Genomic DNA, 46,355 nt, shown 5'->3' with positions numbered 1-46,355 from the left:
CATTGTACCGGCCATTGTAGCACGTGTGCAGCCCAAGACATAAGGGGCATGATGACTTGACGTCGTCCCCACCTTCCTCCGAGTTGACCCCGGCAGTCTCCCGTGAGTCCCCATCACCCCGAAGGGCATGCTGGCAACACAGGACAAGGGTTGCGCTCGTTGCGGGACTTAACCCAACATCTCACGACACGAGCTGACGACAGCCATGCACCACCTGTCACCGGACTAAAAGGGGCTCTATCTCTAAAGCTTTCCCGGCGATGTCAAGCCTTGGTAAGGTTCTTCGCGTTGCGTCGAATTAAGCCACATGCTCCGCCTCTTGTGCGGGCCCCCGTCAATTCCTTTGAGTTTTAGCCTTGCGGCCGTACTCCCCAGGCGGGGAACTTAATGCGTTAGCTGCGGCACGGACGACGTGGAATGTCGCCCACACCTAGTTCCCAACGTTTACGGCGTGGACTACCAGGGTATCTAATCCTGTTCGCTCCCCACGCTTTCGCTCCTCAGCGTCAGTATCGGCCCAGAGATCCGCCTTCGCCACCGGTGTTCCTCCTGATATCTGCGCATTTCACCGCTACACCAGGAATTCCGATCTCCCCTACCGAACTCTAGCCTGCCCGTATCGAATGCAGACCCGGAGTTAAGCCCCGGGCTTTCACATCCGACGCGACAAGCCGCCTACGAGCTCTTTACGCCCAATAATTCCGGACAACGCTCGCACCCTACGTATTACCGCGGCTGCTGGCACGTAGTTAGCCGGTGCTTCTTCTGCAGGTACCGTCACTTGCGCTTCTTCCCTGCTGAAAGAGGTTTACAACCCGAAGGCCGTCATCCCTCACGCGGCGTCGCTGCATCAGGCTTTCGCCCATTGTGCAATATTCCCCACTGCTGCCTCCCGTAGGAGTCTGGGCCGTGTCTCAGTCCCAGTGTGGCCGGTCGCCCTCTCAGGCCGGCTACCCGTCGTCGCCTTGGTAGGCCATTACCCCACCAACAAGCTGATAGGCCGCGGGCTCATCCTGCACCGCCGGAGCTTTACACCAACCCCCATGCGGGGAAAGGTCATATCCGGTATTAGACCCCGTTTCCAGGGCTTGTCCCAGAGTGCAGGGCAGATTGCCCACGTGTTACTCACCCGTTCGCCACTAATCCACCCCGAAGGGCTTCATCGTTCGACTTGCATGTGTTAAGCACGCCGCCAGCGTTCGTCCTGAGCCAGGATCAAACTCTCCGTGAATGTCTCCGGGTCATCCCGGTGAACACCACGAGAGCGGCACAACCAGAAGGAATAATCCCGGTCGTGCACAACGTCCTCGCTATGTGTTTTTCTTCAAAGGAACCTCATCCACGAACCGGAAGAATCCGACCCGATGGACGGGGTATCAACATATTTGGCGTTGACTTTTAGCACGCTGTTGAGTTCTCAAGGAACGGAAGCTACCTTCGAGACCGTTTCACCGGCCGCTCCGGGCTTTCCCTTCGGTGTCCCACCAGCTTATCAGATCCTTTCGGGCCTGATTCCCGCTGGCGGGGCTTTGTCTTCCTGGCCTTGCGGCCTTTCCGACGAGTGAAACTCTAGCGGATCTTCGGCCGCTCGGTCTAATCGAGCGGTTTCGGGTTCCGCAGGGTTCCCGCATTTCGAAAACGCGCACGACAAAGCTTCGACAGCCTGTCGGGTGTGGTTTCGGAATGGTTGCCCGCGGGACGACCGGAACCGGTGCTACCGCTGGACAACTCGGAGAACACTACGGACGGGGTCCAGGGGTGTCAACTCGCGTCGGGATCGACCCGGCGCAGCACGCAGGAGAGCATCTCGCCGAGGGTGCCGAGCTGTTCGGAGTCGAGGTCCTGGAGCAGGTCGGCCTCGAATCCGGAGGCCATCCGCATGGCGTCCAGCCAGCGGCCCCGGCCGTCGGCGGTCAGCTCCACGATGACGCGGACCCGGTTGGACTCGTCGCGTTCGCGGGTCACCAGGCCCTCGGTGACCATGCGGTCGATGCGGTGGGTCATCGCGGCCGGCGTCAGGCCGAGGCGCTTGGCCAGCTCGCCGGGACCCAGTTGGTAGGGCCGGCCCACCATCACCAGCGCCCGCAGCACCTCCCACTCGGCGTTGCTGATGCCGAGTGCGGCGATCTGGCGGCCGTAGGCCACGTCCAGCCGGCGGTTGAGGCGGGACAGGGCGGAGACCACCTTCTCGATCCGGGGGTCCACCTCCGGGTATTCCCGCTGGTAGACGGCCAGCTGCTCATCGAGGTCGAGCTCGGCGGCCAAGCCCTGCGGGTCGTCACCTGAGGTCATGTGGCGAGTATCGCACGATATTGGTTCGCTCCTAAGTCTTCGAGTGTGTATATTTTAGCTTCGAAGTTTAGACGTGAACTCTTGAGGTTCGTACTCCGTGCGGCCTCCGACTGAGGTAGGTGAGTGTGACCACGGCCATGGGCGCCGCGCTGCGCCGGATACAGCTGGGGAACGCGCTGAGCGCGTTCGGCAACGGCTTCACGGTCCCGTTCCTGTTCGTCTACGTGGCGCAGGTACGGGGTCTGGGCTCGGGAACGGCGGGCGTGGTGCTGTCCGCGTTCGCGGTGAGCGCGTTGCTGGTGTTGCCGTTCACGGGTCGCAGCATCGACTCGCGCGGTCCGCTGCCGGTGGTCGTGGTGGGGTCACTGGTGTCGGCGGTGGGCTCGTTCGGGCTCGGGATGTCGTCGGACGCCGCCTTGGCCGTCGTGTCGTCGGCGGTGCTGGGCGCGGGGATCGCGGTGATCCAGCCGGCGCTGGCCACGCTGATCGTGTGGTGTTCCTCGCCGGCCACCCGTTCGCGGGCGTTCGCCTCGCAGTTCTTCCTGCAGAACCTGGGCCTGGGCATCGGCGGGCTCATCGGCGGCCTGATCGTCGACGTGTCGCGGCCGGCCACCTTCACCCGGCTGTTCGTCATCGAGGCGACGATGTTCGTGGTGCTGGCGGCCATCGTGGCGACCGTACGGCTGCCGCGGGTGCCGCGGATGGAGACGGCTCCCGGCGAGGCCGCTGCGGGCGGCTGGCGCGCGATGCTGGCGCACCGGTCGATGGTGCGGCTGTGCGTGCTGGGCGCGGTGATGTTCTTCGCGTGCTACGGGCAGTTCGAGTCGGGTCTGCCGGCGTTCGCCACCCAGGTCACCCACATCGCGCCGGCGACGCTGGGCGTGGCGCTGGCGGCGAACACCGCGGTCATCGTGGTCGCGCAGTTCCTGGTGCTGCGGCCGGTGGAGCGGCGGCGGCGCAGCCGGGTCATCGCGATGGTCGGCCTGGTGTGGGCGGCCGCGTGGGGCGCGGCGGGTCTCGCCGGTCTGGTTCACGGGCACCAGGCGTGGGCGACCGCGGCGATCATCTCCACGTACGCGCTGTTCGGCCTCGGCGAGTCGCTGCTGTCGCCGACCGTCTCGCCGCTCGTGGCCGACCTGGCCCCCAGCGGCCTGGTCGGGCAGTACAACGCGGCGTTCGCGCTGGTGAAGCAGCTGGCGCTGGCCGTCGGTCCGGCGGCCGGCGGTGCGATGGCGGCGGCCGGGCTGTACGGGATCTACATCCCGGCGCTGGTCGTCATCTCGCTGGGCGTCACGGTACTGGCGCTGCGGATGGGCCGCGGGCTCGGCACGGCCGAGGACCTGCCGGCGGTACGGCGGCCCGCGGTGCCGGCGCAGGAGCTGGCGTCGGTGTGACGCCTGACGCGGTGCGATGAACGGGGGCCGGCGTACCGGCCCCCGTTCTCCGTACGTATGGCACCGGTTTCCGTCATCCGTACGTATGCGCACCGTTTCCCGATGATCCGCACGTACTGGCACCGATTCCTGCTCATGCGTACGTACGCTGCCGGTCCCCGCCAACCGCACGTACACGTACCAGAGCCTGCCGGGCGGTGGCCGCGTTCGGTCAGCCCTGGGGGAGGACGAACTCGCACCAGACCGTCTTGCCGCCGCCGTGGGTGCGGCGTGATCCCCACGAGGAGGCGATCGTGGCGATGATGGCGATGCCGCGGCCGGCCTCGTCGACGGGTTCGGCGCGGCGGCGGCGCGGCAGGTGGTCGTCGCCGTCGGTGACCTCGACGATGAGGCGGCGGTCGGTGCGGCGCATCCGCAGCCGCATCGGCGGGGTGCCGTGCTGGAGGGAGTTGGCGACCAGTTCGCTGACGGCGAGGACGCCGAGGTCGCGCAGTTCGACGGGGAAGCGCCAGGAGGCCAGCACGCCGGTGGCGAAGGCGCGGGCGCGCGGGGCGGCCTCGATGCCGCCGAGCAGGTCGAGGGAGGCGTTGCGGAACAGCTCCTCCTGGCCGTCGGCGCGTTCGGGGTGCTGCAGGACGAGGACGGCGACGTCGTCGTCGTGGTCGTAGCTGATGCCGAGGGCGCGCAGCAGCCGGTCGCAGACCACCTGCGGGGAGCCGGTGGCGCCGGACAGCGCGGCCTCCAGGGCGGCGATGCCGTCGTCGATGTCGGCGTCCCGGCGCTCCACCAGGCCGTCGGTGTACAGCACGGCGGTGCAGCCGGGTTCCAGCGGTACGGAGCCGGAGGCGTGCAGCCAGCCGCCGGTGCCGAGCGGCGGGCCGATGGGGCCGTCGGCGCGTTCGACGCTGCCGTCCGGGTGGCGTACGACGATCGGGAGGTGTCCGGCGGACGCGTAGAGGAGTTTGCCCTCGCTGGGGTCGTGGACGGCGTAGACGCAGGTGGCGATCTGCATGCCGTCGATCTCGGCGGCGAGGCCGTCGAGCAGCTGGATGACCTCGTGCGGGGGCAGGTCGAGGCGGGCGTAGGCGCGTACCGCGGTACGCAGCTGGCCCATGACGGCGGCGGCGAGCACACCGCGGCCCATGACGTCGCCGATGACCAGGGCGGTGCGGCCGGCGCCGAGGGTGATGACGTCGTACCAGTCGCCGCCGACGGCCGCGTCGGTGCCGCCGGGCTGGTAGGTGGCGGCGACCCTCAGGTCGTCGGGCTGCTCCAGTTCCTGGGGCAGCAGGCTGCGCTGGAGGGTGACGGCGGCCTCGCGCTGGAGGCGTTCGCTGGCGCGCAGCCGTTCGGCGCTGCGGACCTGGTCGGTGACGTCGGCGGCGAAGACGACCACGCCGCCGTCGGCGGTGTTGCGCAGCGGGGCGCAGGTGAACGTGAAGTAGCCGTGCCGGGCGGTGTGCTGCGGGCCGCTGTCGGGGGTGGCCCAGGTGACCTTGCGGGCCTTGACGGTGCGCGGGCGGCCGCTGCGGAAGACCTGGTCCATCAGGGGGAGCAGGCCGAGGGAGGCGAGTTCGGGCAGCGCCTGGCGGGCGGGTTCGCCGGTGGCGTGGGAGCCGAAGACGTCCCGGTAGGCGTCGTTGACGTAGCCGGTGCGGTGCTGCCGGCCGTAGGTGACGGCGATGAGGGCCGGGACCTGGGCGAGCAGTTCGGGCACGGAGAGCTGTTCAAGGGCCTGGAGGGCGTCGTGCGGCTCCTCGTGCGGTTCGGGCGGGTCGGCACCGGCCGGTTCGGCGCCCCGGGCGGCAGGGACGGCTCCGGGGGCCGTGGCGGTCTTGGCCGTGCCGCGGCGCGGTGTTCCGGGGAGCCGGGCGCTCCAGCGCGTCAGATTCACTGAATCGGTTGCCTCGTACTGTGTCGTACCGGGGTGGCCGGCGTGGGTGGGGTGTCGCGGGTTCGCCGGGTGTGGCGGGGGTGTGGCTGTTCGGTGGTGCTCCCGCGTGGCCGGGTGGCCGGTGGAGGCCGGTGGGACGACCGGTTACGCAGAATGTATGCGGTTGTACGGATGTATGCCTTGCCCGAGGGGGGTATCACCACTCCTTCGTGGGAGCGTAGTTGGCGACAGGAGGCCGCGCCCAGCCCCGCGCCGGGCTCGCGCGAGGCCTTCACGCCCGGCGCGCGCGGGCGTACCGGGGGCGTGCCGGGGGCGGGCGGGGCGTCGTGCGGGGTGCGACGGCGGGCCGCTCCGGTCGGCCGGTACGTCACGTCGCGCGGGGTACCGGGCCGTGTCACTCCTGCGGCGGGTGGTCGCCGCGGGCGGCGGACTCGAACGCGGCGCGGGGGTTCTCCAGCGAGCCGAGGGCGGCCACCTCCCGTTTGACCAGCGCGGCGAGGGTCCAGTCGGCGACGACGCGCGCCTTGCGGTTGAACGTCGGGACCCGGCTGAGGTGGAAGGCGCGGTGCATCAGCCACGCCGGGTAGCCCTTGAGCTTGCGGCCGTAGAGGTGGGCGACGCCCTTGTGCAGTCCCAGGGAGGCCACCGAGCCGACGTACGCGTGCCGGTACTGCGCCTGCGGGGCGCCGCGCAGGCCGGCGACGAGGTTGTCGGCCAGCAGCTTGGCCTGGCGCACGGCGTGCTGGGCGTTGGGGGCGCAGGCGGTGGCGCCGTCGGGGTCGGCGGCGAGGTCGGGGACGGCGGCCGCGTCGCCGGCCGACCAGGCGTGCTCGGTGCCGTCGACCTGGAGGGTGGCGGTGACCTTGAGGCGGCCGGCGCCGGTGAGCGGCAGATCGGTGCCGGCCAGCAGCGGGTGCGGTTTGACGCCGGCGGTCCACACGACGGTGCGGGTGGGCAGCACGGTGCCGTCGTCGAGGACCGCGGTCTGCTTCTCGCAGCTGTCCAGCCGGGTGCCGAGGCGGACGTCGATGTTGCGGCCGCGCAGTTCGCGCACGACGTACTCGCTCATGGTGGCGCCGACCTCGGGCAGGATGCGGTCGGCCGCCTCGACCAGGATCCAGCGCATGTCGTCGGCGGTGATGTTGTGGACGTACCGCGTGGCGTAGCGGGCCATGTCCTCCAGCTCGGCCAGCGCGTTGACGCCGGCGAAGCCGCCGCCGACGAACAGGAACGTCAGGGCCGCCTCGCGGGTCTCCACGTCCCGGGTGGTGGAGGCAATGTCGAGCTGGTGCAGGACGTGGTTGCGCAGTCCGATGGCCTCCTCCATCGTCTTGAACCCGATGCCCGCCTCGGCCAGCCCCGGCACCGGCAGGGTGCGGGAGACGGAGCCGGGCACCAGGACGAGTTCGTCGTACGGCAGCTCGATGTCACCGCCGCCGCCGTACCGGGTGGCCAGGGTGGATGCGGTGACCGTGCGCCGGGCGTGGTCGACGCGGTGTGCCTCGCCGACGATCACCGTGCAGCGGTCCAGCAGGCTGCGCAGCGGCACCACGACGTGCGCGGCGGCGATCGAGCCGGCCGCGGCCTCGGCCAGGAACGGCTGGTACGTCATGTACGGGTCGGGCGTCAGGACGGTCACCTCCGCCTCGCCCGCCCGGAGTCTGCGTTGCAGGCGCAGGGCTGTGTACATGCCGACGTATCCGCCACCGACCACCAGAATCCGCACAGTCTCCTTCACCCTCCCATGACGCACCGGCAGCCTCACGTTTGTCCACAGGTAAGGCGGCGCCGGGCGCGGAAGTCGTCAGCCGGGCGCCGCTCGCGTTACCCGATCGGGTCGCCTCAGGCGGAACGCCCCCTTCATTTGTGACCGGGGGTCATCTATGTTCGTAACGCTATACGTCGCCGGTGCGCGTGGAGCGTGGCCGGTGGTCATGTGGGGTGGGGAGTCTCCGGGGGGAGACATGACACAGCCGGGGGACAGACATATGCATACCCAGAACGCACAGTGGGCGACGCCGGTCCGGGGCGAAGGCGTCCCGGACGGTGACGTGTCCGCGGGACGCGCGGCCGCGTCCGGCACGCTCGGGGCCGCGGCGCGCGGCGGGCAGCGGGTCGTGGTGCCGCTGCCCGAGGGGCGGGTGACCCCGTTGCGGGTCGACGCCCAGCGCAACCTGGAACACGTCCTGCGGGCGGCCCGTGAGGTCTTCGGCGAGCTGGGGTACGGCGCGCCGATGGAGGACGTCGCGCGCCGGGCCCGGGTCGGCGTCGGCACGGTGTACCGGCGTTTTCCCAGCAAGGACGTGCTGGTGCGGCGGATCGCCGAGGAGGAGACCGCGCGGCTGACCGAGCAGGCGCGGGCCGCGCTCGGGCAGGAGGAGGACCCCTGGGCGGCGCTGTCGCGCTTCCTGCGCACATCGGTGGCCTCCGGCGCCGGGCGGCTGCTGCCGCCGCAGGTGCTGCGGGTGCGCCCGGAGGCCGACCGCGGCGAGCTGCGGGTTCCGCAGCAGCGGGAGCCCGCGCCCCAGCTCAACGTGGCCCAGGGGGCCGCTGAGGGCTCCGGGGTGGCCACGCTGCTGTCGGTGGTCGGGCAGTTGGTCGAGCGGGCCCGCGAGGCGGGTGAACTGCGGGCGGACGTCTCGGTGGCCGACGTGCTGCTGGTGATCGCCACCGCGGCGCCGGCCCTGCCGGACCCCGCCCAGCAGGCGGCCGCGTCGGCACGGTTGCTGGAGATCCTGCTGGAGGGCCTGCGCCCCCGGGCGTGAGCCGCTCCCTGCGGGACGCCGCCCGCGCCTGTGCCTGCGGGCGTGGGCCGGCCTGCGGGCATGGGTCGGCACCCGGCGGTCCGTACGTCGGTCCGTACGTCGGTCCTGGCGCGGGTCCGTACGCGGTCCGCATCCGCACGTGGGTCCGGGGCCGTACGCGGGTGCGCATCCATACGTGGGTCCGCGCGCCTCGGCGGGCGCGGGTGCCGGCGTAGAACGGGTACGACGATCGGGCCGGGCGGCCCCGCCATACGTGCGGTGGGCCGCCCGGCCGCTTTCATGCGGTACACGTACGGATTTCGGCGGAACAGCGGGTATTCGTGCGGAGCAGGGTGCCGTTTCTCGCGGTGAACGCTGCCGTTCCCCTGCGGGGTGCCGGGCGGTGAGGCGGATGCCGACGTATACCGAGGAATCCGACGCGGGCCCAGGAAGCCGACGTACGCCGCGGAATCCGGTGAAGGCGGGGAAGCCGGTCCAGGACGCCGAAGAAGCCGACGTATGCCGAAGAAGCCGACGTGGGCCCGGGGCAGCCGTCGAGAGCCGGGGAATCCGTCTTCCCCGTACGGGTGAACTCGTGCGTGGAGTATCGAAATTGCCCCCGGAAGAGTGACTCAATCGCTTGTCGGGGTGGTGGATCACCGGGGCGTGCCACCCTTTGCCGGTGGCTAGCAGCATCGGTGTGTACAAGGGCTCCCGCGATGGCGGTTGACGGACAGGGCGGTACGGGCGGGACCGGGGAGGCCGCGGGTCCGGGCGGTCGTGGTGACCGGGACCGGATGTCGGGGCAGGGCGCGGCGGGGCAGGCCCGGGCGGGCGGGGAGACCCGGCCGGAGTTACCTGTGCGGCGCCCCGGCACGCACCGGCGGATGGACAACGCGCCGCAGGTCGCGCGGCCGGAGCGGTCCGGCCGTCCCGCTGGCGGGGAGCCGGCGGCGCGGCAGGTACCGGCGCAGCGCGAGCACCCGCGGCCGGGCCCCGGGATCGGACCGGCGCGGGCCCCCGGACCGGGCGGCGCCGGATCACCGTCGCCGGACACCGAGTCACCGTCACCGGACGCCGGATCACCGTCACCGGACGCCGGATCACCGTCGCCCGAAGCCGGCTCATCGTCGCCGGACACCGAGCCCTCGTCGCCGGACGCCGGATCACCGTTGCCCGACGCCGGATCACCGTCGTCGGACGCCGGATCACCGTTGCCGGACACCGAGTTGGTGGCCCGGGTGCGCGGGGGCGACGAGGACGCCTTCGGGGAGCTGTACCGCAGGCACGCACCGGCGGTGCGGCGGTACGCGCGGACCTGCTGCCGCGACCCGCACACCGCGGAGGACCTGACCGGCGAGGTCTTCGCCCGTACGTTGCAGGCGGTGCGGGGCGGCCGGGGGCCGGAGTCCGCGGTGCGGGCGTATCTGCTGACGACGGTGCGGCGGGTGGCCGCCGACTGGGCCGGCACCGCCAGGCGTGAGCGGCTGGTCGAGGACTTCGCGGTGTTCGCGGTCTCGGCGGCGGGCGCGGCGATGGGCGGCACGACGGGCGGGGCCACGACGGCCGGCGCGGACGTGCGCGCGATGCGTGAGGCGGACCGGTCGCTGGTGGTGCGGGCGTTCCGCACGCTGCCGGAGCGCTGGCAGGCGGTGCTGTGGCACACGGCCGTCGAGCAGGAGTCGCCCGGCCAGATCGCGCCGCTGCTCGGTCTGACCCCCAACGCGACCGCGGTACTGGCGCACCGGGCGCGCGAGGGCCTGCGGCAGGCGTACCTCCAGGCCCACGTCAGCCGGGCCCTGACCGACGCGCGGGAGTGCGGGCGGTTCGCCGACCGGCTCGGCGCGCACGCCCGCGGCGGTCTGCGGCTGCGCGCCGACCGGGAGTTGCGCAAGCACCTGGCCGGCTGTGCCCGCTGCCGGGCGGCGGCGGCCGACATCGCCGACATCAACGCGACGTTGGGCGCGGTGCTGCCGGTCTCGGTGATCGGCTGGTTCGCGGCGGCGTACGCGGCGAAGGTCGCCGGTGCGGTGGGCGTCGCGGCGGGCGCGGGAGCGGTGGCGGCCGGCGCGGCCAGCACCGGCGCAGCCTCGGGTGGTGCCGCGGGAGGCGCGGCCGCGTCCGAGGGGTTCGGGCTGCCGGCGAAGATCGGGATCGCGGCGGGTGTCGTGGTGGCCGGGGCCGGGGTGGCGCTGGCGGCCGCCCTGGTGAGCGGTTCGGGTTCGGCGCCGGCGGCGCTCGCGCACGGGCCGTCGCAGGCGGCGTCGATGCCGGGTAAGGCCGTGCCGCCGCACGCGCCGCCCCGCGCGCCGAGGACGCCGGGCCGGGCGCGGCCGGCGCGGCCCGCTCCGGCAGCCGTCCCGCCGTCGGTGCGGGCCGCGCCGGTCCGGGCGGTGCCCGTCGCCCGCGTTCCCCCGGTGGTGAGGCGGACGCCGCGGGCGTCGCCGGTGCCGAGGCCGGCGCCCAGGCCGGTGCCGAGCGCGCCGGTGAGCGGTCCGCCGCCGGTGCCCGGGCCGCCGGTGAGCGGTCCGGTGCCGGCCGGGCAGGTCTACGAGGTCGACTCGCTGCCGTACGGCGCGACCGGCGGCGCGGACGGGCCGGTGATCCGGCCGTCGGTGCTCAGCTGGGTCTGGCAGCGGCACGGGCTGAGCATCGGCGGGACGACGTACGCGAACGGCGTGACGGTCGGGGCGCCCTCGACGGTCACGGTGGACCTCAACCGCGACTGCCGGTCCTACGACGCGTACGCGGGCATGGACCGGCTGGCGCTCGGTGCCGGCAGCCTGCGGTTCCTGGTCTACGGCGACGACACGCTGCTGTACGCGTCCGGGCCGGTGACGGCGGGCGACGCTCCGGTGCCGGTGCACGCCGACCTGGCCGGGCACGCCACGATGCGGCTGGTGGTGGTGAGCGACCTCGCCGGGCTGGTCGAGCCGGCCGACTGGGCGGACGCGCGCATCAGTTGCGACTGACCGCCCGGTCGCGCGCCTGGTCGAGCAGTACGGCGGCCCGCTCCGGCCCGAGCCGGCCGCCGGCGTCGAGGGCGGCCCGGTGCGCGCCGGCGCCGAGGGCGCTTCGCGCGGCCTGCCCGGACCGCCGGGCGGCAGCGGCCTCCGGCACCGAACGCGGCAGGTCGCCGCGCAGGGCGTCCGCGATCCCCAGCAGGGTGGCAGCCGCGGTGAACTCGGCGACGTCCAGCAGCAGTTGGGCGCCGCGTTCGGCCAGCGAGGCGATCAGCGGCTCGGCGCACTCACCGCGCAGCCCGGCGCGCAACGCCTCCGCGACCACCCCGAGCCCGGTCACCGGATCACCCTCGGCGGCCAGCACCCCGGCCTCCAGGCCGCCCAGCATCACGGCGAACATCGGTGGCGGGGTTCCGAGTTCGGCCTCCGCGCGGGCGGCGGCGCACAACTGCCGTGCCAGCGCGATGTCTTCGCCGTGCAGGGCGACCGTTCCGCGCAGGAAGCAGATGTAGGTGCGCGCGTCCCAGATGCCGTAGTGGTCGGCCTCCCGTTCGGCGCGGACCAGCAGCACCTCGGCGGTGGCCGGGTCGCCCCGGCGGATCGAGACCTCGGCGATGCGGGCGGTCAGGAACGGGATCTCACCGCGCGCGCCCAGTTCCTCGCACAGCCGCAGCGAGGTCCCGAAGTCGTCGGCCGCCTGCTCGTTGCGGCCGCGGGCCATGCCCAGTTCGGCACGTGCCGCGTGCACCTGGGCCCGCAGCCAGCGGTCCCCGCTGCGTTCGCTGAGCGCGGTCAGCTCGGCCCAGTCGTCCTCGGCGTGGGCGAGGCCGCCGGGTGAGTCGATGGCCAGGTGGGTGCGGAACATCAGCGAGCAGGCCAGCTCCCAGTCCCCGCCGTTCGCACGGCAGTTGGCGACCATGACGTCGACCGTCGCCCGGGGGCTCGCCGTCCCGTCCAGGTGGAAGCCGGCGAACGGCCACAGCAGGCCGGGGAAGCGGGCGCTCTGCGGTCCGGAACGGCGGTAGACGTCCGTGATCCGCCGGGCGAGCGCGAGTGCCTCCTCGGTCTGCAACTCGGCTGCCGTCGCCTGGTCGGAGCTGACGAAGAACAGCAGCAGCCGCAGGTCCATCCGCGGCCAGAACACCGGGTCGCCCTCGTCGTCGGGCAGTTCGCCGAGCGCGACCACGCGGCTGATCCATATCGCGCTCTCCACGCGGTAGTTGCGCAGCCACCAGAACCATCCCAGACCCATCACCATGGCCTGCGCGGCCGGCTCGTCGCCGGCGTCCACCACCCGGCCGAGCGCCGACTCGATGTTGTCCCGTTCGGCCTCCAGCCTTGCCAGCCAGTGCAGTTGATCGGCACGGCGCAGTCTCGGCTCGGCGCGTTCCACCAGGTCGCGGCAGTACGCGGTGTGCGCGCGGCCCGCGGCGGCCAACTCGCGCGGATGCGCGGCGGCATGCTCCGCCACGTAGTCGTGGACGGTCTCCAGGAACCGGTAGCGCACCTCCCCCGGCTGCTGGAGACCGTCGGCGACGACCAGCGACTTGTCCACCAACGCGGCCAGCAGGTCGAGGACTTCGGCCTCGGTGATCTCACGGCCGTCCGCGCACACCGCCTCCGCGGCGTCCAGCACGCAGCCGCCCGCGAACACCGACAGCCGCCGCAGCAGCGCCCGTTCGGCCGCCGACAGCAGATCCCAGCTCCAGTCGAACACCGCCCGCAGCGTCTGCTGGCGCGGCAGCGCGGTCCGGCTGCCGGCGGTCAGCAGCCGGAAGCGGTCGTCGAGCCGGTCGGCGATCTGCCCCGGGGTGAGCAACCGCAGCCGGGCGGCGGCCAGTTCGATGGCGAGCGGCAGCCCGTCCAGCCGCCGGCAGATCTCGTCGACGGCGTCCGGCTCCGCCTCCGCGTCGAACCCGGGCCGTACCGCGGCCGCCCGTTCCGTGAACAACCGGCGTGCGCTCCGCGGCGGCAACGGCTCCACCGGCCGCAGCGCCTCACCACGCACCCCCAACGGCTCGCGGCTGGTGGCCAGTACGGTCACTCCCGGGCACAGCCCGAGCAGCGCCTCCGCCAACTCGGCCGCGGCGCCGACCACATGCTCGCAGTTGTCCAGCACGAGCAGCATCCGCCGGTGCGCGCAGTGCTCCAGCAGGCGTTCCAGCGGTTCGGCGGGGGTGGCGGTCGCCGCGAAGACGGTGGTGTCGCTGCGGCCGACCGCGTTGAGCACCGCCCGGGGGACGCCGCCGGGGTGGTCGACGGGGGCGAGCTCCGCGATCCACACCCCGTCCGGCCACCGGGCCGCCAGCGCCGCTCCCGCGCGCTCGGCCAGCCGCGTCTTGCCGGCCCCGCCCGGCCCCACCAGGGTCACCAGCCGATGACGCTCCACGTCGGACCGGATCGCGGAGATGTCCGCTTCGCGCCCGACGAAGCTGGTCAGCCGCGACCGAAGATTCCCCCTGCCGGGCGGGGCCGACTCCTGCGCGGAGGTGCTTTTTTCCTCCCGGCCGCCGCTCTCGGCCCGGTCCGCGTTATCGGCCCGGCCGCCGTCTGCGGTACGGCCGCCGCCCGCGGTACGGCCTGCGGCTTGGGCGCGGCCGCTGTCCTCGGCGGAGGCGGAGGCGGAGGCTGCCGGGGCTGCGGGGGAAGCGGGTGCGGACCGGGCTCCGACTTCAGCCCGGCCTCCGGCTGGGGCACGCCCTACGGCTGGGGCACGGCCGACGGCTTCGGCGCGGCCTTCGTCCGCGGGACCGCTCCCGAACGGGGTACGGCCTCCGTCCGCGGCGGACGCTCCGACGTCGCCCCGACCCCCCGCGTCGGCCCGGCTGTCGGCTCCGGCACCGCCTCCGCCTTCGTCCCCGACGCCGCCCGCTCCCCGCACCTCCTCCCCCGTCAGCGACTCCCTCGTCAGCGACTTCCCCGTCGGCAACTCCCCCGTCAGCAACTCCCCCTTCGGTGCCTCCCCCGTCAGCAACTCCCGGTGCAGCGAACGCAGTTCGGGGCCGGGGTCGGCGCCCAGCCGGTCGGCCAGCAGGGCGCGGGTCTCCTCGTACGCCGCCAGCGCGTCGGCGGACCGGCCGACCGCTCGCAGCGCGCGGATGTGCCGGGCACGGAACGGTTCGTTCAACGGATGCGCCGCCACCAGCCGTTGCGCCAGCGGGAGGGCCTCGGCGGGACGGCCCAGCGCCAGGCAGGCGTCCACCCGGTGCTGCTCCGCGGTCAGCCGGGCCGCCTGCGCGCCGGCCGCCGTCGCCGCCGCCGCGTGATCGGCCACGTCCGCCAGCGCGGGGCCCCGCCACAGGTCCAGGGCCCGGGTCAGCAGCGCGGACGCGCCGGCCGCGTCACCGGCGGCCAGGGCCTGCGCGCCTTCCGCCGCCAGGCGTTCGAAGACGTACAGGTCGACGTCGTCGGGGTCCGCCCGCAGCACGTAGCCGGCGGGGCCGGAGGTGATCTCCTGCCGCCCGATCGCCCGGCGCAGCCGTGAGACCAGCGCCTGGAGCGCGCCCGGCGTGTCGGCGGGCGGGTCCGTTCCCCACACGGCCTCCGCCAGCAGGTCCGCCGGGACCGGGCGTCCCGGGCGGGCGGCGAGCGCGGCCAGCAGCGCCCGCAGCCGTGCCCCTCCGGGGGCCGGCCGCCCGGCCACCTCCGTCGTCCCCAGGATTCCGTAGCGCACGGGCCCATTCTTTCCTGTGTGCCGCCCGGTGCGCCGCGTCCGGGGCGGCAGGCGGGGATCGTCCTTCGGCGGTGGGCGGGCTGCCGCCACCGGGTGGAGCCGGCCTCCGCCGTCCCGCGCCGGTCTCCCTTCTCCGGGTTCTTCTGCGGGCCGCTTCGAGGGTCCCCGGTCGCTTCGAGGGTCCGGGGCCGGGACCAAGCAACGGGGGCCCGCGACGCCTTCCGGTGAGGCCGGCCACCGTCGCGCCGTGGCTCAGCCGGGCAGCGGGAGGACCCGGGGGACGCCGGCGGCCACGGCGCGTTGGCGGGGGGCGTCGGCGCCCGTCCAGCATGAGCCCCTACGCAGCAGCAGCCGGCGGAGCCAGACCTCCGTGGCGATGAGGTCGCTCAGGCCGTCGAGCGGGACGGGCGCGCCGGCCGCCGCGGAGCGGACCGCCTTGCGCAGCACCGCCGCGTCGACGAGGCCGGCGTCGGCGAGGAGCGGCGCGGACAGCACGTCGAGGACGGCGTCGGCGCCGGCGCGCAGGCCGGTGCGTAGGGCGGCGGCGGTGGCGGAGGCGGACGGCGCGCCCCAGCCGGGCGGCAGGTCGCGGACGCCGGAGGCGGCGAGGACCTGGCGCAGGACGTTCGCCCGGGCGCCGGGACGCACGCGCAGCGTCTCGGGGAGCGCCTGGCAGGCGCGGACCACCTGGTTGTCGAGGTACGGCAGGTGCAGGCGCTGGCCGCGGACCTCGACGGCCTGCTCGAAGACGCGGGCGTCGGCGGCGGCGCGGGCCAGCGCGGCGCGGGCGCGGCGTTCGCCGGGGCGGACGGCGCCGCCGGGGCGGGCGGCGGCGTCCTGGAGGCGCAGGGAGACCTCGGCGAGGGCCTCACCGGTGAGCCAGCGGGCGGCGGGGCCGGGGCGTACCCAGGTCAGGGCGGCGAGTGACGCGGCGAGGCCGCCGGCGCCGGTGTCGTCGAAGCGGCCGGCCAGCAGGCGGGAGGCGGCGTCCTCGACCCCCTGCCGGTACGGGGTACGGGCCAGCCGACGGGCGGCCCGGTAGACGGTGAGGGGGACGAACGCGGCCCGGGCGGACGGCGGTTCGGCGCGGGCGAGTGCGGTGGCCGGGCCGAACAGGTGGCGGCGGTTGCGGTCGAGCAGCAGGTCGGCGAGGCGGGCGGGGTGGGCGTCGAGGACGTGGCGGGCGCCGAGGCCGACGAGGTGGTCGGCGCCGCCGGCGGCCAGGCGTCTGCGGTGGCGTTCGGCGGAGACCAGGATCGCGGCGGGCTCGTCGGTGAGCGGGCCGCCGTCGAGCAGGTCGGCGTAGGGCAGCGTCCCGGCGCCGCCGGGCACGACGACGTGCCGCAGCCGGGGGTCGGCGGCCATCCGGCGGGCCCGGTCGAGTTCGGCGTCGCGGGCGGGCTCACCGCCGGTGGCGAGGTCGTTGAAGGTGACGGCGACCAGCCGCTGGCCGGCCTCGGTGCCGTGGCCCAGCGGGGTGCCGGGCATGCCGGGCAGGCCGGCGGCCAGCAGGGCGAGGGTGGCGGAGGCGCTGCCGCCCGACAGGTCGGCGCCGACCCCGGCGGCGGGCGGGTCGTCGGGGTCGGGGACGTGCCGGGGCCCGTCGAGCCGGGCGCGTACCGCCTCCACCAGCGCGTCGCGGACCCCGGTGACCGCCTGCCCGGGGTCGACCGGGGTGCGGGTGCCGCCGACGGCCAGCGAGGCCCGGGGTTCGTAGCCGGTGATGTCGGCCGCGCCCTCGCGCAGGACGAGCGCGTGGCCGGGCGGCAGCCGGCGTACGTCCTGGTAGGGGGTGCCGTCGCCGAGTGCCTCGGGGGAGTCGGGGCAGGCCAGCCGGGCGGCGAGGTGGGTGACGTCGAGGCCGGCCTCGACGAGGTCGGCGAGCGGCAGGGCGGCGGTGGCGTAGGCGGTGCCGCCGGCCCACCGGGTGTGGAAGACCGGCCGGGCGCCGGCCAGGTCGCCGACCACGGTGATGCGGTGCCCGATCTGGAGGACGGCGGTGTAGCTGCCGGGCCACATGCTCAGGTGCCGCAGCGCGCCGCCGCGTCCCGCGTACAGCCCTATGCGCAGTTCGTCGTCGGTGGCGCGGCAGGCGCCGAGGACCGCGAGCCGGGTCGGGGTACTGGCGGTGCGCGAGGAGGAACGTGCTTGGCCGAAGCGGGAGTTGGGGTCGTTGCCGGGGTGCCGCGAGCGTCCGGAGTCGGCCTCGACCAACCGGATCTCGTCGGGCCGCCAGGCGCCGACCGCCCACAGCGGATCGGTGCCCTGCCACAACGGCTGTGCGGCGAGCGGGAGTACGGCCCGCCCGGCCATGCCGGAAATGCGCGCCGCCGGACTGCTCCATCCCACCAACCAACGCATCGCGGCCTCCACCGGTTGTGGGCAACGGGGTCGGGCGGCACCGCGAACCGCCGCTCCATGGGGGGAACATGCTGCCACGGAGCGGGGCATGAAGGGGCGTACGGGGGCGTGGTGAAGCGTCGTTGTTGGTGAGGCCGGTCACCTTGTGGGCGATTTGGCCGCTATGACCGCGCTGACCTGCGGTGGGCCGGACGGCGGGGGCGTGGGCCGTTCGCGGACCGCGGGGTGGCGGTCACCGGGGGCGGGTGGCGTGCGCCGCTGCGGGACACCGGGAGCCGAGCGCGGGGTTGCGGGGCGCCGGATGCGGGGGCGGGGTGCGGGGTGCCGGATGCGAGGCGCGTCCGCCGGCTGCCCGGTGACGTGCGGCACATGCGGTCTGCCGTATGTCGGCTGGCGGGGACGGAGCGTCACCAGGGGCGCGGCGCACGGTGGTTGACCACCGGAGCGCGGTCGCGTCGGCGGCCCGCGCGAGCGGGTGCGCGTCCGGGTGTCGGCCGTCCTTCACGGGCTCCCCTCCCGGGCCCGCGACGGGCGGCCCGCCGGGGCCCGTACCGTGCCGGACGGCCGCTGCCGGCGGTCGCCGATCTTTTTTGCCTCGGCTTGCGCCGGACGGCGGTTTCAAACCGACGCCTTCCGGCCAACTTCCCTTATATAGAGGGGAGTTGACACATGATCGGCAGCCGGCCGGGCAGATCGGCCCGGGAGGCGTCCGCGTGCCTCCCGGACCGTTCCCGCCACCCGCGGGGATGGAGGCGGCGGGGTCCACGGGCCCGCCACCTGGAATTCGAAGCCGCGGAAGTGGCGGCGGGCCGGTCCACCCATCCATGCAAACCCGCCGGTCCACCCCGCGACAGAGCGCACGGGCGGGCGCACGACCACACGAACCGGGAGCACATAACGCGCAGCGGTGCCGGAAACGCGCCAACCGGCAATCGACCCCTTAACGGTCGGGATTCGGCGAACTACGCTGGGTTCCACCCGAGGACCCGGCGCTCCAGGCTGACCACCACCGGGCCCGGCACCGGCCCTGCGACGGAAGACAGCGGACGGCGGCCCGCGCTGCCGGGCGGCGAGCGCGACGAGGAGTGCGCATGACGAGGGAACACCGCGGGCCGAACGAGAAACTGGGCACCCTGCTCGCCCTGGCCGGCATCAGCAACGCGGGACTGGCCCGCCGGGTCAACGACTTAGGCGCGCAGAGGGGGTTGACGCTCCGTTACGACAAGACATCGGTGGCCCGCTGGGTGGCGAAGGGCATGGTGCCGCAGGGCGCCGCGCCGCACCTGATCGCCGCCGCCATCGCCGGGAAGGTCGGCCGCCCGGTCCCGTTGCACGAGATCGGGCTCGCCGACGCCGATCCGGCCCCCGAGGTGGGACTGGCCTTCCCGCGCGAGGTCGGCGACGCGGTGCGGTCGGCGACCGAGCTGTGGCGGCTGGACCTGGCCGGCCGGCGGGACTTCCTGACCGGTTCGTTCGCGGTCACCGCCTACGCCACCCCGGCGTCGCGCTGGCTGATCACCCCGGCCGACGGTTCGGTGGCCCGCGGGGTGGGCGACACCGGCGACCCGGGCGCCCCCCGGGTCGGCCACGCGGACGTCGGCAAGCTGCGCGAGGCCGCCCAGGACGCCCGGCGCTGGGACTCCAAGTACGGTGGCGGCGACTGGCGTTCGGGCATGGTGCCGGAGTGCCTGCGGGTCGAGGCGGCACCGCTGCTGCTGGGCACGTACACCGACGAGGTGGGCCGGGCGCTGTTCGGGGCGACCGCCGAACTGACCAGGCTGGCCGGGTGGATGGCGTTCGACACCGGTCAACAGGAGGCGGCGCAGCGGTACTACATCCAGGCGCTGCGGCTGGCGCGGGCCGCCGCCGACGTGCCGCTCGGCGGTTACGTGCTGGCGTCGATGAGCCTCCAGGCGATCTACCGCGGCTTCGACGACGAGGGCGTCGACCTCGCCCAGGCGGCGCTGGAACGCAACCGGGGACTGGCCACCGCGCGCACCATGAGCTTCTTCCATCTGGTCGAGGCCCGCGCGCACGCCAAGGCGGGCGACTCGCCGGCCTGCGCCACCGCGCTGTCGGCGGCCGAGGGCTGGCTGGAGCGGTCCAGGGACGGCGACCAGGACCCGGCGTGGGTGGGCTTCCACTCCTACGACCGGCTGGCCGCCGACGCCGCCGAGTGCTACCGCGACCTGCGGGTACCGCGCCAGGTGCGCCGCTTCACCGAGACCGCGCTGTCGCACCCCACCGACGAGTACGTGCGCTCGCACGGCCTGCGCCTGGTGGTCTCCGCGGTCGCCGAACTGGAGTCGGGCAACCTCGACGCGGCCTGCGCGGCCGGCACCCGGGCGGTCGAGGTGGCCGGCCGCATCTCCTCGGTCCGCACCACCGAGTACGTCCGCGACCTGCTGCACCGGCTGGAGCCCTACGGCGACGAGCCGCGGGTGGTCGAGCTGCGCGAACGCGCCAGGCCGCTGCTGGCCGCCCCCGCGTAACGGCACGCCGCCCCCGGCCACCCGGCGCCGGACCGGTTTGGGGCGGCTGTCAGTGGGTCAGTCCATGATGGGGAGGCAAGGCACCGCAGGCCCCATGACCGGCCCCGGGAGGTGGCACGCATGGCCAGGACCAATGACGTCGTCGTGATCGGCGGCGGCATCGTCGGGATGTCCACCGCGTACGCCATCACCCGCGCCGCGCCCGGCACCCGCGTCACCGTCCTGGAGAAGGAGGACGGCCCGGCCCGCCACCAGACCGGGCGCAACAGCGGGGTCATCCACAGCGGGATCTACTACCGCCCCGGCACGCTCAAGGCCCGGTACGCGGTCGGGGGCGCCGCCGAGATGGTGAAGTTCTGCGCCGCCCACGACCTGCCGCACGAGGTCACCGGCAAGCTCATCGTCGCCACCGAGCGCGCCGAGCTGCCGCGGCTGCACGCGCTGGTCCAGCGCGGCCGCAAGAACGGCATCCCGGTGCGCGAGCTGCTGCCCGCCCGGATCGCCGAGTACGAGCCGCACGTACGCGGGATCGCCGCCATCCACGTCGGCACCACCGGCATCTGCGACTACGCCGCCGTCACCGCCACCCTCGCCCGGCTGGCCGCCGACGCCGGCGCCGAGATCCGGTACGGCTGCGAGGTCCGCTCCATCACCCGGCACCCCGGCGGCGTCACGGTCGGCGCGGCCGGCCCGGACGGCGGCACCGAGACAACGGCGAAGGCGCTGGTCAACTGCGCCGGACTGCACTGCGACCGGATCTCCCGGCTGGCCGGCGACGACCCCGGCCTGCGGATCGTGCCGTTCCGCGGCGAGTACTTCGAGCTGGCGCCGGCCCGGGCCGACCTGGTGCGCGGCCTGGTCTACCCGGTGCCCGACCCGGCGTTCCCGTTCCTCGGCGTCCACCTGACCCGCGGCATCCACGGCGGCGTCCACGTCGGACCGAACGCGGTGCCGGCGCTCGCCCGCGAGGGGTACCGGCGCCGCACGGTCCGGCTGCGCGACGTGGCCGGCACCGCCGCGTTCCCCGGCACCTGGCGCATCGTGCGCCGGCACTGGCGGTACGAGGCCGCCGAGGTCCACCGGTCGCTGTCGCGCGCCGCGTTCACCCGTGCCGTACGCCGCCTGCTGCCCGACGTCCGCGCCGACGACCTGATACCCGCACCGGCCGGCGTCCGCGCCCAGGCGGTCCTGCGCGACGGCACCCTCGCCGACGACTTCGTCCTGTCCGGCACCGGACGAGTCGTCCACGTCCTCAACGCCCCCTCCCCCGCCGCCACCGCCTCCCTGCCCATCGGCCGCGAGATCGCCAGCAGGGTCCTGGGGGCGCTGGAGGGGTGAGCGGCGCCGGGGCGGGTGCGGGGGCGCGGAACGCTGAGGTCGGCCGGGGTGACCGTAGGATGGGATGCCATGTCCTCCTCACCGCAGCAGAGCGTCACCGGGTCGCCGCAGACCGGGGCCGCGCCCGCCGGACGCCGGGCCATGTTCCCGGACGGGCCGGCCGCGCACCCGTACCCGGACGCGCACGGTGAGCGCCGCATCCGCACGTTCCACCCGCGCCGGGGCCGGGTCACCGACGCGCAGGGCGGCGCGATCAACCGGCTGTGGCCGGGCTGGGGACTGGACCTCGACGGCCGCCCGCTCGACCTGGGCGCGCTGTTCGGCGACCGGGCGATACCGGTGGTGCTGGAGATCGGCTTCGGCATGGGCACCGCGACCGCCGAGATGGCGGCCGCCGACCCGCACACCGGCATCCTCGCGGTCGACGTGCACACCCCCGGCCAGGGCAATCTGCTGCACCTGGCCGAACGCGCCGGGCTGACCAACGTCCGGGTCGGCAACGGTGACGCCGTCGTCCTGCTGCGCGACATGCTGGCCCCCGGTTCGCTGGCCGGGCTGCGCGTCTACTTCCCCGACCCGTGGCCCAAGGCCCGGCACCACAAACGACGCATGATCCAGCCGGAGTTCGTCCGGCTGGCCGTCTCCCGGCTCGCCCCCGGCGCGTTGCTGCACTGCGCCACCGACTGGGAGCCGTACGCCGAGCAGATGCTCGAAGTCCTCAGCGCAGAGCCGGAGTTGACCAACACCAGCCCCGACGGCTGGGCACCGCGCCCGGACTTCCGGCCGATGACGAAGTTCGAACGCCAGGGGCTGGCCAAGGGCCACGTCGTGCACGACCTGATCTTCCGCCGCGACTGATCCCGCCGGGAACGGGGTCGGCCAGGGCCGGGGCCGGCAGTGGCCGGTGCAGACGGTGGCCGGTGCGGACGGCAGCCGGGGCCGGCAGCGACCGGGGCAGACGGTGGCCGGTGATCGTTCCCGGCGGCCATCGTGCCGTCGCGCGGACACAGGCCCCGGCCTTACTCTCGACAGGTGTATCCCTCCCCGCCCCCGCCTGAGCCCTCGGGCCCGTCCGAACCCGGGCCGAACCCAGCGCAGGGCCAAGCGCCGTACGGGCACCCGGGAGGGACACCGCACCGGGAAACACCCCCGCCGCATGGGGAACCCGGCCGGCGGATACCTTCGCCGCCGCCCGCGCGGCCGCAGCCGTATACGCAGCCGGACCAGCACGCGCAGCCCCGGCAGCCGTACCCGCGGCCGGAGCACCACGCGCCGCAGCCGGACTCGGACGGGCCGCAGCAGCAGCCCGGACCGGGGGCGCCGACCGGGCCGCAGCAGTCGCAACAGGCCGTCGGGCCCTACGCGTTCGGGCCGCCGACGCAGGCCGCGTACGGCGGGATGCCGGTGCCGGACTACCAGCAGCAGCCGCAGTTCGCGCTGCCGAAGCGCTGGCGCTACAAGCCGCGCCGGGCGTTCTGGGAGAACAAGGCGCTGCGGGTCGGCGCACTGGCGGCGGTCCTCGCGCTGTGCGGCCTGGTCATCCTGGCGATCGTCCGCCAGCAGACCGGCACCGAGGGCTTCCTGGTCGGCCTGGCGCTGGCGGTGCTGCCGGTGCCGTTGCTGGTCGGAACGTTCCTGTGGATCGACCACGTGGAGCCGCAGCCGCTGCGCAACCTGGTCTTCGCGTTCTTCTGGGGCGCCTGCGCGGCGACGCTGGTGGCGATCCTGGCCAACGGCTTCGCGCAGCACGTGCTGGCCACGACGTTCACCGCGACGCCCTCGCAGACCAACACCTGGGGTGCGACGTTCGCGGCGCCCTTCATCGAGGAGACCTCGAAGGGCACCGCGGTCCTGCTGCTCTTCCTGTTCCGGCGGCGGCACTTCCAGGGCATCGTCGACGGTGTGGTGATCGCCGGCATCACCGCCACCGGCTTCGCGTTCACCGAGAACATCCTCTACCTGGGCTCGGCGTTCGGCCAGGACCACCTGGCCGGCTCCGGCGGCCTCGGCACGACGCTGACCACGTTCTTCGTCCGCGTGATCATGTCGCCGTTCGCGCATCCGCTGTTCACCAGCATGACCGGCGTGGGCTTCGGCGTCTCCGCGATGAGCCGCCCCGGCCAGGCCCGCCGCTGGCTGGCCCCGGTCGGCGGCTGGCTGCTGGCGATGACGCTGCACGGCACGTGGAACGGCTCGTCCTCCCTGGGCCCGTTCGGCTTCCTGCTGGTCTACGCCGCCGTGATGCTGCCGGCCCTGGTGCTGCTGGCGTGGCTGGCGGTCTGGTCGCGCGGCAACGAACTGCGGCTGATCGCCGTCCACCTGCCGGTCTACGCGCTGGCCGGCTGGCTGTCCCCGCTGGAACCGCTGGCGCTGTCGTCGATGAAGGCCCGCAGGATCGCCCGCGACCTCGTACGCCGCGCCCGCGGCCCCGCCGACGCCCGCGCCGTCCGCGAGTACCAGTCGTTCGCCACCTCCCTGGCCCTGCTCCGCGCCCGCGCCGCCCGCGGCACCCCCGACCCCGACTTCACCCAGCGCGAACAGGAACTCCTCCACCACCTCTGGCAACGCAAGGCCCTCGCCCAACCGGTCCTCACCCAGGCCGCGTACACGATCTTCCCCCCGACACCGTGGATGCGGCAGGGCCCATGGGGTGCGCCGGCCGGCGGGGCGTGGGGGGCGCAGGGTGCGGGCGGCGGATGGGGTGCGCCGGGTGCGGGCGGGGCGTGGGGGGCGCCTGTTGGCGGGGCGTGGGGTGGAGCGCCCGGTGCGGCGGCCGGTGCGTCGGCGGGCGGTGCCTGGGGTGCGGCGGCTGGCGGATCGGCCGGCGGGGCGTGGAGTGCGGCGCCCCAGGCCAACCCGTGGGCGGCCCCGGGCACCGGTTCGGGCCGGCCCCCGCAGGGGACGTGGGGACCGCCTCCAAATGACGAGAACCCAAGGGGCCTTAGCTAGGACGCATGAGCAGATCAGTGTGACGTGTCCGCAGGGATGCTAGAACTGTCCGAACGCAGATACGGGCACACTCGGATGCCCTTTCGCGAGAGGGAATATCTTGCTGCCGTTCGACGAATCAGCCGCCAAGAATATCAGTACTACTGAGGCCACCAGACGGGATGCTGATCTGCTGAAGGTGGCCAACTGGTTCTACGGTCAAGTCGACTTTGAGGAGCGGATAGGAGAAGCGCTGCGCCAGTCAATCGACGAAGTCCTCGACGGCCAACGGACTGGGCGTTTCGATATTGCGAACCTGGAGAAGACCGAGAAGACCTATCTCGGCACGAAGGTGGAGATCGTTATACGTTCCGCCTTCGGCCTTCAGCGCGGCAAAGTCATGGACTACGTGGTCGCCGGACAAGAGGTCGATTCCAAGTTCACCAGCGGCAACTACTGGACCATTCCTGGAGAAGCCCATGGCCATATCTGCTTGCTGACGAGCGCTGATGACAAATCCTCTCGCTTTAGGGCGGGCCTGGTGCGCATACACCATAACCTTCTCAACGGCGGAAAGAACCGGGATGGCAAACAGAGCCTCTCCGCTCAGGGGAGGGGATCGATCTTGTGGCTGACAGAGGCGGGTCAACTCCCCGTGAACGTACTGCTAAGTCTGCCCGTAGACACCTGCGCACTCATCACCGGCCACCGAAACGGGCAGCAGCGAACCAACGAACTCTTTCGCCACGTCCAGGGACAGCTCATCCACCGCAGTACGGTCCTGACGGTGGCTCGGCAGGACGACGGTTTGAAGCGTGTCCGTGATGCTCGAAAGCACCTGAGCTCTGAGGGAATCATCATCCTCGGGCATCAAGGAAAGCACCCCGGTATGGCTAGCGATCTCGGCCTTCCGGTACCGGCCAGTGGCTCATGGATAGCCGCACGTGTTGTTCCTGTACCCAGCGGATCACCCCGACCGCATACGACGGTGGGCGGCAAGACATACGCCATCGCCATGTCTAGCGAAGGAAGCCGCCCCGGGCCTACCGTGTACTGAACCTAGCTGGGACTCACTGCGCAGAGAGGACGTCATGCCCGACGCAAAGCCGTGGACGCCACCAGAAGGTTCTTGGGCGTCATCCGCCGGGCGACGCCGTAACATGCAGGCAATCCGCAGCCGTGACACGAAACCCGAGCAACTCATACGCGGCCTCGTCCACGGCTTGGGGCTGCGCTACCGGGTCTGTGCGAAGCCATTGCCGGATCTTCGCCGGACAGCCGACATGGTCTTCCGCCCGGCGAAGGTGGCTGTCTTCATCGACGGCTGTTACTGGCACGGCTGCCCGGAGCACTACGTTCCGCCAAAGACAAATACGGGCTACTGGTCGGGGAAGGTCGCAGGCAACATTGCCCGCGATCGCGATACCGACCAGCGCCTCCACGAGGCCGGCTGGACTGTGCTCCGCTTCTGGGAGCATGAATCAGCCGACGACTGCGCCCTCAAGATCGCCGATACGGTCAGCAGGCTCCGTGTTGTCAGGCGCTGACTCTTCCAACACGGGAAGCAATGGCTTCATCGCATCGTTGACAGACTTCGCGTCGCCTGCCTCCAACGCGGCGACAATACACCGCCCTACTGCCTCCGCCACAGGCGGCGGAAAGGCGTTGCCTACTTGTCGATACGCAGCAGTCTTACGCCCCTCAAAATGCCACTTTTCAGGGAATCCCTGAATAATGGCAGCCTGTTGGACCGTGAGCATGGGCCCTGCCTTGCCGAATAGGTCTCGCTCAGGATTGCAATCTTCAGGATTGTTGGCTACTCCGAGACCATTAACGCCCAGGGCTTCCCATGCCTTTTTGGCCCGTGTTGGCCCAAGGTCAGCACCTCCGTGCTTCTTAGAGCCGCCAACAAGCGTAGGTGCGATGCTCTTGTTGGCCAGTTCCAGCCACTCATCGTAACGAGCCTCCCAATCGGGAGCCCCACTCCTGCTGAAGCGCTCACGCATGGATCGCCAGAGAGCGGCGCCAACTGTAATCCGGCTTCCAGCTAGCGGTACCGGAGGCTTGAAAAACCTTGCATATTCAGTTTTCATAGCCACGAGGATGGCACGAGGCCGAAGTTGTGGAACCCCATAGTCACCCGCCTCTAGGACATCCCACATGCAACGCTCGTACCCAGCCCGCACGAGTCGACTTTCAATCTCACTCTCGCGGTAATCTTGAAATTTTTCTGGCGGTTGAAGCAAACCTCTGACATTTTCGATCATTACGGCCTTGGGCCTAAGCTTCTCCACAAGGCGGAGCATGTCAGGGAAGAGGTCTCGCTCGTCATCGCGGCCAAGCTGCTTTCCGGCTAGCGAGAAGGGGGGGCAAGGAACACCTCCGGCTAGCAAATCAAGGCGACCGGCTTCCAGCTGCAACTCATTGGCCGTAAATTTCTTCACATCCCGCGGCAGAACGGTGCAGTCTTGCCAGCCGTGCTTCTTCACATTCGTACGCAGCGTGGCAATAGCATTCTCATCGATCTCAACCAGTGCGAGGTGGCGAAAACCAGCCCGATGCAGGCCTACAGCCTGACCGCCGGCTCCGGCACAGATTTCGACCGAGATGAACTCCGGCGCGGTGTCAGACATGCGCCCTCCTTACGAAGCGATTCCGAACGGGCACGCCTCGCGGCGTCCGCCATCATGCAGAGTGTCATAGGCCACTGACAATCGCTCTCGCGCATACGACACGCAGACCTCAGTACCCGCGACCGGCACCACCTTACGTCTGCGAGACTCCTCGCCAACGCAGCACCGAACGGCATGGGCCCGTCAGCGTGAGCTGGAGCCGCCCTTCAGGTGACCCAGGAGGGCGGCCAGGTCTGCCGCGTTCATCCCCCAGTGCTCTTCCTCCTCCAGGGGGTCGGCGAGCTGACGGACCGCCGGGTCGTCAAGGATGCCCCCGATGAACTCAAGCTTGAGCGCCAGCCGTTCGTGAACGATCTCATCGACCGTGCCGTCTGCGACCAGCACGGTAATCTGGGTCTTAGTATCCGGTGCGAGCCCGAGGCGGTGGATACGGTCCATGCTCTGCAGGAATCCGCCGGCGGCGAAGTTGCGGTCGACATAGATGGCGTCGTGGCAGTCGTGGTGAAGACTGATGCCTTCGCCGAGGGTGGCGGGGTTGGAGAGCAGCACCATGCAGTCCGGGTCGTTGCGGAAGCGCTGGATCTGCTCTTCCCGGTCCGCAGTACCTCCGTGGACCACGGCTGGACTGAAGCGCTCAAGGATGTCGCCTAAAGACGTCAGGTTGCGGACAAAGGTCGACCAGACCAAGGTCTTGCGTCCGAGCTTCGCGTTGGCGGCCACCTTCCGGATCACGTAGTCATATTTCGGTGAGATCTCGTACTCAGGCAGTTGCCGCATCAATGCGCTAAGCGAGTCGTCATCCGGAACGCTCAACGGTGGTATGTGGAAAGGCAGTGGCTCGTGGCGGCTAAGCCCCTCGGACAGCAGCGCGGGGCTGGTGGCAGCCATCATCAGGTAGACCAGTACCTTGCCGAGCCTTTCAAACTGCTGCGCCTCCTCATCCCATTCCCCCGCATACTTGCCGATCAAGGCGTCGTACAGCTTCCGGTGCACCGGCGGCAACTGGACGGGCTGCATGCGGAACTCAACCGGAGGCAGACCCAGTTCGTTCTTGGTCGTGCGGGTGAAAAGCGGCCGCAGGACACGGCTGGCGTAGGCAAGGTCTCCGCCGGCCACCGCCCGGTCAACAGAGCGTCGCCCATGCCCTGGCCAGACGAACGACAGTAGGCTCTCCAGGTCCTTAGCACCATTGGGAGCCGGTGTACCGGTGAGGATCAGCCGATGCCGGGCCAGCGGGCCAAGTGTCATGCAAGCCGCGCCATAGGCGCCGCGCACTCCCAGCTTCATGCGGTGTGCTTCATCAAGCACCAGCATGCTGGGAGCAGCGCTGAGCCAGTCGGCCAGCTTGGCCTTCGACTGCTTGAGCCGCTCGTAGTTGACAAGGAGGACTTCAGCGGCGGCCGTGCGCCCCTTCTCCATTACCTCGAATGCGGGCGGAGATGTGAAGCACAGCCGACTCTCTTCCTGCCAGGCTTCGTAGGCCGACTTGGGGCTCACTACTAGCAGGCGCTGCGCGGTTCCTGCCTCACGCAACGCCGCGTAGACCGCGAGAGTGGTGCGGGTCTTGCCGGCACCTGGGACGCTGAAATTGGCACCGTGGGTCAGGGAGAGCAGCTTGGCTATATCACGCAGCTGGAATTCGGTCAGTGGCCCACTCCAGTCGGCCCCCAGGCGGTCGAGCACATCGTCGGGGCGCACTTCACCCTTGACATCCTCACCACTTGCCCCTGCCTCAAGGCGGGCGTCAATGGCCTGCGCGTCCCGGACCGATCCCTCGGCCAGGGCCGCCACCGCAGGCTCGAACTTCACGCCTGGGCCAGTCCATCCGTAGAGCAGACTGATGTTGGCCAGGAAGTCTTCGAGATCAACCTCGGCGACAAGCTGAGCGGTCTGCTCACCCGTCATGTACCGGGCTGCAAGGTGTACGAGGTGTTCCCGGAATTCCGGGATCACATGCAAGATAACCTTGGTGTGGGTGACATCGAAACCGATCCGCAGGCTCGGCTCTTCTCCGGAACTCACCGGGACGTTCCTCCCGCCATGCTGCGAAGCCAAGCCACGCCGTCCCCGGGCTCCGCCAGCCCGCGAGAGGCCTGTTGGGCCAGCCTGGCTAGGCTGGCCCGGAGCCGGAGCACGGCGTCATCAAAGCTGTCCTCGTCAAGACTCTGGGTTGAGCGGGCCTTGGCAAGGTCGGAGATCGTCTGGTTGATCGCAGCGCACGCGTCGTCCAGGTGCTCAGCCGCAGTCTGCTGGCTCTTGCGGAGCCGGTCGTCGCGCTCTGCGGCGTCGAGGGCCCGCCGCAGCCCCTTGCGCAGCTCGGTCACCTGGTCGCGAGCAGCACCGATCGCGGTCTCGGGCAGGCCAGCAGCGTTCTCCACTGCCTTCGCCTTCAGCACCAGGTCAGTGAAGGCACGGGCTCTGGCGAGCGTCTGGGGTTCCGGAGGGGGTGCGATGGTCAGCCCCGGAATGTTGCCGCTGATGGCCGGCACCGGGGCGGCGATAGTCTGCACCGCCGACACAGCTGGGACGAGGTATTTTTCCTGGAACTTGTCATCGACCAGACGAGTCCGTGTCTTGGCGAAGTCCAGGAGAATCGCAACGATGCGATTCTCCTTGATCTGCTCCGCCTTGTCGCTACTGTCGGCGTTCCTATAGGTGCGGTGAAGCTCCTTCAGGTTCTCCTGATGACCCTCGAAGTCGACCAGTCGCAGTTGCACTCCGTCAACTGTCTTGCTCCGTTCGATCATGTCCCGGATGACACCGAGGATCCACCGCTCCTGGTGGAATGTTTTCTCCTGCATGTGGAAATCACGGGCGATGGCTTCTGCGGCACGGCCTAGGGAAGCCTGCTCTTCCATGGCGAGCAGACGGTTGATGTAGGAGTACTCGCGACGTTTATCGGGCCGCAGCTGGAGCGCCAGCTCTACGGCAGCGACGTCCTCCCAGGTGAAGGACTCCGGGAGTACCCCGACGCGGATGGACGTCTGCTTCAGTTCCCGCAAAGCGGCAGCACGGGTGTTGCCGTTGACCAGTATCCCGGCATAGGTAACCAGACCCGGTTCCTGCTGAGAGACTGAGCCAAGGCTGGCCTTCAGATCAGCAAATTCGGGATCAGGCTCGTCAGGGCTGGCCGGGTTGCCCATCAGAAGGTGGTGAAGGTACTGCTGACTGTCGTCTGCCCACGGATCCTCCTTCAGACGCTGAGCAAGCCCGGCCCGGTGATCGCGCTGTGCCTGGATTCGGTGAGTGGCTGGGTTGTAGTAGAGGTCACGCAACGGAAGGTCGATGACGTTGACGTGTACCGGCTTCTGGTTCCACTCGACAGTGACCGTTTCCGGCGTGCCTCCGCCCGCAGCCGCGTCGCGAAGGCGGCGCCTGATCAGCGCAGCGTTCTGGTCAGCGCACGGCGGCGGAGGAATATCCGACATATGACGTTCTCTTCCTATCTCTCCCGAAAAACCCAACCCAGCACCCGCTCGCGGGGACACCGGCGGCGGGATAGCCACCGCCGGCAAGAAGACCGGGCCCCGCTCCGCAATTTACCCGGAAGCGCCACGCGACAGAGCCCGGTCAGCGGGAGTTGGCGGCGTCCTGAACGACCTTCCGCGCCTCGGCGGGCAGGACGCGGTAGCGTCCCCAGATTCGCTCCAGAACACTGAGGTCACGGGCATCGGCGGCCACCCACTGCGCGAAGTGATCACGCTCGAAGGAGCTGAGTCCGTCCAGCTCCGAGATAACACCAGCCACATCCGCTTCGGACTCACGCCGTGCGACGCGGCACTTCTTGCACTCGGTCATCAGCATGGTGCGCTTCCCGCCGCCAGGCAGCAGGGTCTCACGGCGGGCGACGTCCAACTGAGCAGTCTCCCACCCGTTCTCGTACGTCTCACCGCCGGCAATGCCGCACACCCGGCACAAGTAACCGTCAGCAGCGAAAGTTTCCTGACGCTGAGCAGCGCTGATGCTGGCGGTCCGGCCAGCCGCCGCCCGGCCCTGGCCGGGCTTCCAGACATCGGCGCCGCGCTGGACGAAGCGCTGTTCACTCGGCTTCAAGGTCGGATCTTCCCGATTCGTCCCGATGAGCCAGCCGCGGTCCCGCAAGTCACGCAGACGCCGGTCGATCTGCGACGTTTCCGGGAACGCCTCCCGCAACTCCGTCTTAGTGAAGACATTCCCCGCGCCGACCTCAGCGAGGAGCCAGAGCGCACACCGGATCATGGTGCCGCGACTCTCGTCCCGCCACGAGGGCAGTTCTTCCCCGTTCACGTTCATCCTGTGATCCCGTCGTTCAGTGCTCGTCGTGACGCGTCTATTGGAAGCGAAAAACACAGCCCAACACAAGTCAGATTGGGCTCCGCCGGCTACCGCAAACAGAAAGAACCGAGAGTGCGGCAAAGTGTAAACAGGCAGATGCAAACAGGATCTGACGGCCGCAAACAAACAGTTGAGCCTTTTTAGCTCCGGAGCAGCTCGGTTGTCAGTGCCTTAAGCCAGGATGAGGCAACGACCATCCCACAGAAGGGGGTTGCTCATGCCGGTGGCCGGACAGACCCGCCCTGACTTCGTCACGGACAGCACTCCGGAGGAGCGGGCCTTCGCGGTAGCGCTCCGACGGCTCGTGGACTCACTGCCTCCGTCGAAGCAGAGTGCGAAGGCGATGCTCCTGAACATCAGCCCCAGTGCGCTGTCTTGCTACCGGGCTGCACGGCGGATGCCCCGCCTCGGGGCTCTTGACAAGATCCACCAGACGGCATCAGAAGTGGTACCGCCTGGAAGCCCCTTGCCGGAGCTGGTGGAACTTCGTGACCTCTGGAAGCAGGCAACGCTCCGCAGGCGCACCAACCGGTCTCAGAAGCGGACCAGTCGGCGCGATCTCTCAGCGGCAACCGTAGTTGCCCAGCTCCCCCAGCAGCTCGAGGTCACACCGTCCGGGGAATATGCCGTCCGGCCGGTCCTCGACCGGCAAAAAAACGTTGTGCCGGTCGAGGACCGGCCACAGAACGGCAGCAAGGGAACCGTTCCGGCCCGGCCGCAGTGGACAGCGTCGGCAGCCGTCCAGTCGATGGTGACCGCCATAGCCGCACACAGGGCAGCTGGGCGCCGTCAGGACGTGCTGGGGCTCATCTGGGCGGCGGGAAGCAGCCTGACGGCCCGCCAGATTGCTGAATCAACCGATGTGTTTCGGGAGTTGGGCGATGCCGAGGTGGAAGCGGGCCTGGTGCGCAGTGCCAGCCGGCGACCCGCTGCCGACGTCATGAGAATCGCGGCAGAACTCATCACCCTGGGGCGGCCGGAGACCGCCAGCGCCATCCTGGCCGCTGCCATCCCTAAGTAATACGTATCTGTACCAAAGATATTAAATCGCGGCTTGGAGAGCCGTAGCTGCAACGCACCCTCATAACCCCGTAGGGGTGCAGCCGATCGAGTCCTGGTCATGACCCGCTCGCTTGGTTCAGTCGGCTGGCTGAGTGCTGCCCAAAACCATTCCTACACACGGAGGAGAGAAATGTCCGGATCTCAGTCCAGGTGGACCGAAGTAACCGTCCGGATCGAGGAGAACGGCCCAGAGAAGGTCGCGGAATACGAGGACGGACACTGGACAGCCGAGAGATCTTACACCGTCCGCGTGGAGCGCTGTGGCAGCCCGGGTACCAGCGCTCCTGACTGCTGATCTCAGCCGGGGACGACAGCCGCACCCCGCGTGTTCATAATGGCCGCGTTGGGAGCCGGACGGAGAAGGGGTGGGTGCGGGTGAGCGGGACGGTGTGGGGTGTGCTGTGGGGCGTGGTGGTCGTCGGGGGGTGGGCCGGGGCTCAGGTCAGGGGGGCGTTGAAGACGCGGCACGAACGGCGGTTGGAGCGGGAGGCCGTGGTGGAGCGGCGGCAGCAGGCGCTGGAGGCGGCGCGGCGGCCTCCGGAGCCGGTGTGCGGATGCACGCACCACCTGGCCAAGCACGACAAGCAGGGCAAGTGCCATGAGGACGTCGAGGCACCGGTGGAGTGGGACGCCGACCGCAAGCCGGTGAGGTTCGCCTCCCGGCCCTGCACCTGCCAGCAGTACGTCGGCCCGCAACCGCTGCCCACCCTCTACGCCCAGGAGCTCACCGACCTGGACTGACCCGCACCGCCGCGTTCCCGCCACCCCGGCCACCGCGCGCAGCGGCCCGCGTCGGCCTCGAAGCGTCACGACGTTCCACGGGAAGGGGTTCGCGGCGACGGCGAGCGTGCCGGGGGCCGTGCCGGCGACCGGTGGGTTGATCGGGGGCCACGGGACCGCCCGCGGACGCGCAAGCGGCCGCCGGGCGGAATCACGCCGACCACCACCGGCACAATCACCGCGCGGGAACGACCCCGGACCGCCGAACCCGGCACCACCGCCGCACTCACCGGGCTCCACGCGGCCGCCTTCGCCAGTACGCCCGCAACCGGCCGCCAGGCGGAATCACGCCGACCACCACCGGCACAATCACCGCACGGGAACGGCCCCGGACCGCCGAACCCGGCACCACCGCCGCACTCACCGGGCTCCACGCGGCCGCCTCGCCGGTTCGCGCTCGCCGGCCGGGAAGCTCGGCGCCCGCCCCCGGTCCTCACCGCGCCCGCGGCCGTGGCCGTCGCCCGCGCCCGCGCCCGCGCCCGCACCTCCTGGGCCGTCGCCGAACCAGCCGCCCCCGGGTCCACCGGCGCCGCCGCGTCCACACGCCAACGGGCCGCCCGCAGGAATGAACGCGGGCGGCCCGTTGACGTACGCGGTGGTCCCGGCGGCTAGACCGTCACGCCGTGGTCGCGCAGCCAGCCGATCGGGTCGACCGGGGCGGCGCCGGAGGGGCGGACCTCCAGGTGGAGCGAGGGTCCGGAGGCGTTGCCGGTGGCGCCGGCGCGGCCGATGACGTCGCCGGTGAGCACCCGGCCGGAGGTCTTCACCATGGACGACAGGTTGCAGTACCAGAGCTGGGTGCCGTCGTCGAGGGTGAGCACGATGCGGTAGCCGTAGGAGCCCGCCCAGCCGGCCGCGGTGATCGTGCCGGAGTGGACCGCGACGGCCGGGGTGCCGGTGGGCACGGCGAAGTCCTGGCCGGCGTTGGACGCCGCCCACGGGGAGCCGGCGGCGCCGAAGTCGCCGGCGCCGTCGACCGCGCAGCACACGACGGGCTTGACGTAGCTGGCGGCGAGGGCGGCGAGCCGCTCCTCCTCGGCGCGGGACGCGGCCTCGGCGGCGGCGAGTTCGGCGGCCTCGCGGCGGGCGACCTCTTCCGCCTTCTTGCGCGCGGCGGCGTCGCGGACCTTCTGCGCCGCGGCCTCCTTCGCACGCCCGGCGGCCTCCACGGCCGCCTTCTCCCGCTCGACCGCGGCGCGGGCCTGGAGCACGTGGTTGACGATCCGCAGGCGCAGCAGCTCACCGGGATCGGTGAACGCCGGCTCGGCGGGCGCGGCCTCGGTGAACCCCGGCTCGGCGAACGGCGTCCGCGCGGGCACGGAATCGGCGACGCCCGCTTCCGGGAAACCCGGTTCCGCGAAACCCGGTTCCGTGAGCGTGAGGTCCGGGAAGGCCGGGCCGGCCAGGCCCGGGTGGGACGGGTCCGCGGCGGCGTCGGCGGGGTCCATGACGACGGCGGCGACCGTGGGGCGCTGCTTGGGCACCCACGTCATCATCGTCGTCTCGTCGAAGGAGGCGATGGGGGGCATGGCTGGTGCGATCGCTTCGGCGACCGCCGAGCCCGACTGGTTCGACGCCACGAGTAGGCGTGCTCCTTTCCTTCCCTGAGGCTGACCGGGTTAGCTGACGGGTTCGGAGGAGGAAGGTCTCCTACGGGCGCTCTCTTGACAGCAGATCGCCCGATTCACCCCACAAAGACGGGTCCCCGGTTCCCGCAACGCGCGGGATTAGGCCTTGCGTTATCGAACGGTAATAGACATCGGGCGCTCTTTCCAAGCCGTACGCCCAAAAACCACACCCGCACGTCGTGTCTCCTTGCTCACGCCCGTCCTGAGCCTCCACGCGCGCCGCGCGCCCCCGGTTCCCGGCGCACTCCCCCCGGATGCCTCGACCGCCCCCGCCCTGGCCGACGTTTCGTCACTTTCCGTAGCGTGTCGGTTGGTTGGCGGCCCGAACTCGGGGAATCTCCCCTGGTGGGCAACCCGTTCCGAACGGCGCAGCACGGAAAGGAGGCGACAGGCATGACCGTGCGTGGTGTGGACGTGAGCTCCTACCAGGCTGCCGATTTTCCGACGGCCGGGCTCGGCTTCGTCTTCGTCAAGGTCACCGAGGGGCTGTCGTACGTCAACCCGAAACTGCCCGGGCAGCGCACGACGGCGCGGCAGGCCGGACTCACGACCGGGTACTACCACTATCCGCACATCGCCAACTCGCCGGTGAGCGAGGCCGATCACTTCCTGGGACAGCTCGACCTCGCGGCCGGCGACCTGATCGCGCTGGACTGGGAGTGGTACGGCCAGAAGGTCACCGCCGCACAGGCGCGCGCGTACAAGAAGACCTGGCTCGCGCACGTGAAGTCCAAGGCCCCGCGCCACCGCGTCGGCCTGTACTCGGACCGCAACAACTGGACGACGGTGGACACCGACTCCGACTGCGGCGACTTCCTGTGGATCGCCGACACGACGACGGCCGGCCACCCCCGCATCCGGCACCCGTGGACCTTCCACCAGTACTCCGCCGCCGGCGGGGTCGACCGCGACGTCGCCGACTTCCCCGACGCGGCCGCCCTGCGCGCCTGGGCGGCCGGCACCCCGACCAGCACCACACCCCCCGAGGAGGACGACATGCCCCAGTGGAACGAGGGCCGGGTGTCCGCGGGCCCCGACGCCACCACCGTCGCCGTACCGCACGGCAACGCCTGGCACGCCTACCCCAGCCGGGCTCTCCACCTGGTCTACGACGAGATCGGCGACTCCGAGGCCGTCGCCACCGTCCGCGTGGCCGTCCACAACGGCACCGCCTGGACCCCGCCGACCGAGGTCAAGGTCACCGCCGGCGGCGGCGCCGCGGACGTCGACTTGACCAGCTCCGACGTCAAGGTCAGCCTTCAGACGGCGAGTTCGGGGGTGAGCTACGCCATTGAGACCTACTGACGGCGCCCGGGGCGCCGCCGGACCGGAGGACGCCCGCCGATGACCACCGCACACGACGGCACGCCGCACGAGGCCGCCGGCCACGGAACGGACGCCGCGTTCCCGCTGGCCGGACGGGTCGCCCTGGTCACCGGGGTGAGCCGGCGCGGCGGGATCGGGTTCGCGGTCGCGCGGCGGCTGGCGGGGCTGGGCGCGAGCCTGTTCCTGCACCACTACGCGCCGCACGACGCCGCGCAGCCGTGGGGCGCCGACCCCGACGGCCCGCGGGCGCTGGCGGACGCGGTGACCGCGGCGCTCACCGGCCCCGAGGCCGGCGTGCGCGAGGCGGGCGCCGACCTGACGCTGCCCGGCGCGCCGGAGGCACTGCTCGACGCGGCCGGGGCGGCGTTCGGCCACGTCGACATCCTGGTGTGCAATCACGCCCGCAGCGGCGGTGACGGGCCGCTCGGCACGCTGGACGCCGGGATGCTGGACGCGCACTTCGCCGTCAACACCCGCTCGTCGCTGCTGCTGACGCAGGCGTTCGCCGCGCGGCACGACGACACCCGGCCCGGCGGACGGGTCCTGCTGCTGACCTCCGGGCAGGACCTGGGCCCGATGCGCGACGAGATCGCCTACGCGGCGGCGAAGGGCGCGCTGGCGTCCATCACCCCGACGCTCGCCGACCAGCTGGCCGACCGCGGGATCACCGTCAACGCGGTCAACCCCGGCCCGGTCGACACCGGTTACGCCACCGGCGCGGAGCACGAGGCGGTACGCCGCCGCTTCCCCGCCGGCCGCTGGGGCACCCCGCAGGACCCGGCCCGGCTGATCGGCTGGCTGGCCACGGACGACGCCGCGTGGATCACCGGCCAGGTCATCAACTCCGAGGGCGGCTTCCGCCGGGGCTGACGGAACGGCTCCGCCGGGGCGGGGCTCCTCCGCGGCGAGGACTGCTGGGGTGCGGCTCCTCCGGGGGCGGAGGCTGCTGGCGGCGGGGGCCGCCGGCGGCGCGGTGTGCGGCCCCGGCGCCCCGACCGGCCGCTCCGCCGCAGCCCCCGCACCCCGCACCCCGACCGGCCGCGCCCCCTCCCTCCCCTTCCCCCACACCGCCCATGGGGGATCATGTCCCCACCAAGCAGCCGTGCGGGGACGATGTCGGGAGGACCGTTGGGTTCGGTGCTTCCCGGTTTCCTGCCCATCTGGGCGATCGCGGCCCTGGGCTGGTTCGCCGGGCGGTTCAACGTGCTCGGCGCCGACGCGCAGCCGGTGCTGGGCCGGTTCGCGTTCAGTTTCGGGATGCCGGCGCTGATCTTCATGACGCTGGCGGGCTCGCGGTTCTCCGAGGTCGCCAACCCCGGTGTGCTGGCGTTCTGCTGCTCGCTGGTGGTGGTCTTCGCGGTCGGCCTCGCCCTGAGCCGCTGGGTCTTCGGGCGGCGCCAGGCCGAGCAGTCGATCAGCGCGATGGCCGCGGCGTACGTCAACTCGGCCAACCTCGGCATCCCGGTGGCGTTGCACGTGCTGCACGACACGTCGTTCGTGGTGACCGCGGCGCTGTTCCAGCAGTTGATCGTGACGCCGACGATCCTGGTGCTGATCGACCTGGACGCCGGCGCGGGCAGCGGCCCGCCGTGGGGGCGGCTGCTGCGGCTGCCGTTCCGCAATCCGATCATCGCCGCGTCGGCGGCCGGTGCGGCGGTCTCCGCGCTGGGATGGCACGTGCCGGACCTGGTCGGCTCGCCGCTGCGCACGCTGGGCGACGCGGGCGTGCCGGCCGCGCTGATGGCACTCGGCATGTCGCTGCACGGCCGGCTGTGGCCACCGCCCGGCACCCGGACGGAACGGTTCACGCTGGTCGCCCTCAAGGTCGCCGCGCAGCCGCTGGTCGCCTACGCGCTGGCCCGCTGGGCGTTCGGGCTGCACGGGCACCTGCTGTTCGCGGTGGTGCTGTGCGCGGGGCTGCCGACCGCGCAGAACGCGTTCATCTTCGCCACCGAGTACGACCTGGACACCGACCTGCCACGCGACGCGGTCCTGCTGTCGACCCTGCTGTCCATGCTGTCGCTGTCCGTCATCACCTGGCTGCTGGCCTGACGGGTCCGGGCGCCGTCAACCACCTTGCGCAGCAACGGTGTTGATGGGCCCATCAGGGGCCTCATCGGAAAGGGAGAACTGGTGGGCCATCAGGGGCTCGAACCCTGAACCAATGGATTAAAAGTCCACTGCTCTGCCAGTTGAGCTAATGGCCCGCACACGCAGCATAGCCGGGCGCGGGCGATGCTTCGATCGCGTATCGGCGGTCGCGGCGTGGCGGAGGCCGGCGCGGGGGCCGGCGGACCGGGCCGGGCCGCGGGGAGCGTCACCGGCGGGCCGAAACGCCGCAGGCCCGGCGACCGGATGGTCGTCGGGCCCGCGGGGTGTGCCAGGTCAGCCGTTGCGCTTCCAGCGCGGCTTGTCGGCGCGGCGGTCGAAGGACCGGGGCGCGCTGCCGGTGCCGGCGGTGCCGGCCGCGCCGGTGGCCGGGCCGCGGTGGTCGTCGTGCCGGCCGTAGGCCGGGCGGCGGTCGTCACGGTCGCGGTTGAACGCCGGGCGCTCGTCGCGGCGGTCACGGTTGAACGGACGGTCGCCGCCGCGGTGCTCGCGGCGCTCGCCGTTGAACGCGGGACGGCGGTCGTCACCGCCGCGGTCACGGTTGAACGCCGGGCGCTCGCCGTTGCGGTCGCGGTTGAAGGCCGGGCGGCGGTCGTCGCCGTTGCGGTCGCGGTTGAACGCCGGACGGCGGTCGTCACCGCCGCGGTCGCCGTAGGACGGGCGGCGGTCGTCACGGTCGCGGTTGAACGTCGGACGGTCGTCGCGGTCGCGGTTGAACGCGGGGCGGCGGTCGTCGCCGTTGCGGTCGCGGTTGAACGCCGGGCGGCGGTCGTCACGGTTGCGGTCGCCGTAGGAGGGGCGGCGGTCGTCACGGTTGCGGTCGCCGTACGACGGACGGCGGTCGTCACGGTCGCCGTAGGACGGACGGCGGTCGTCACGGTCACGGTTGGCGGAAGGACGGCGCTCGTAGTTGCCGCGCTGGTCACGACGCTCGACGCGCTCGGCCGGCGCGGTGGCCTGCGCCGGGATCTCGACGACCGGCGCCGGGGCGGCGGCCGGGTCGACGGTGCCCTCGGCGGCCTCGGTGCCGTCCGCGGTGGCGACCGGGACGGTCTCGCCGCGCTCGCGGGCGGCGCGGGCGGTCAGCCGCACGGCCTCGTCGCGCAGTTCGACGGCGCGGCGCTGCACCTTCTCCAGCTCCCGGGTGAGGTCGGCGACCTCACGCTCGGCCTGCTGGGCGGCGTTGGCCGCGGCGTCCGCCTGGACCTCGGTGAGGGACCGGGCGCCGGTGATCTTGGCCACGTCCTCGTCGAACGCGCCGGCGCCGCCGACGATGTGCCGGGAGGCGTCCACCCCGGCATCCTCCATCAGGCGGAAGATCGTCTTGCGCTGGTGCGGCAGGGCGAGCGAGACCACGGTGCCGGACTGGCCGGCCCGGGCGGTGCGGCCGCTGCGGTGCAGGTAGTCCTTGTGGTCGCCGGCCGGGTCCACGTTGAGGACCAGGTCGATGCCGTCGACGTGGATGCCGCGCGCGGCGACGTCGGTGGCGACCAGGACGTTGACGTAACCGTCCTTGAAGTCGGCCAGCGTGCGGGTGCGGGCGCCCTGGGTCATGCCGCCGTGCAGCGCGTCGGCCCTCACCCCGGCGTCACGCAGCTGCTCGGCGACCCGGTCGGCACCCATCTGGGTGCGGACGAAGATGATGGTGCGGCCCTTGCGGGCGGCGATGGCGGCGGTGACCGGCGCCTTGTCCTTCGGCTTCACGATGAGCACGTGGTGGGTCATCGTGGTGACCGCGCCCTGCGCCGCGTCGACCTCGTGGGTGACCGGGTCGACCAGGTAGCGCTTGACCAGCGAGTCGATCTCGTTCTCCAGCGTGGCGGAGAACAGCAGGCGCTGGCCGCCGGCCGGCACCAGGTCGAGGATCTCGGTGACCTCGGGCAGGAAGCCCATGTCGGCCATCTGGTCGGCCTCGTCGAGCACGGCGATCTGCACCCGGTCCAGCGCGCAGGCGCCGCGGTCGATCAGGTCGCGCAGCCGGCCCGGGGTGGCGACCAGGATGTCGACGCCGCGCTCCAGGGCGTAGATCTGGTTGGCCATCGAGGTGCCGCCGCAGACCACCTTGAGCTTCAGGCCCAGCAGGTCACCGTAGGGCTGGAGCGCGTCGGAGACCTGCATGGCCAGCTCGCGGGTCGGGGTGAGGATGATGCCGCGCGGGCGGTGCTTGTCGGTGTGGCCGCCGGACAGCGTGGTCAGCAGCGGCAGGCCGAACGACAGCGTCTTGCCGGAGCCGGTACGGCCGCGGCCCAGGATGTCCTTGCCGGCCATCGCGTCCGGGATGGTGGCGGCCTGGATCGGGAACGGGGTGGTGACACCGTTCTGCGCAAGCTTGCGCACGATGCCGTCGGGCAGCCCGAGGTCGGAGAAGGTCACGGTCGGCTCGGCAGGCGCGGCGGCCTCGACGATCTCGACGACCTCGGCGTCAGCGGCGTCCGCCGCGCTCTCGGCTTCCGCAGCGTCCTCGACGACCGCGGCGGCCGGCTCGGCGACCTCGGCGTCAGCGGCGGCCAGCTCGACGGGGGCCGCGTCGGCGGTGTGCTCGGGGGTCTCGGTGTGCTCGACGTCGGTCACGTCGGCGGTCTGCTCGACAACGTCGGCGGTGTCCTCGGAAACGGACATGGCGGAACGGTCGGAAACGTCAACAGGCATGCGGAAGCTGAACCTCTCGGAGACTCGGCACGCGCCAGCTCCGCGGATTCGCATACAACCGCCTCAATGCGGTCAGCCACAGGAGAAAAGGAACGCGCCACACGGCGCGCTTCGGTATCGGCGCCGGGCATTGGGGTCAAACGATCTATTAGCATACGCACCCCGGTCCCCACACTCCAAATCCCCAGGCCGCAGCCCCGGGCCGGCCCGCCGTCAGCACCGCCGGCGCCGACGTCAGCACCGGCATCAGCACCGACATCAGGGCCGACATCAGCACCGCCGGCGCCGACCTGAGCACCGGCATCAGCGCCGTCCACCATGCCGCAGCCCCGGCGAACCGTCGCCCGCCGAGGGTGTGGGATCGGTCACCGGCGGCGCGGTCGGCGTCGGCGTCGGGGTGTCACTGGCCACCGGCGGCGGCTCGTCCGGCGCGCTCGGGCCCGCCGGAACCGTCGGCGTCACCGGCACCCCCGGCGGCTCCTGCGCCTTCGGGGCGGTCGGCGTCACCGGCGGGCGGCGCCCCGCGGCGGGGGACGGCCAGGTCGAGGCCGCCGCTCCGGACGACGCGGCCGGCGAGATCTCCGCCCGCCCGCCGCCGGCCGGCACCGGCAGCGTGTCACCCACCGGCGCCGTACCGCCCGCCCGGCCCTTACCGCTGTTCCGCGCGGCCCCGGACGACGCGCTCGGCACCGGGGAGCGCCCCGGCTCGCTGAACCGCATGCACCCCACCGCCCCGGACGCCATCACCACCACCAGCGGCGCCGCCAGCAGCGCGGCCCGCACCCGGGACCGGGCACCTCGTGGATCGGGCACCGCGCCGGGGCCGGCGGAACCGGCGGTGCGGGGCGGGACGCCGGGAAGCGGCGGGCGGGCGGGCGCGGCGGGCGGCGAAGACGGGGTCACACCTGACCAACGCGCCCGCCCCCGCCCAGGACACGCCGGACGGACCGCCGGATCGCCCGGGAGGCACCACACCGGTGCCGGCCGGGAGGCACTGGCCGGCCGGCGGAGCGGTGCGGTGCGGGGCGTCGGGCGGAGCGGTGCGCACCGGAGCGGCGGGCGGAGCGGAGCGGCGGGCGGCCACCCGCAGCCGGGGGCGGCCACCCATACCCGTGAACCCTCACCCGTACCTGCGGCCCCTCACCCGCAGCCGATGACCCCTCACCCATACCCGAGGGCGGTGAGGTGGTCGTCGTCGATGCCGAAGTGGTGGGCGATCTCGTGGACGACGGTGGTCTCGATCTCGGCGGCGGCGCGGTCGCGGCTGTCGCTCATCCGCAGGATCGGGCCGCGGTAGACGGTGATGCGGTCGGGCAGCACTCCGGCGTACCACTCACCGCGCTCGGTCAGCGGCGTGCCCTCGTACAGCCCCAGCACCTCGGGACCGGACGGGTCGGGCTCGTCCTCGGCGAAGACGGCGACGTTGTCCATCAGGGCGGCCAGTTGCGGCGGGATGCGGTCGAGGGCCCGGCCGACCAGCTCCTCGAACTCCTCACGGGACATCTCCAGCACACGGTCATTCTTCCCGTTCCCGGGCCCGCGACCCGTGCTCCCGCGCGCGGGACGGGAATCGTTTTGGCGTTCGCCCGGGGCATCCCATATGCTTCTCACGTCCCCAAGGCGGTCATCCGCTAAGGCGGGCCAATTAGCCCTCATCGTCTAGTGGCCCAGGACGCCGCCCTTTCAAGGCGGTAGCACGGGTTCGAATCCCGTTGGGGGTACGCAACACCATGTGCGAGACTCGTCTCGCACAAAGCTTGGTCCTGTGGAGCAGTTTGGAGTGCTCGCCACCCTGTCAAGGTGGAGGCCGCGGGTTCAAATCCCGTCAGGACCGCTGCGGCTGGGTAGCTCAGTTGGTACGAGCGACCGCCTGAAAAGCGGTAGGTCGCCGGTTCGACCCCGGCCCCAGCCACCGCACGACGAAGGCCCCGTCCCCGGACGGGGCCTTCGTCGTTCCCACGCCGTTCCGGCGTTCCCCTTTTCCTTCCCCCGGCCGGCCGGGGGAAGGCACTCGTACGAGTGACCCGACACCCCCGGAGGGACCGCTTCCGCATCCCGGGAGGGAAACCCGTTGGCCCGTCCGGCGGCCGGGGTGAGATCCTGGAGGCCGTATGTCCACTCCGCCTGCTCCCTCCGCCCTGGCCGGCCTGCTGGCGCGGCTGCCCGAACTGACCTCACGCGATCAGCAACGGCTCGGACGCCGCCTCGAAGGCGCCCGGAAGATCCGCAAGCCCGAAGCCCGCGAGGCCGTCTACCAGGAGATCGGCGCGCAGTTCGACGACGCCGAGAAACGGGTCGCGCTGCGCCGGTCCGCCGTGCCCGCGATCAGCTATCCGGAGTCGTTGCCGGTCAGCAGGAAACGGGACGAGATCCTCGCCGCGATCCGGGACCACCAGGTGGTCATCGTCGCGGGCGAGACCGGGTCGGGGAAGACGACCCAGATCCCGAAGATCTGCCTGGAGCTGGGCCGCGGGATCAAGGGGCTGATCGGCCACACCCAGCCGCGCCGGATCGCCGCCCGCACGGTGGCGGAACGGATCGCGGAGGAGCTGGACACCCCGCTCGGCGCGGCGGTCGGCTGGAAGGTGCGGTTCACCGACCAGGTCGGCGACTCCACGCTGGTGAAGCTGATGACCGACGGCATCATGCTCGCCGAGATCCAGACGGACCGTGAGCTGCGGCAGTACGACACGATCATCATCGACGAGGCGCACGAACGCAGCCTCAACATCGACTTCATCCTCGGCTACCTCGCCCAGCTGCTGCCCCGCCGGCCCGACCTGAAGGTCGTCATCACCTCGGCGACCATCGACCCGGAGCGGTTCTCCCGGCACTTCGGGAACGCGCCGATCGTCGAGGTCAGCGGCCGCACGTATCCGGTGGAGGTGCGGTACCGGCCGCTGCTGGAGGAGGGCGGCCAGGGCGGTTCGGCGGCCGACTTCAAGGACAGCGACCGCGACATGGTCACCGCGATCTGCGACGCGGTCGACGAGCTCCAGGCGGAGGGGCCGGGCGACATCCTGGTCTTCCTGTCCGGCGAGCGGGAGATCCGCGACACCGCGGACGCGCTGGAGAAGAAGCAGCTGCGGCTGACCGAGATCCTGCCGCTGTACGCGCGGCTGTCGCACGCCGAGCAGCACCGGGTCTTCCAGGCGCACACCGGCCGCCGCGTGGTGCTGGCCACCAACGTCGCCGAGACCTCGCTGACCGTCCCCGGCATCCGGTACGTCATCGATCCCGGCACCGCCCGCATCTCGCGCTACAGCCACCGCACGAAGGTGCAGCGGCTGCCAATCGAGCCGGTCAGCCAGGCCAGCGCCAACCAGCGCAAGGGCCGCTGCGGCCGTACCTCGGACGGCATCTGCGTCCGGCTGTACAGCGAGGACGACTTCCTGTCCCGGCCGGAGTTCACCGACGCGGAGATCCTGCGCACCAACCTGGCCTCCGTCATCCTGCAGATGACCGCGGCCGGGCTCGGCGACATCGCGCGTTTCCCGTTCATCGACCCGCCGGACAGCCGCAACATCAAGGACGGCGTGCAGCTGCTGGAGGAGCTCGGCGCGCTGGACCCGACGCAGAAGGACGCCCGCAACCGGCTGACCCCGGTGGGCCGCAAGCTGTCGCAGCTGCCGGTCGACCCGCGGCTGGCCCGCATGGTGCTGGAGGCGGACCGCAACAACTGCGCCCGCGAGGTCATGGTGATCGCCGCCGCGCTGTCCATCCAGGACCCGCGCGAACGCCCGTCCGACAAGCAGGCCCAGGCCGACCAGGCGCACGCCCGGTTCAAGGACGACAGCAGCGACTTCCTCGCCTTCCTCAACCTGTGGCGGCACCTGCGCGAGCAGCAGAAGGCGCTGTCGTCCTCGGCGTTCCGCCGGATGTGCCGCAGCGAGTACCTCAACTACCTGCGGATACGCGAATGGCAGGACATCTACAGCCAGTTGCGCACGGTCGCGCGGTCGATGGACATCCACACCAACGACGAGGACGCCGACCCGCAGCGGGTCCATCTGTCGTTGCTGGCCGGGCTGTTGTCGCACCTGGGCCTGAAGGACACCGAGAAGAACGAGTACTTGGGCGCGCGCAACGCCAAGTTCGCGGTCTTCCCCGGCTCGGCGCTGTTCAAGAAGCCGCCGCGCTGGGTGATGTCGGCGGAACTGGTGGAGACCTCCCGGCTGTGGGCGCGGGTCAACGCGCGCATCGAGCCGGAGTGGGTCGAACCGCTGGCCCAGCACCTGGTCAAGCGGACCTACAGCGAGCCGCACTGGGAGCAGAAGCAGGCCGCGGTGATGGCCTACGAGCGGGTCACGCTGTACGGCGTGCCGATCGTCGCGCAGCGCAAGGTGAACTACGGCCGGATCGACCCCGAGGTCTCCCGCGAGCTGTTCATCCGCAACGCGCTGGTGGAGGGCGACTGGCGCACCCATCACCAGTTCTTCCACGACAACCGCAAACTGCTCGGTGAGGTCGAGGAGTTGGAGCAGCGCGCCCGGCGCCGGGACATCCTGGTGGACGACGAGGCGCTGTTCGACTTCTACGACGAGCGGCTGCCGCAACACGTGGTCTCCGGCGCCCACTTCGACTCCTGGTGGAAGCACAAGCGGCACGAGGAACCGGAGTTGCTCAACTTCGAGCACTCCATGCTGATCAACGAGTCCGCGGAGACGGTCAGCAAGGACGACTACCCCGACTCCTGGCGGCAGGGCCGGCTGAAGTTCAAGGTGACGTACCAGTTCGAACCGGGCGCGGACGCGGACGGCGTCACGGTGCACATCCCGTTGCAGGTGCTCAACCAGGTCACCCCGGACGGCTTCGACTGGCAGATCCCGGGGCTGCGCGAGGACCTGGTCGTCGAACTGATCCGGGCGCTGCCCAAGCCGATCCGGCGCCACTACGTGCCGGCCCCCAACCACGCGAAGGCGTTCCTGGCCCGCGCGGTGGCCGGCCCCGATCCGCTGCCGGCCGTGCTGGCCCGGGAGTTGCACCGGGCGGGCGGGGTGGCGGTGCACCCGGAGGACTTCGACCTGTCGAAGGTGCCCGAGCACCTGAAGACGACGTTCCGGGTCACCGACGAACGCGGCCGCAAGGTGGCGGAGGACAAGGACCTGGAGGCGCTGAAGCTGCGGCTGAAGCCCAAAACCCGCGAGGCGATCTCCAAGGCCGCCGACAGCCACGGCATCGCCCAGCGCGACGGGCTGACCGACTGGACCATCGGCGCGCTGCCGCGGGTGTTCGAGATGCGGCGCGGCGGCCACCCGGTGAAGGCGTACCCCGCGCTGGTCGACGAGGGCGCGTCGGTCGCGGTGCGGCTGTTCGACACCGAGGCGGAGCAGTCCGAGGCGATGTGGCGCGGCACCCGGCGGCTGATCATGCTGCTGCTGCCGTCGAACCCGGCGAAGTTCGCCCAGTCCCAGCTGTCCAACGCGGCGAAGCTGGCGCTGGCCCGCAGTCCGCACGGCAGCGTGCAGGCGCTGTTCGACGACTGCGTGACGGCGGCCGCCGACAAGCTCATCGCCGTCCACGGGGGTCCCGCCTGGGACGAGGAGGGCTTCCGCAAGCTGTTCGACCGGGTGCGGGCCGACCTCACCGACGCCACGGTGGCCGCGGTCTCCCGGGTCCAGCAGGTGCTGGCCGCCTGGCACTCCTGCGAGCGCCGGCTGAAGGCGACCACCAGCCTGGTCCTGATCGCCAACCTGACCGACGTCAAGGAGCAGCTGGCGGCGCTGATCCGTCCGGGTTTCGTCAGCGCCGCGGGCGTGGGCCGGCTGCCGGACC

Annotated in this window: 28 protein-coding genes, 4 tRNA genes, 1 rRNA gene and 1 riboswitch (1 of these 34 running past the window's edge); of the genes, 18 read left to right on the top strand and 15 right to left on the bottom strand. The window is 71.7% G+C overall.

Annotated elements, in window-relative coordinates; genetic code table 11:
• Positions 1-1,231, bottom strand: a 16S ribosomal RNA gene (locus POF43_RS05210); the annotation flags it as partial.
• A gap of 530 nt (positions 1,232-1,761) precedes the next feature.
• Positions 1,762-2,292, bottom strand: a complete 531-nt coding sequence (locus tag POF43_RS05205; RefSeq protein WP_271317583.1) for a MarR family winged helix-turn-helix transcriptional regulator — start codon at positions 2,290-2,292, stop codon at positions 1,762-1,764.
• A gap of 125 nt (positions 2,293-2,417) precedes the next feature.
• Here POF43_RS05205 and POF43_RS05200 point away from each other — a divergent pair, with 125 nt between their 5' ends.
• On the top strand, positions 2,418-3,686 hold the full coding sequence (locus POF43_RS05200) for an MFS transporter (RefSeq protein WP_271325172.1): 1,269 nt from the start codon (positions 2,418-2,420) through the stop codon (positions 3,684-3,686).
• 211 nt (positions 3,687-3,897) lie between these two features.
• Here POF43_RS05200 and POF43_RS05195 read toward each other — a convergent pair whose 3' ends face one another.
• On the bottom strand, positions 3,898-5,580 hold the full coding sequence (locus tag POF43_RS05195) for an ATP-binding SpoIIE family protein phosphatase (protein ID WP_271317582.1): 1,683 nt from the start codon (positions 5,578-5,580) through the stop codon (positions 3,898-3,900).
• Positions 5,581-5,974: 394 nt separating this feature from the next.
• Positions 5,975-7,318, bottom strand: a complete 1,344-nt coding sequence (locus POF43_RS05190) for an NAD(P)/FAD-dependent oxidoreductase (protein WP_271324312.1) — start codon at positions 7,316-7,318, stop codon at positions 5,975-5,977.
• A 250-nt stretch (positions 7,319-7,568) separates the two neighbouring features.
• On the opposite strand from POF43_RS05190, the gene POF43_RS05185 reads away from it, so the two are divergent.
• Both POF43_RS05185 and POF43_RS05180 read left to right on the top strand, forming a co-directional pair.
• Positions 7,569-8,345 carry a TetR/AcrR family transcriptional regulator gene (locus tag POF43_RS05185; protein WP_271318054.1) on the top strand — a complete coding sequence of 259 codons (777 nt, stop codon included), beginning with the start codon at positions 7,569-7,571 and terminating at the stop codon, positions 8,343-8,345.
• 1,193 nt (positions 8,346-9,538) lie between these two features.
• Entirely contained in the window at positions 9,539-11,296 is a 1,758-nt protein-coding gene (locus POF43_RS05180) for a sigma-70 family RNA polymerase sigma factor (protein WP_271324313.1), read from the top strand.
• Here the strand turns inward: POF43_RS05180 and POF43_RS05175 are convergent.
• A complete protein-coding gene (locus POF43_RS05175; RefSeq protein WP_282704430.1) occupies positions 11,283-14,960 on the bottom strand; it encodes an AfsR/SARP family transcriptional regulator in 3,678 nt (1,225 codons plus the stop codon). The two genes, POF43_RS05180 and POF43_RS05175, sit on opposite strands and share 14 nt — an antisense overlap.
• A gap of 252 nt (positions 14,961-15,212) precedes the next feature.
• Positions 15,213-17,321, bottom strand: a complete 2,109-nt coding sequence (locus POF43_RS05170) for an asparagine synthase-related protein (RefSeq protein WP_282704429.1) — start codon at positions 17,319-17,321, stop codon at positions 15,213-15,215.
• A gap of 1,091 nt (positions 17,322-18,412) precedes the next feature.
• On the opposite strand from POF43_RS05170, the gene POF43_RS05165 reads away from it, so the two are divergent.
• The 6 genes from POF43_RS05165 (at position 18,413) to POF43_RS05140 (ending at position 25,626) form a co-directional block, all read left to right on the top strand.
• Positions 18,413-19,813 carry an NsdA family TPR-like regulatory protein gene (locus POF43_RS05165; protein ID WP_271325439.1) on the top strand — a complete coding sequence of 467 codons (1,401 nt, stop codon included), beginning with the start codon at positions 18,413-18,415 and terminating at the stop codon, positions 19,811-19,813.
• A gap of 120 nt (positions 19,814-19,933) precedes the next feature.
• Positions 19,934-21,151: an L-2-hydroxyglutarate dehydrogenase gene (gene lhgD / locus POF43_RS05160; RefSeq protein WP_282704428.1), complete on the top strand. Its 1,218-nt coding sequence runs from the start codon at positions 19,934-19,936 to the stop codon at positions 21,149-21,151.
• Positions 21,152-21,220: 69 nt separating this feature from the next.
• Positions 21,221-22,009: a tRNA (guanosine(46)-N7)-methyltransferase TrmB gene (gene trmB, locus POF43_RS05155; protein ID WP_271318854.1), complete on the top strand. Its 789-nt coding sequence runs from the start codon at positions 21,221-21,223 to the stop codon at positions 22,007-22,009.
• Between the two features lie 540 nt (positions 22,010-22,549).
• Positions 22,550-24,100 carry a PrsW family intramembrane metalloprotease gene (locus tag POF43_RS05150; RefSeq protein ID WP_282704427.1) on the top strand — a complete coding sequence of 517 codons (1,551 nt, stop codon included), beginning with the start codon at positions 22,550-22,552 and terminating at the stop codon, positions 24,098-24,100.
• Positions 24,101-24,200: 100 nt separating this feature from the next.
• Entirely contained in the window at positions 24,201-25,136 is a 936-nt protein-coding gene (locus tag POF43_RS05145) for a NaeI family type II restriction endonuclease (protein ID WP_271324213.1), read from the top strand.
• A 34-nt stretch (positions 25,137-25,170) separates the two neighbouring features.
• On the top strand, positions 25,171-25,626 hold the full coding sequence (locus POF43_RS05140; RefSeq protein ID WP_372515840.1) for a very short patch repair endonuclease: 456 nt from the start codon (positions 25,171-25,173) through the stop codon (positions 25,624-25,626).
• On the opposite strand, the gene POF43_RS05135 is transcribed toward POF43_RS05140, so the two are convergent.
• The 4 genes from POF43_RS05135 to POF43_RS05120 all read right to left on the bottom strand — a co-directional run bounded on the left by POF43_RS05135 (position 25,561) and on the right by POF43_RS05120 (position 30,984).
• Positions 25,561-26,712: a DNA cytosine methyltransferase gene (locus tag POF43_RS05135; RefSeq protein WP_271324214.1), complete on the bottom strand. Its 1,152-nt coding sequence runs from the start codon at positions 26,710-26,712 to the stop codon at positions 25,561-25,563. The genes POF43_RS05140 and POF43_RS05135 overlap by 66 nt on opposite strands.
• Before the next feature lie 183 nt (positions 26,713-26,895).
• Positions 26,896-28,734 carry a DEAD/DEAH box helicase gene (locus POF43_RS05130; protein ID WP_271324215.1) on the bottom strand — a complete coding sequence of 613 codons (1,839 nt, stop codon included), beginning with the start codon at positions 28,732-28,734 and terminating at the stop codon, positions 26,896-26,898.
• A complete protein-coding gene (locus POF43_RS05125; RefSeq protein ID WP_271324216.1) occupies positions 28,731-30,140 on the bottom strand; it encodes a hypothetical protein in 1,410 nt (469 codons plus the stop codon). The genes POF43_RS05130 and POF43_RS05125 overlap by 4 nt, the downstream gene beginning before the upstream one ends.
• A 142-nt stretch (positions 30,141-30,282) precedes the next feature.
• Positions 30,283-30,984 carry a KpnI family restriction enzyme N-terminal domain-containing protein gene (locus POF43_RS05120; protein ID WP_271324217.1) on the bottom strand — a complete coding sequence of 234 codons (702 nt, stop codon included), beginning with the start codon at positions 30,982-30,984 and terminating at the stop codon, positions 30,283-30,285.
• A gap of 508 nt (positions 30,985-31,492) precedes the next feature.
• Between POF43_RS05120 and POF43_RS05115 the strand changes: the two genes are divergently transcribed.
• Positions 31,493-32,047 (top strand): hypothetical protein, encoded by a 555-nt coding sequence (locus tag POF43_RS05115; RefSeq protein ID WP_271324218.1) that lies wholly within the window; start codon positions 31,493-31,495, stop codon positions 32,045-32,047.
• A gap of 416 nt (positions 32,048-32,463) precedes the next feature.
• A complete protein-coding gene (locus POF43_RS05110; protein WP_372515839.1) occupies positions 32,464-32,829 on the top strand; it encodes a hypothetical protein in 366 nt (121 codons plus the stop codon).
• A gap of 647 nt (positions 32,830-33,476) precedes the next feature.
• Here POF43_RS05110 and POF43_RS05105 read toward each other — a convergent pair.
• Complete coding sequence (locus tag POF43_RS05105; RefSeq protein ID WP_271325256.1) at positions 33,477-34,448, bottom strand: M23 family metallopeptidase; 972 nt, start codon at positions 34,446-34,448, stop codon at positions 33,477-33,479.
• Between the two features lie 13 nt (positions 34,449-34,461).
• A riboswitch (cyclic di-AMP (ydaO/yuaA leader) is annotated at positions 34,462-34,612 on the bottom strand.
• Between the two features lie 277 nt (positions 34,613-34,889).
• Here POF43_RS05105 and POF43_RS05100 point away from each other — a divergent pair.
• From POF43_RS05100 to POF43_RS05090, 3 genes are all read left to right on the top strand, one after another.
• Entirely contained in the window at positions 34,890-35,801 is a 912-nt protein-coding gene (locus tag POF43_RS05100; protein WP_271325257.1) for a glycoside hydrolase family 25 protein, read from the top strand.
• Positions 35,802-35,840: 39 nt separating this feature from the next.
• Positions 35,841-36,692 carry an SDR family oxidoreductase gene (locus POF43_RS05095; RefSeq protein ID WP_271317686.1) on the top strand — a complete coding sequence of 284 codons (852 nt, stop codon included), beginning with the start codon at positions 35,841-35,843 and terminating at the stop codon, positions 36,690-36,692.
• A gap of 267 nt (positions 36,693-36,959) precedes the next feature.
• Positions 36,960-37,874, top strand: coding sequence for an AEC family transporter (locus POF43_RS05090; protein WP_271315566.1), 915 nt, complete (start codon positions 36,960-36,962; stop codon positions 37,872-37,874).
• Positions 37,875-37,953: 79 nt separating this feature from the next.
• On the opposite strand, the gene POF43_RS05085 is transcribed toward POF43_RS05090, so the two are convergent.
• The 4 genes from POF43_RS05085 to POF43_RS05070 form a co-directional block, all read right to left on the bottom strand.
• Positions 37,954-38,029: transfer RNA gene (locus POF43_RS05085), tRNA-Lys, on the bottom strand.
• A 178-nt stretch (positions 38,030-38,207) separates the two neighbouring features.
• On the bottom strand, positions 38,208-40,550 hold the full coding sequence (locus tag POF43_RS05080; protein WP_271325186.1) for a DEAD/DEAH box helicase: 2,343 nt from the start codon (positions 40,548-40,550) through the stop codon (positions 38,208-38,210).
• A gap of 333 nt (positions 40,551-40,883) precedes the next feature.
• Positions 40,884-41,393, bottom strand: a complete 510-nt coding sequence (locus tag POF43_RS05075) for a hypothetical protein (RefSeq protein ID WP_282704426.1) — start codon at positions 41,391-41,393, stop codon at positions 40,884-40,886.
• A gap of 348 nt (positions 41,394-41,741) precedes the next feature.
• The gene (locus tag POF43_RS05070; RefSeq protein ID WP_271324857.1) at positions 41,742-42,092 is read right to left on the bottom strand and encodes a metallopeptidase family protein; all 351 of its coding nucleotides are present in this window, start codon (positions 42,090-42,092) and stop codon (positions 41,742-41,744) included.
• A 136-nt stretch (positions 42,093-42,228) separates the two neighbouring features.
• Here POF43_RS05070 and POF43_RS05065 point away from each other — a divergent pair.
• From POF43_RS05065 to hrpA, 4 genes are all read left to right on the top strand, one after another.
• Positions 42,229-42,301 (top strand) — tRNA-Glu (locus tag POF43_RS05065).
• Between the two features lie 38 nt (positions 42,302-42,339).
• A tRNA-Asp gene (locus POF43_RS05060) sits at positions 42,340-42,414 on the top strand.
• Positions 42,415-42,418: 4 nt separating this feature from the next.
• A tRNA-Phe gene (locus tag POF43_RS05055) sits at positions 42,419-42,492 on the top strand.
• A gap of 199 nt (positions 42,493-42,691) precedes the next feature.
• Positions 42,692-46,355, top strand: partial view of an ATP-dependent RNA helicase HrpA gene (gene hrpA / locus POF43_RS05050; RefSeq protein ID WP_271315564.1) — the 5' portion only. 278 nt of this gene lie beyond the right edge of the window; 3,664 of the gene's 3,942 nt are visible here — the first part of the coding sequence; the start codon lies at positions 42,692-42,694; its stop codon lies off the right edge, out of view.

This window comes from Streptantibioticus silvisoli (assembly GCF_027947535.2).
GTDB classification, from domain to species: domain Bacteria; phylum Actinomycetota; class Actinomycetes; order Streptomycetales; family Streptomycetaceae; genus Streptantibioticus_C; species Streptantibioticus_C silvisoli.
Note: the sequence above shows the minus strand (reverse complement) of the source record. Positions and strands in the feature narration are given on the sequence as shown.

Excerpts from the sequence above, each read along its gene's own strand:
- POF43_RS05135 (WP_271324214.1), bottom strand. The coding sequence starts at position 26,712 with ATGTCTGACACCGCGCCGGAGTTCATCTCGGTCGAAATCTGTGCCGGA.
- POF43_RS05080 (WP_271325186.1), bottom strand. The coding sequence starts at position 40,550 with ATGTCCGTTTCCGAGGACACCGCCGACGTTGTCGAGCAGACCGCCGAC.
- POF43_RS05150 (WP_282704427.1), top strand. The coding sequence starts at position 22,550 with ATGCCGGTGCCGGACTACCAGCAGCAGCCGCAGTTCGCGCTGCCGAAG.
- POF43_RS05125 (WP_271324216.1), bottom strand. The coding sequence starts at position 30,140 with ATGTCGGATATTCCTCCGCCGCCGTGCGCTGACCAGAACGCTGCGCTG.
- POF43_RS05205 (WP_271317583.1), bottom strand. The coding sequence starts at position 2,292 with ATGACCTCAGGTGACGACCCGCAGGGCTTGGCCGCCGAGCTCGACCTC.
- POF43_RS05140 (WP_372515840.1), top strand. The coding sequence starts at position 25,171 with ATGCCCGACGCAAAGCCGTGGACGCCACCAGAAGGTTCTTGGGCGTCA.
- trmB (WP_271318854.1), top strand. The coding sequence starts at position 21,221 with ATGTCCTCCTCACCGCAGCAGAGCGTCACCGGGTCGCCGCAGACCGGG.
- POF43_RS05100 (WP_271325257.1), top strand. The coding sequence starts at position 34,890 with ATGACCGTGCGTGGTGTGGACGTGAGCTCCTACCAGGCTGCCGATTTT.
- POF43_RS05165 (WP_271325439.1), top strand. The coding sequence starts at position 18,413 with ATGACGAGGGAACACCGCGGGCCGAACGAGAAACTGGGCACCCTGCTC.
- POF43_RS05170 (WP_282704429.1), bottom strand. The coding sequence starts at position 17,321 with ATGCGTTGGTTGGTGGGATGGAGCAGTCCGGCGGCGCGCATTTCCGGC.
- POF43_RS05095 (WP_271317686.1), top strand. The coding sequence starts at position 35,841 with ATGACCACCGCACACGACGGCACGCCGCACGAGGCCGCCGGCCACGGA.
- POF43_RS05120 (WP_271324217.1), bottom strand. The coding sequence starts at position 30,984 with ATGAACGTGAACGGGGAAGAACTGCCCTCGTGGCGGGACGAGAGTCGC.
- POF43_RS05185 (WP_271318054.1), top strand. The coding sequence starts at position 7,569 with ATGCATACCCAGAACGCACAGTGGGCGACGCCGGTCCGGGGCGAAGGC.
- lhgD (WP_282704428.1), top strand. The coding sequence starts at position 19,934 with ATGGCCAGGACCAATGACGTCGTCGTGATCGGCGGCGGCATCGTCGGG.